A 57,671-nucleotide genomic window follows, 5' to 3' on the forward strand; every position below is an offset into this window, starting at 1 on the left:
CGGGTTTGCCGGGCGGGTTCGTGGGCGGTGTGGTGGGCCTGTGGTGCGGTGGGGTGGGCTGCGGTGTGGGCGCGCGGCCGGGTGGCACGCGGGAGGCCTGCGGGCGGGTTTGCCGGGCGGGTTCGTGGGCGGTGTGGTGGGCCTGTGGTGCGGTGGGGTGGGCTGCGGTGTGGGCGCGCGGCCGGGTGGCACGCGGGAGGACTGCGGGCGGGTTCGTGGGCGGTGCCGTGGGCCTGTGGTGCGGTGGGGTGGGCTGCGGTGTGGGCGCGCGGCCGGGTGGCACGCGGGAAGCCTGCGGGCGGGTTCGCCGGGCGGTGCGGTGGGCCTGTGGTGCGGTGGGGGCCTGTGGTGTGGGCGCGAGGCCGGGTGGGGCCCGCGGAAGGGTTCGCAGGCGGCCGGGGGAGGGAGGCGGCTGTGGCGGAAAGGTGGTCCGCGGCGGGGCAGCCAGGTGGCGAGGGGTCGCCTGTGGCGGGGTGATCGCGAAGGGAGGCTGGTTGCGAGGGCAGGGTGATCGCGAAGGGAGGCTGCTTGCGAGGGCAGGGTGGTTGCGAAGGCGGGCGCGGGGGCGGTCCGGGGCCGCGGTTCAGGGACGCGGTTCGCTGTGCGGGCTGCGTCGCCGGACTCCGCGCCCGCGTCCCGGCATGATGGGGCGCATGAGCCGCCACGACCGCCGCGCAGCCGACGCCCCCGCGGCTGCCGTGCCCGTCGGCCCGGCCGCCCCGCGCCGGATCGGCATCCGGGTCAAGCCCGGCGCCTCGCGCACCGCGGTCGGCGGGACGCGCGGGGACGCGCTCGTCGTCGCGGTCAACGCGCGCGCGGTGGAAGGCAAGGCGACCGAAGCCGCGCTCAAGGCCCTCGCCGACGCCCTCGGCGTCCGCCGCCGTCAGCTGGCCCTGGTCACCGGCGCGACCAGCCGCGACAAGGTCGTCGAGATCACCGACGCGCCCGCCGACCTGGAGTCGACGCTCACCCGCCTGCGCGAGGGCTGAGGCGCGGCCGCCGGGCTCGGGCGAAGGACGCTGTCCCCGGCTTGCGATGGCTCCTTTGTTCCGCCAACGATCGGCGGAATCGAAAAGTCACGGGCTGGTCCGACCGGTCGGCGGCTCACCCTTGCGTGCGCCGCGCCCTGTGCGCGTTCGCACCGGCGTTCGACCCCCGTTCGATCCCCTGCGTGCGCCGCGCCTGTGTCTGTTTGCACCGGCGTTCGACCCCTTGCGTGCGCCGCGCCCTGCGTCCGTTCGCACCGGCCTTCGACCCTTGCGTGCGCCGCGCCCTGTGCCCGCTCGCTCCCGAGTTCGCCGCCGCAGCCGCCGACCCGGGCGCCGCAGCCGACAGCCCGGCCGTCCCGGCCCCAGGGCGCCTCGCCGCCGCCCGGCGGCTCGTCACCCCCTGTCCACTCCTGTTCAACGATCTGTACCCCCTCCGGTAACGAAGCGGACACGCACAACAGGGATAGTCGCGCCCGGTTCTGGGCAGAACCGACTTACGTTGCCGGGACCTGGGCCTGCCGAACGCCGGATTCCGGTGACGTGTCCTGCGTGTTCGGGGCTTGTGGGGGCCGGATCGCGTAGGCTTCCCCAGCTGTTTGCGAAATTTCATAGGAAATGTCCGAATCACTGCTCCGGATAGCGCAGGCATGACGACCGAACAGACCCTACGGAACGAGGGGGCCGTGACCATGGCGGAAAGCGGCAAGGCGGCCGGAGGCCGGACCAAGAGCGCGGCGACGGCCAGGTCCACGGCCTCCGGAGGCCCGGCGACCAGGGCGACCGGTTCGCGCAGCGCATCGCGCGCGAACACCGCCGGCGCGAAGGCCAAGGCCGCGCCGGCCGGCACCGCGACGGCGACGGCACTGGCCCCGCCGCCCGGCGGCGTACATCCCGCGTCCACCTACCCGGTGCGCCCGGGCGAGGACGCCTGGACCGAAGAAGAAGTGCACGAGTTGCGCGACGGCCTCCTCGACGAAGTCGCCCGGCTCACCAACGAGATCCGCTACGCCGAGCACGAGATCGCCGACATGCTGCGCGACTCCGGCGACGGCGCGGGCGACGACCAGGCGGACACCGGGACCAAGAATTTCGAGCGCGAGCACGAGATGGCCCTGACCAACCAGACCCGTAACATGCTGAGCCAGTCCGAACGGGCCCTGCGCAGGCTCGCGGACGGCACGTACGGAGCCTGCGAGTCCTGCGGGTCGCCGATCGGGAAGGCTCGTCTCCAGGTTTTCCCGCGTGCGACCCTGTGTGTCACCTGCAAACAGCGCGAGGAACGCCGATAACACCCGGTCCGCCCGGGACCGGTGCTCTCCGCTGACCTGGGAAGCCCACCCGAGAAGCGGAGCGAGTCATCGGTACCGGAGCGGAACGGCGGGACGGCCGCGCGCCCCTCGTCGACAAGGACAGCGTCGACAAGGACAGCGTCGGCCAGGACAGCACCGACAAGGACAGCACCACGGATACGCACGACCAGGCGGCCGGGCCGGACGAGCCCGGCCGCGCCGGAGACGGCGCGGCGGACGGAACCGCCGCGCCGTTCGCGCGCCCGCAGCGCCGCCGCGTCGCGGTCCTGCTCGGCGTCGCCGCGTTCGCGTACGTCCTCGACGTGGTCACCAAGCTCCTCGTGGTCGCCAAGCTCGAAGGGCACGACCCGATCGATCTGCTCGGCGACTGGCTGCAGCTCCGCGGTACGCGGAACCCGGGCGCCGCGTTCGGCATGGGCCAGGCGTACACGATCGTCTTCTCGCTGATCGCCGCCACCGTGGTCGTGGTGATCCTGCGGCTGTCCCGCCGCCTCTACAGCGTCCCGTGGGCCATCGCGCTCGGGCTGCTGCTGGGCGGCGCGTTCGGCAACCTGACCGACCGGATCTTCCGGTCGCCCGGGTTCCTGCGCGGCCACGTGGTGGACTTCGTGGCGCCCAAGCATTTCGCGGTCTTCAACATGGCGGACTCGGCGATCGTGGTCGGCGGCTGCCTGATCGTGCTGCTGTCGTTCCTCGGCCTCCAGCCGGACGGCACCCGCGAAGGAGACGACACCGAAGACACCGGCGACACCGGCGACAACCAGGACAGCGACGACAGCGACGACAACGGGGGCGCCGGCGAGGCCGAAGCCGACGACCGCGGCCCCCGCGCGGACTGACCCGTCCGCGGGACCCGGCATACTCGACGGGTGACTGCCTCCACCGGAACCCCCGAGATCCGTACCCTGCCCGTCCCGGACGGCCTCGAAGGCGAGCGGGTCGACGCCGCGCTCGCGCGGATGTTCGGGTTCTCCCGCACCCGCGCCGCCGAACTCGCCGCCGCGGGCAAGGTGCTGCTCGACGGGCGGCCGGCGGGCAAGTCCGACCGGGTTTCGGGCGGCGCGTGGCTCGAAGTGGAGATGCCCGCGGCCCCCGCCCCCGTGCGGGTCGTCGCCGAGCCGGTGCCCGGCATGGGCGTCGTGTACGACGACGACCACATCGTCGTCGTCGACAAGCCGCTCGGCGTCGCCGCGCACCCCAGCCCCGGCTGGCAGGGCACCACGGTCGTCGGCGGGCTAGCCGCGGCCGGCTACCGCATCGCGACGTCCGGCGCCGCCGAGCGCCAGGGCATCGTGCACCGGCTCGACGCGGGCACCAGCGGCCTCATGGTGGTCGCCAAGTCCGAGCGGGCGTACAGCCTCCTCAAGCAGCAGTTCCGGGACCGCACCGTGGACAAGCGCTACCACGCGCTCGTGCAGGGCCACCTCGACCCGCTGTCCGGGACTGTCGACGCACCGATCGACCGCCACCCCAAGCACGACTACAAGTGGGCGGTCGTGGCCGGCGGTAAGCCGAGCGTCACGCACTACGACACCGTCGAGGCGTTCCGCGCCGCGAGCCTGCTGTCCATCAAGCTGGAGACCGGCCGCACCCACCAGATCCGCGTGCACATGTCCTCGCTGCGCCACCCGTGCGTCGGCGACATGATGTACGGCGCCGACCCGACCCTGGCCAAGCGCCTCGGCGTCGCCCGGCAGTGGCTGCACGCGGTGCACCTCGGCTTCGAGCACCCCGGCTCCGGCGAGTGGGTCGAGTTCGACAGCACCTACCCGGACGACCTTGCCGGGGCGCTGGAGCGGGTCGCCGACCAGAGCTGACGCATCCCGCTCGGGGGCACGGCGCGGGCGGCGCGCCTTGGGCGTCCCGCCGCGGCCTCCCGCGAATTCCGGCATTTCCCGCGTAGCGTGCTCCCGTGGACCAGCTGACCGTCCTGTTCCTGCTGTTCCTGGTCACGCTCATCGCGGTGCCGCTCGCGACGCGGATCCGGATGCCGTACCCCGTGGTGATCACCCTCGGCGGGCTGCTGCTCGCGGTGATCCCCGGGGTGCCGGAACTGCGTATCGAGCCCGATCTGCTGCTGCCGCTGCTCCTGCCGCCGCTGCTGCACACCGCGGGATGGCGGACGAGCTGGCGCGAGTTCCTCGCCAATGCGAAGCCGATCCTGCTGCTCGCGGTGGCGCTGGTGCTGGTGACCACCACGGCGGTGGCGTATGTCGCGCACGCGGTCGTCCCGGGCCTGCCGGTCGCCGCCGCGGTGGCGCTCGGCGCGCTGGTGGCGCCGCCCGACCCGGTGGCCGCGTCCGCGGTCGCCGCGGGGCTGCGGCTGCCGCGGCGGCTGGTGTCGATCCTGGAGAGCGAGGGGCTCTTCAACGACGTCACCGCGATCGTGCTCTACCAGGTCGCGGTGTCCGCGGTGGTCACCGGCGAGTTCTCGGCACCGGTCGCGGTGGGCAAGTTCCTGCTGTCCGCCGTGGTGGCGTGCGCGGTCGGCTACGGCGTGGCGACGATCTCCGCGTGGGGCTTCCAATTCTTCACCGACGCGCGGCTGCGGGTGCTGGGGACGCTGCTCGTGCCGTACGTCGCCTACGCGCTGTCCGACAAACTCGGCGGCTCCGGGGTGCTCGCGGTCATCGTCGAAGTGCTCGTGCTGCGGGCCCGCGGCACCGAGGCCGAGGACGCGCTCGGCCGGCTCTCCGGCAGCGTGTTCTGGGCGATGACCGAACTGATGGTCACCGGGCTGACCTTCGGGATCATCGGCATCGAGCTGCGGACCGTCCTCGACGTACTCGGCACCGACGTCGGGGCGGTGCTCGCCGAAGCCGCGGCGGTGGTCGGCACCGTGATCCTGGTCCGCGGCGCGTGGCTGTTCCCCGCCGCGGTCCTCGCCCGGCGCCGCAACCGGCTCGCCAACGAAGCCGAGGACCCGGACGAGCGCGACCTGGCCCCGGTCGGGCCGCGCGAGACCGCGGTGCTGTGGTGGGCGGGCATGCGCGGAGTGGCGACCGTCGCGCTGGCCCTCGCCCTGCCCGCGACCACCGACGCGGGGGACCCGTTCCCGGCCCGCGACCGGCTCGTGGTGATCGCCTTCTCCGTGGTGATGGTCACCCTCGTCGTGCAGGGGCTCACGCTGCCGGGGCTGGTCAAGCTCCTCGGCGTCCGGGAATCCGAGGACCGGCTGGGGCAGGCCGAGGACGAGCTGCGAGTCCGCTCGCTGGTGGCCGCGCTCGCGCGGCTGCGCGAGCTGGAATCCCGGGGTGACATCCCGGAGGACCTGATCGACAGCCTGCGCAATCGCTGCCAGGGGCTCATCGCGCAGGTCGACCCGGACGCGTACGAAGACGAGGCCCGCGCGGCTTTCGCGGAGCGCCGCCGCCGCAAGAAGGAGTTCGCGCGGGTCGACGCCGAGCTGAACGAGGCCGCCCGCGAGGCGATCAAGGCGGCCCGCAACGAGCCCGGGGTCGACCCGGCCGTCGTGGACAAGCTGCTGCGCCGGATCGACATGAAAGGCTGGGGCTGAAGCACCCGCGTCGAACACGCACCCGCACGCACCCGTGCACACCTGCCCTGCACCCGGAGGAACCCGTGGCCCGCGTCCTGCTCTTCCACTCGGCCTACGGCCTTCGCCCCGCCGTCCACCAAGCCGCCGAGCGGCTGCGCGCGGCCGGGCACGAGGTCACCGTCCCCGACCTGTACGACGGCAAGGTCGCCGACACCGTCGAGGAAGGCATGGAGCTGCGCGAGGAGATCGGCCGCGACGAGCTGCTGCGCCGCGCCGTCGCCGCCGCGGGCCCGCTCGGCAAGGGCGTCGTCTACAGCGGCTTCTCGCTGGGCGCGTCGATCGCCCAGACCGTCGCCCTGTCCGACGAGCACGCCGCCGGCCTGCTGATGATGCACGGCACCTCCGACCTGCGCGACGACGCCGAGACCGAGATGGCCGTCCAGCTCCACGTCGCCGAACCCGACCCGTTCGAGACCGAGGACTGGCTCAACGCCTGGTACCTCCGCATGCTCGCCGCGGGCGCCGACGTCGAGGTCTTCCGCTACCACGGCGCCGGCCACATCTACACCGACCCGGAGCTGCCCGACTACGACCGGGAAGCCGCCGAGGCCACCTGGTCCACGGCCCTGGCCTTCCTCGAGGAACTCGACACCCAGGGCTGAGCGCACCGCCGCCGATCGGCTCAGCCTTGCCGCGACACCAGCCCTCCGACCCGGCAGGCAACCATCGGGGCTTGACGCGTATGTGACGATTTACCCGTGTTCGGATGGGATGAGTTCTGGGAGCTGATCGACCTTCTCGGCGGTCGCGCGGACGATGACGCGTGCGAGCGGCTGACCGACGTGTTGGCGACCCGGTCCAAGGCGACCGTCGTCGGGTTTGCCGACCTGCTGGCGGAGGCGCTGTACCGGCTCGATCGCGCCGACCTGGCGGCTCTGCCGTACATCGACGTGACCGACCGGGACGGCGTGCCCGTGCCGATGTCCGCCGACGGATTCCTGTACGCGCGCTGCGGTGTCGTTGCCGCCGGCCGCGAGGCCTATACGCACGTGCTGGCCGACCCAAGCGGCTTCTGCACCTATACCGCCGCCGAGTACGACGGCGAACCGCTCCTCTACGTCGCCGAGGACGCCTGGGAGCGGCTCACCGGCCGCCCGTGGGACCACGAGGAGCCCTATGACTACGAGACCGGCTCGAACCCGGAGGGCTGGCCGGGCCTCGCGCCGCGCTGACATGGCCGCAACCGGCAGGCGCCGGGCGGCGCTCAGCGGCGGTTGAGGTCGACCCGGGGCTTCTTGGCCAGCTCGACGAAGCGGCGCGGGCCGTCCTGCGCCGGGATGGCCGCGGACTGCTCCTCGTGGTGCCTGTCGTCGCCGTACGTGGGGGCGGCCGGAACGGCCGCGGTGGCGATCCGGGGCAGCGCGTACGGGTGCTTCCGCCGCACGAAGTCGAGCAGCTTCTCGCGCACCTCGCACCGCAGCGTCCACACGTCGTCGGAGTCGCGTGCGGTGACCACGGCGCGCAGCACGATCGTGGACGGCGTGGTGTCGGTGACGTACAGGCTCCAGCCCTGCCCGTCCCACAGCCCGCTGTCCTTGAGGATCCGGTGCAGTTCCTCGCGCAGCTCGCCGACCGGCGCCGAGTGGTCCAGGTGCAGGAAGACCGTGCCGGTCATCCGCATGTCGGTGCGGGACCAGTTCTCGAACGGCCGGCTCGTGAAGTACGACACCGGCATGACGATGCGCCGCTGGTCCCACGTGTTGATCACCAGGTAGGTGAGGGTGATCTCCTCGATGGTGCCGAGCCCGATGTCCTTGTTGACCACGACCGAGTCGCCGATCCGCACCATGTCGCTGAAGGCGATCTGCAGTCCGGCGAACAGGTTGGACAGCGCCGACTGCGCGGCGAGACCGGCGACCACGCCGATGAGGCCCGCGGAGGCGAGCAGGCTGGTGCCGATCGTCCGCATGCCGGGGAAGGTCATGATCATCGCGCTGATCGCGATGACGCCGACGACCGCGGCGGCGACCCGGCGGATCAGGTCGATCTGGGTGCGGACCCGGCGCACCCGGGACGCGTCGGTGGCGACCGCGGCGTAGCGCTCGAACGAGGTGTTGACGAGCACGTTGGCGGCGTGGATGGCGAGCCACGCGCACGCGCCGATCACGGCGAGCACGAGGAAGTGGCGGACCGAGCCGCGGCTGCTCTCGGGCAGGTCGGCGGCCGGTTCGGCGACGAGCATCAGCACGGTGCCGAGGGCCACCACGCAGGATGCGCGCGAGCGGCGCAGCATCGGCCACAGGGCCCCGGAGCCGGGGCGCCGGGTCTGGACTTCGCGGGCGACCTTGGCGAGCAGCCACGAAATGATGCCGGTGCCGGCGAGGACCGCGACCAGAACGATCAGGGGGCGCAGGATCTCCCAGACGTCCATGGCTGGTGGTTCTCCCTTTCTCCCGCGGGTTCTCCCGAGGGCTCCCTCCCGGGGTCTGCCGGGGGTTTCCGGCGGGGGCGGTTGCCGGGTGACGAATTCGCAACGCTAGTCACCCCCAAGGGTGACGTCCACATGGGCCGTCGACATGGCGTGGGGTCCCGGCCACCCGTCCGGTCGTGTCTTAGACTCGGGGGCTGCACGCGTGAGAGCTTCAGACCCGGGCGGGTTCCGTCCGGGTCTCCCCGGCTTGCGCCCAGGCCCCGTACGGCCCCTCCCGGCTTCGTGTCGGTGCCGCCGACTAGCCTGGTGACCAGGTCGAACGGCCTCACCGCGGGCAAGGTTCAGCCCAACCGGATACTTCGGGAGGACGGCGCCGTGGCCGACTCGTTCGTTCATCTCCACGTCCACACCGAGTTCTCGATGCTGGACGGTGCGGCACGCCTGAAGGAGATGTTCAAGGAGTGCCAGGAACAGGGCATGCCCGCCGTGGCGATGACCGACCACGGCAACATGTTCGGCGCCCGTGAGTTCTACAAGCAGGCGGTGGCGGCCGGTGTCACGCCGGTCATCGGCATCGAGGCGTATGTCGCCCCCGAGTCCCGCGGCCTCACCAAGCGCGTGCTGTGGGGCACCCCCGCGCAGAAGAAGGACGACGTCTCGGCGTCCGGCGCGTACACCCACAAGACGATCTGGGCGCGCAACAAGACCGGCCTGCACAACCTGTTCAAGCTGACCTCGCGCTCGTACGCCGAGGGCTACCTGGTCAAGTGGCCGCGGATGGACGCGGAGATCATCGCCGAGCACGCCGACGGCCTGATGGCCACCACCGGCTGCCCGTCCGGGGAGGTCCAGACCCGGCTGCGCCTGGGCCAGTTCGACAAGGCCGTGGAAGCCGCCGCGAAGTACCGCGACATCTTCGGGGCCGAGAACTACTTCATGGAGATCATGGACCACGGCCTCGACATCGAGCGCCGGGTCCGCGACGGCCTGATCGACATCTCCCGCAAGCTGAAGATCCCGCCGCTGGTCACGAACGACTCGCACTACACGCGCGAGTCCGACGCTGCGGCGCACGACCTGCTGCTGTGCATCCAGACCGGCAAGAACCTGTCCGACCCGGACCGGTTCAAGTTCGACGGCACCGGCTACTACCTGAAGTCCGCCGAGCAGATGTACGGGCACGACTCGTCCGACATCTGGCAGGAGGGCTGCCGCAACACCCTGCTGGTCGCCGAGAAGGTCGACACCACCGGGATGTTCGGGAAGCGGGACCTGCTTCCGAAGTTCGACGTGCCCGAGGGCATGACCGAGGACTCGTTCTTCGAGGCCGAGGTGTGGCGCGGCATGGACTGGCGCTTCCCGGACGGCTACGACGAGGAGCACCGCAAGCAGGCCGACTACGAGATCAAGATGATCCAGGAGATGGGCTTCCCGGCCTACTTCCTGGTCGTCGCCGACTTCATCATGTGGGCGAAGAACAACGGCGTGGCGGTCGGCCCGGGCCGCGGCTCCGCGGCGGGTTCGCTGGTCGCCTACGCGATGGGCATCACCGACCTCGACCCCATCCCGCACGGGCTGATCTTCGAGCGGTTCCTCAACCCCGAGCGCATCTCGATGCCCGATATCGACATCGACTTCGACGAACGCGGGCGCGGCGACGTCATCCGATATGTGACCGAAAAGTACGGGTCCGACAAGGTGGCGATGATCGTCACCTTCGGCACCATCAAGGCGAAGGCGGCCATCAAGGACGCCAGCCGTGTGCTCGGCTACCCGTACGCGATGGGCGACCGCATCACCAAAGCCATGCCCGCGGACGTCATGGGCAAGGGCATCTCACTGTCCGGCATCACCGACTCCTCGCACCCGCGCTACAACGAGGCGGGCGAAGTCCGGGCGATGTACGAGAACGAGGCCGACGTCCGCAAGGTCATCGACACCGCGCGCGGTATCGAGGGCCTGATCCGCCAGCCCGGCGTGCATGCCGCGGGCGTGATCATGTCCGCCGAGCCGCTCACCGACAACATCCCGGTGTGGACCCGGCACTCCGACGGCACCGTCATCACGCAGTTCGACTACCCCACCTGTGAAGACCTCGGTCTCCTCAAGATGGACTTCCTCGGCCTGCGCAACCTGACGATCATGGACGACGCCGTCAAGGCGATCGAGAAGAACAAGGGCATCAAGCTCGACCTTCTCGCCCTCCCGCTCGACGACAAGCCGACCTACGACCTCCTTGCCCGCGGTGACACGCTGGGCGTGTTCCAGCTCGACGGCGGGCCCATGCGGTCCCTCCTACGGCTGATGCGCCCCGACAACTTCGAGGACATCTCCGCGGTCCTGGCGCTGTACCGGCCGGGCCCGATGGGCGTCAACTCGCACAACAACTACGCGCTGCGCAAGAACGGCCAGCAGGAGATCACGCCGATCCACAAGGAGTTGGAGGAGCCCCTCAAGGAGATCCTCGAACCCACCTACGGCCTGATCGTCTACCAGGAGCAGGTGCAGCGCGCCGCGCAGATCCTCGCCGGGTACTCGCTGGGCGCAGCCGACAACCTGCGCCGCGCGATGGGCAAGAAGAAGAAGGAGATCCTCGACCAGGAGTTCGTGCCCTTCCAGAAGGGCTGCCTGGAGAACGGCTACTCCAAGGAAGCCATCCAGACCGTGTGGGACGTCCTCGTCCCGTTCGCCGGCTACGCGTTCAACAAGGCGCACTCCGCCGCCTACGGCCTGATCTCCTACTGGACCGCCTACCTCAAGGCGAACTACTCCGCCGAGTACATGTCCGGTCTGCTCACCTCGGTGCGCGACGACAAGGACAAGTCGGCGATCTACCTCAACGAGTGCCGGCGCATGGGCATCAAGGTGCTGCCGCCGGACGTCAACGAGTCCGACGCGGACTTCACCCCGCAGGGCGACACGCAGATCCGCTTCGGCCTGTCCGCGGTCCGCAACGTCGGCGCGAACGTCGTCGACTCGATCGCGCAGACCCGGCGTGCCAAGGGCAAGTTCACGTCCTTCCCGGACTTCCTCGACAAGGTCGAGGCGGTGGTCTGCAACAAGCGGACCGTGGAATCGCTCATCAAGGCCGGTGCGTTCGACTCGCTGGAGCACACCCGCAAGGGCCTGACCGAGAAGTACGAAGGCATGATCGACGCCGTCGTCGCGGTCAAGCGCAAGGAGTCCGAGGGCCAGTTCGACCTGTTCGGCGGCGGCGACGAGGACAGCGGGCCGGCGTTCGGCCTGGACGTGGAGTTCTCCACGGAGGAGTGGGAGAAGACGTTCCTGCTCGCCAACGAGCGCGAGATGCTCGGCCTGTACGTGTCCGACCACCCGCTCTTCGGCATCGAGCACGTGCTGGAGTCGAAGTCCGACTGCATGATTTCCGCGCTCACCGGCGACGAGCGCCCCGACGGGGCGATCGTCACCATCGGCGGCATCATTTCCGGCCTTCAGCGCAAAATGACCAAGCAGGGCAACCCGTGGGCGATCGCCACGGTCGAGGACCTCGCCGGCGCCATCGACTGCATGTTCTTCCCGCAGAGCTACGCACTGGTCTCCACCCAGCTCGTCGAGGACGCGGTGGTCTTCGTCAAGGGCCGCCTGGACAAGCGCGAAGACGTGCCGCGGCTGGTCGCGATGGAACTGATCGTGCCCGACATGTCCGAACTGGACGCGTCGCAGCCCCTGGTCATCACCCTGCCCACGGCCCGGATCGCGCCGCCGCTGGTCGCCAGGCTCAAGGACGTGCTGCGCCACCACCACGGCAACACCGAGGTCCGGCTGAAGCTCCATTCGCGCGACAAGACCACCTTGATGCGCCTGGACGCGCGGCTTTCGGTCAACCCGAGTCCGGCGCTGATGGGCGACCTGAAAGAACTCCTCGGCCCCGGCTGCCTCGTCTGATCGGTTGGTGATCGACTCGGCGTGCACGGGTATCGGAATCGGTGCATTTCAATACGGCTCGGTACGGCTCGATACGGCCAAATGCCATCTGCGTGAACCTTCGTGCACGTAGAGTCGTTTTCCCTATGTGGTCGTCTGCGGTCGCGCGGCCAGGCGCGGCCGACCGCGGCCGCCGATACCCCGGGCCGTGCTCCGGGGGGAAACGGGGAGCACCATGACCAACGGACGCCAGCACGCCCACCCGTCCGAACAGCCGCCCGCACCGAAGCCCGACCTGCGGACCGAACGCCCGGACCCGCGGCCCGCCAAGACCGCCTGACCGGGCACCGGCCCGCAACCCGCTCCGCGGGGCGTCCGGCGGAGCGCCGCCGGACGCCGGTCGCCGGTATGCGGAGCACAACCGCCCCGGGCCGCCGACGGCAGGAACCGAGGGAAGTGCCGAGGGGAAGCCGGGAGAAGGCGAGGGGCGCGGCACGGCAGGGTGCGGACGGCGCGTAGAGTTTTCCGGCACGGATTCCGTCGTGCCCGCGTGCCCCCCGATTGCACACGCGTGCACACTCGTGCCCCTGTCGCACCGCGACACCGACCGACCCGAGAGAGACCCCCGGCGGCGAGCCCGCGCCGGGGCAGGAGAGGCACCGCGTGGCCATGCTCGGCGAGACCGCCGCGATCCCGCACGCCGCGGCGCCGCGCACGTCCGGCGCGGTCTGCTACCGGGTCGCGGGACTGACCAAGACGTACCGCACCGGGCGCCGCGGCGCCCGCACCGAGGTCGTCGCGAACGACGCCGTCGACCTGGAGATCGGCCGCGGCGAGATCTTCGGGCTGCTCGGCCCCAACGGCGCCGGCAAGTCGACCCTCGTCCGCCAGCTCACCGGACTCCTGCGCCCCGACGCGGGCAGCGTCGACCTGCTCGGCCACGACCTGGTGCGCCGCCCCGAGACGGCGTCCCGGCTGGTCGCCTACCTCGGCCAGGACTCCGGCGCGCTCGACGAACTCACCGTCGCCCTCGCCATCGAGACCACCGCCCGGCTGCGCGCCGTCGAGCCGGCCGCGGCCCGCGCCGCCCGCGAAGCGGTCGTCGCCGAACTCGGCCTCGGCGACCTCGCCGAACGCCCGCTGAAGAAGCTGTCCGGCGGCCAGCGGCGGCTCGCCTGCGTGGCCACCGCCCTGGTCGGCGACCGCCCGGTGCTGGTCCTCGACGAACCCACCACCGGCATGGACCCGGTCGCGCGCCGAGCGGTGTGGGCGGCGATCGACCGCCGCCGCGCCGAGCACGGCACCACCGTGCTGCTGGTCACCCACAACGTCATCGAAGCCGAGACCGTCCTGGACCGGGTCGCGGTCCTCGACGAGGGCCGGGTCATCGCCTGCGACACCCCCGGCGGCCTCAAGGCCACCGTCGGCGACGAGGTCCGGCTCGACCTGGTCTGGCGGTCCGACCCGCCGATGAGCGAACCCGCCGTGGCCATGCTCGCCCGCGACGCGGTCCGCACCGGACGCCGCTGGACGACCCGCATGGACCCCGGCACCGCGCGCGAACTCCTCGCCGCGGTCACCTCCGGACCGGCGTTCGACGTGCTGGACGACTTCACACTGTCGACGCCGAGCCTGGAAGACGTGTACCTGGCGCTCGGCGGACGCCACGAAGGGCTGGTCAAGGGATGAGCGTGGGGCAGGACGCGGACATCGCCGGCGGCACGGTACGCCCGGCGGCCTCGGCCGCCGGCCCCGAGGCGACCGCCTTCCCGGCCGTGCCGCTCGCCCCGGCCACACCGCTGTGGGCGGGGCTGCTGACCGTCTACCGGGCGCAGCTGTCCCGGGTCCGGGTGTCGCGGGTGCCGCTGCTGTTCGTCGCGGTGTTCCAGTCCGTCGGGATCATGATCCTCATGCGCGGCGTCGTCGACACCGGCTCGGACTCGGCGCGCGAAGCCGTCGTCGCCGGGTCCAGCGTGCTCGTCGTCGCGTTCGTCGCGCTCAACCTGCTCGCCCAGCACTTCGGCGCGCTGCGCGCCGCGAACTCACTCGACTACTACCAGACCCTGCCGGTGCGCCCGGCCGCCGTGGTCCTCGGCATCGCCGCGGCCTACGCGTCGTTCACCCTGCCCGGTGCCGTCGTGACGGCGGTGATCGGCGCGGTGATGTTCCAGCTGTCGCTGGCGAACCTGTGGGCGCTCCTGCTCGTGGTGCCGCTGTCCGGCGCCGCGCTCGCGGGCGTCGGCGCGGTGTGCGGGCTGCTCGCGCCCCGGCAGGAACTCGCCACGCTGCTCGGCCAGCTGGGCATGTCGGTGGCGCTGCTGCTCGGCGTCATCCCGGCGGACCGGATGCCGTGGGCGATCGAGCTGGGCCGCGACGTGCTGCCGTCGTCCTACGGCGTGGACGCGTTCATCGCGACGTACGGCAGCCCCGACTGGGCGTCGTTCGCCGCGAACCTCGCCGTGTGCGCGGCCATCGGCGTCGTCATGCTGACGCTCGCCACCTGGGCGTTCCGCCGCACGGCACGCGACTAGGCCGTGCCTGGTCCTGACGAGGCCGTGTCGTGGGCGTGCCCCGCACCGCCTGACCGGCAACCCGACCACGAGCATGGGACGCTGACCGTATGACGTCGCCCTGGCAGTTCGACCGCACGTCCGACGCGGTCCCGTCCCCCGAGCAGCACCCCGGGGGCTTCGCCGCGCCCGTGCGGCGCCTGGACCTGTCGTGGCCCGCGGTGCGCGGTGACGTGGTGGCCGGCCTGATCGTGCTGCTGGTGTGCGCGGTGGTCGGCGTGGGGGCGGGGGCGATCTGGCACGCGCTCGCGCCGGACCTGCCGCGGGTGGTCGTCGGGCACCAGGCGTACTCGACCGCGAAGACGCCGACCGAGGGCGACATCGCCCGGGACGGCTGGTTCGCCGTCGTGGGCGTGGTCGCGGGCCTGCTGCTGGCCGGCCTGGGGTTCTGGAAGGGCCGCAAGTACGGCATCGGCGTCGCGTTCGGACTGGGGCTCGGCGGGCTGCTCGGCTCCTACGTGGCGTACAAGGTCGGCGGGGCGCTGGGCCCGGACCACTTCTGGCAGGCCGTCGACAAGGCCCACCCGAACGCGGCCGCGACCGAGCAGATCCCGTTCGACGAGCCGCTGCGGATCCAGGCCATGGGCGTGCTGTACCTGTGGCCGATGGCGTCGATGATCGTGTGGGCGATCCTGATGGCCGGCTTCGGCCCGCGCGACCCGGCCCCGAAGCTGCTGGCATGGCCGGGAACGGGCGAAGGCGGGCCGCACGCCGCGCCGCCCGCGGCGGGGGAGCCGGACGCTCCGTCGGCCGATGACGCTTCGCCCACCGATGACGTGTCGCCCAAGGGGACGGGCTAGCCCCGTCCGATCGCGGCCGTCCGTGCCCCGGTCAGCTCGACCAGCACCGCCGGCGGCAGCTCGATCTCCAATCCCCGCCGCCCCGCCGACACGAACACCGTCGGGTGGGTCAGCGCGGTCGCGTCCACGACCGTGGCGAGCCGCTTCTTCTGGCCGAGCGGGCTGATGCCGCCCACCACGTAGCCGGTCGCTCGCTCGGCCGCGGCCGGGTCGGCCATCGCCGCCCGCTTGCCGCCGACCGCGGCGGCCAGCGCCTTCAGGTCGAGCTTGCCCGCGACCGGCACCACGCCCACGGTCAGCGCACCGTCGACGTCCGCCAGCAGCGTCTTGAACACCCGGTCCGCGGACACCCCCAGCGCGGCGGCGGCTTCCTCGCCGTACGACGCCGCGTCCGGGTCGTGGCTGTAGGCATGCAGCGTGAACTCCGCGCCCGCGCGGGTCAGCGCCACCGTCGCGGGTGTGCCCTTGCCGCCGTGGGCGGCCTTGTTCCTGGCCACAGCGGCCCTCTCCGTCGCGTCCCGGACCCGTGCCCGGCACGGGTCCGGGACAGGTCGGCCTAGTTGGGCTGGTCCCCGCCCTGCTGCACCAGCTCCACCGCCGGCAGCGACCGCAGATGCTCCAGCAGCGCGTTCTCCCGCCGCAGCAGCGACAGCTCCTCGCGCAGCCGCAGCGTGGCGTCGCGCGCGACCAGCAGGCCCTGCTTGTCCGGCAGGTCCAGCACCATCGCCGCGGCCACCAGGTACGACATCACCACCGGATCCTCCGGCAGCTCCGGCAGCTCGACCATGCTGCGGCCCTGCGCACCCAGCAGCCGCTGCTGGTACTCGGTGAACGCCCGCGTCACCGCGTGCCCGAGCACCACCGCGTCGTCGCCCTTCGCCTCGTCGAGGTACTCGACCTCGCCGACCAGGTACGGGCCCGACTCGTCGACGGACAGCAGCCGGAAGCGCGACGCCCCGGTCGCCACCACGTCGAAGCGCCCGTCCGCGTGCGGGCGGATGGTCGCCACCTGGGCGGTGCAGCCGAGCGGGAACACCGCGTCGACGGTGTCCACGGGCAGGTCGCCGACCTCGCGCCCGGCGCGGAGCGCGACCACGCCGAAGCGGCGGTCGTCCTCGGGGCGCGCGAGCAGGTCGCGGACCAAGGCCCGGTACCGCTCCTCGAAGATGTTGAGTGGCAACACGAGGCCCGGATAGAGCACCGAGTTGAGCGGGAAGAGCGGGAGCCGGTCGGTCACAAGAGCAAAGACTAGGGCGTCCCCGCCACCGGTTCGGGAGGGTTTTCGCCAGTGACCGGCTCGAACGACCGGCAAACCCGCCTCAGGCCCCCCGGTTCAGCACCCGCGTCGCGCCCGCCGCGGCCGCGCCCGCGAGGATCCAGCCGAGCATCACCAGGACGTACGCGACCCACTGCGTCCACCCGCCCGGATTCCACGCCGACTCCTGTCCGAGCGACAGCACCGGCAGCAGCAGGTCGATCGTGTAGAAGAACGGGTTCCAGTGCGGCGCCTCGTCGGCTTTCAGGGGGCTCGGCCGGTCGAGTCCGAAGACCGTGGTGCCGATCGCGATCAGCGCGACCAGCCACGCCAGCGCCCGCGCCGGGCGGTAGCCGTACCCGATCGTGACGTCCTGCACCCAGCCCCACAGCCGGCCCGGCAGGCGCAGCGTTTCGCGGTTGCGGCGCTGCTTGGCGAGCAGCACACTGCGGGCCTCCTCGTCCTGGCCGGACGCGCGGTAGGCGAGCGCGAGCTGCTCGTACGGCTGCGGCTCGTAGTCCGGAGTCGCGGCGGCCAGCCACCGCAGCCGCTGCGCGAGGTCCATCGGCCGCGTCGAGCGCAGCACCGCGTATGTCATGCCGCCGATCGCCATGCGCCCCGGATCCTCCGGCCAGGTGCCCGGGACGTCGGTGAGCGCACCCCACTGCGCCCCGCTCAGCAGCACACGGCCGCGCGGCGTCGGCTCGACCACGATCGACAGGGTCCGCCCGGTCGCCCGCCACAGCGCGAGGGTGTCGGTCTCCCGCCCCAGCACGGCGGCGTGGTCGAGGATGTACGCGTCGCCGAACCGGGCGTCGATCAGCCGGATCGAACCGGTCGCGGTGAAGCGGTCGCTCATGTGCAGCGACTGCTCGACGTTCATGCCCGCGCCGTCGAACGCCGGCTTGCTGTGGCCGCGGCTGTCCAGGCCTTCCGGAGCGTCCAGCCGCGCCCGGTAGAACGTGACCCGGCCGCCGATCCGGGCGCTGCGCATGCGCACCGTGCCGAGCGCGTGGAACGGGCCGTGCGCGCTGATGTCGCCGGTCACCTGGATCCCGTCGGCGCTGACCGCGTCGCCGTCGCGCATCGGGCGGATCCGCGAGCCGTTCAGCACCACGTCGTTGGCGACGTGCGCGTCGGTCAGCAGAACGCCGTCGCGGATCCGGCAGGTGGTCAGGCACAGGTCGCCGTCGACGCGGGCGCGCCGGGCCCGGACCCCGTTGAGGACCGAGCCGATGATGCGCAGCGTGTTGGTCGTCGCGTCGCCCAGGTCGATGCGGTTCTCGAAGCGGCAGCCGCGCAGGTCGACGTAGGCGTCCACGCGGGCCCCGCGCAGCCGAAGGTCGCCGACGATCCGCGCCCCGGTCAGGTGCAGCCCCGGCGTGCGGCCGGCCACCGGGTCGGGTCCGTCGAGCAGCAGCCGGGCGAGGAATTCGGCGCGAATCGTGCGCTCGGGCCCCCAGTCGGCACCGAGGTCGCCGCGCGGCAGCGCCCAGTCCGCGGAGTAGGTGACGCCGCGTCCGGCGAAGTCGCATACGTCGCCGGTGCGGAACGCCTCCCACACCTGCCGCTCGGCATCACTCAGGTCACTCGGTATCGCCGCCACTGCCGTCCCCCCGCGAGGTCGTGCCGTCGTGGCTGCCATCCAATCGTGTCTCAGCAGCCGACACGTGCGGACCCCGCTCTCGCGGGCTCCCTACACTGGGACGGGTGATCTCCCGTATCGATCTGCGCGGCTCCGCCGGGCGTGCTGTTTTGGACAGCCCCGCGGCCCTGCGCGACGTGATGCCCCGCGCCGAGTTCGACGTCGAGGCGGCCTTGGAGAAGGTCCGCCCGATCTGCGACGACGTACGCCATCGCGGGGTCGAGGCGCTGATCGAGATCACCGAGCGCTTCGACGGGGTCCGCCTCACCGACATCCGCGTCCCGGCCGAGACCATCGCCCAGGCCCTCGGCGATCTGGACCCGAAGGTCCGCGCGGCGCTGGAGGAGACCATCCGGCGCGCCCGCATCGTGCACCGCGACCAGCGGCGCACCGACGTGACCACGACGGTCGCGCCGGGCGGCACGGTCACCGAGCGGTGGGTGCCGGTGGAGCGCGTGGGGCTCTACGTGCCGGGCGGGCTTGCGGTGTACCCGTCGTCCGTGGTGATGAACGTGGTGCCGGCGCAGGAAGCGGGCGTCCGCTCGCTCGCCGTCACCTCCCCGCCGCAGAAGGAGTTCGGCGGCCTGCCGCACCCGACGATCCTGGCCGCGTGCGCGCTGCTCGGCGTCGACGAGGTCTACAGCGTGGGCGGCGCCCAGGCCATCGCGATGTTCGCGTACGGCGCGGGCCCGTGCGCCCCCGTCAATCTGGTCACCGGCCCCGGCAACATCTACGTCGCCTCCGCCAAGCGCCTGCTCAAGGGCCGCATCGGCATCGACTCGGAGGCCGGCCCGACCGAGATCGCGGTCCTCGCCGACGCGACCGCCGACCCGGTGCACGTCGCCGCCGACCTGATCAGCCAGGCCGAGCACGACACGCTTGCCGCGTCCGTGCTGGTCACCGACTCGGCCGAGCTGGCCGACGCGGTCGAGGCGGAGCTGAAGGCGCAGGTCGCCGCGACCAAGCACACCGCGCGGGTGACCGAGGCGCTGTCCGGACGGCAGTCCGGCATCGTGCTGGTCGACTCCGTCGACGACGGCCTCAAGGTCGTCGACGCGTACGCCGCCGAGCACCTGGAGATCCAGACCGCCGACGCGTCCGCGGTCGCCGCGCGCGTCCGGAACGCGGGCGCCATCTTCGTGGGCGCCTTCGCGCCGGTCTCGCTCGGCGACTACTGCGCGGGCTCCAACCACGTGCTGCCCACCGGCGGCTGCGCCTGCCACAGTTCGGGCCTGTCCGTGCAGTCGTTCCTGCGCGGCATCCACGTGATCGACTACAGCCGCGACGCGCTCGCCGAGGTCGCGCACCACGTCGTGACGCTGGCCGAGGCGGAAGACCTGCCCGGCCACGGCGCGGCGATCAAGGCACGGTTCGAGTGGGGGCTGCCCGAGTGACACGGATCGACGACCTTCCCATCCGGGACGAACTGCGCGGGCAGTCGCCGTACGGGGCGCCGCAGCTGCACGTGCCGGTCCTGCTCAACACCAACGAGAACCCGTACCCGCTGCCCGACGAGCTGGTCGACCGCATCGCCGAACGCGTCGCGGAAGCCGCCCGGCAGCTCAACCGCTACCCGGACCGCGACGCGGTCGAGCTGCGCACCAAGCTCGCCGACTACCTGTCCGCGACCGGCGGCGTCGAGCTGGCGACCGGCCAGGTGTGGGCGGCGAACGGCTCCAACGAGGTGCTCCAGCAGCTCCTCCAGGCGTTCGGCGGCCCCGGGCGCAGCGCCCTCGGCTTCGACCCGTCGTACTCGATGCACGCGCTCATCGCGCGCGGCACCGGCACCGAGTGGATCTCCGGTCCGCGCCGCGCCGACTTCTCGATCGACCTGGACGCGGCCCTCGCGGCCATCGCCGAGCACCGGCCCAACGTGGTGTTCCTGTGCTCGCCGAACAACCCGACCGGGACCGCCCTCGACGGCTCCGTCGTCGAGGCCGTCTACGAGGCCGCGCAGGCCGCCCGGCCGTCGCTGGTGATCGTGGACGAGGCGTACGTCGAGTTCTCGCACCACGCCTCGCTGCTGACCCTGCTCGAAGGCCGCCCGAACCTGGTGGTCTCGCGCACCATGTCCAAGGCGTTCGGCGCGGCCGGGCTGCGGCTCGGCTACCTGGCCGCCGACCCGGCGGTGGTCGACGCCGTGCAGCTGGTGCGGCTGCCGTACCACCTGTCCGCGGTCACCCAGGCGACCGCGCTGGCGTGCCTGGAGCACACCGGCACGCTGCTGGGGTACGTCGCGGAGCTGAAGGCGCAGCGCGACCGGCTGGTCGGCGAGCTGCGCGGCATGGGCTGCGAGGTCACGGAATCCGACGCGAACTTCGTCCAGTTCGGCCGGTTCGAGGACACGCGCGCCGTGTGGCAGGCGATCCTCGACCGCGGGGTCCTGGTACGCGACAACGGGGTGCCCGGGATGCTGCGGGTCACCGCCGGCACGGACGCGGAGAACACCGCGTTCCTGGACGCGATGCGCGCCGTACTCAAGGAGATGCAGTAAATGTCCCGGATCGGCCGCGTGGAGCGCGCCACCAAGGAGACGTCCGTCCTCGTCGAGGTCGACCTGGACGGCAGCGGCCGCGTCGACGTGGCGACCGGCGTCGGGTTCTTCGACCACATGCTCGACCAGCTCGGCAAGCACGGCCTGTTCGACATCACCGTCAAGACCGACGGCGACCTGCACATCGACTCGCACCACACGATCGAGGACACCGCGCTCGCGCTCGGCGCGGCGTTCCGGCAGGCGCTCGGCGACAAGGCGGGCATCCGCCGGTTCGCGAACGCGTCGGTGCCGCTGGACGAGGCGCTCGCGCAGGTCACCGTCGACCTGTCGGGCCGCCCGTACCTGGTGCACAGCGAGCCGGAAGGCATGGCGCCGATGATCGGCCCGGCCTACGACACGACGCTGACCCGGCACATCCTGGAGTCGTTCGTCGCGCAGGCGCACATCTGCCTGCACGTGCACGTGCCGTACGGCCGCAACGCCCACCACATCGTCGAAGCCCAGTTCAAGGCGCTGGCCCGCGCGCTCTCCGACGCGTGCGCCATCGACCCGCGGCGCGCCGGGGTCATCCCGTCGACGAAGGGCGCGCTGTAGGGATGGGGCTGTCCTACGAGCAGTTCCTGGTGGCGGCGCCCTTGGGACCGGTCGTGGCCGCCCTCACCGCGGTGCGGCGGGGGTATGCGATACCGGTGGGACGCCGGACGAGCGCCGTGATCCTGGACGAGCACGCGCACGACTACAAGGTCGACTCGATAGCGTCCCGGCTGAGCCGGGACGTCGAGGCCGACGTGTGCGTGGCGTCGGTGTCCGACTCCGACGTGCTGTGGCTCACGGTGGTCCGGGACGGCACACCCGTCCACGAGTACTGCTCGGCGCCGGACCACGACCGGAAGATCACCAAGGACGCGTTCGGCGTGCTGCGCTACGAGGACGGCAGCCGCTTCGATCCGGACGCCCCGGGCACGCCGCCCTCGGGTGCCGATCCGGCGTGGTTCCTGCCGTTCGGCGTGCCGGAGGCGCGGATCGACGCGCTCGCGGCCGCCCTCGACCGTGCCGCTGATCCGGAGGATGCCCGCGCGGAAGGGCGCCACGTCTTCGCCGAGGGGATATACGGCGACGTCCTCGCCGCGCTCGGCTTCCCGCGCGGCATCGCGTTCACGCCTTTCGCGGAGCTGGCCGCGATGGCCCGCGAAGCCGTCGAGCCGGAGCCGTCCTACGAGGGCCTGCCGGAGACCTTCGCGATCGCGGAGCGCCGCAACCGCGAGCATCGCGCCGCCCGACGTGCGGATTTCACCTCGGCGTACCCTCTCGGCGACGCCCTCCCGATCCCCCCTCCCACCCCGAGCGAAAGCACCATCACATGAGCGGTTCCTCAGTTGCGTTGATTGCCGTCGGGCTCTTCTTCGCCGGCGGGGTCATCTCATTCGCCAAGCAGGGCATTTCGAAGAGCATCATCGCGGTGCTCGCGATCGGCGCGGTGCTGTTCGTCACCGCCGGCCTGAGCCAGATCTAGATCCGGGCACCGGATCCGGGCAGAGGACACGTATGAAGAAGGTCGTCATCCTCGACTACGGGTCGGGGAATCTGCGGTCCGCCGAGCGGGCGGTGGCACGGCTCGGCGTCGAGGTCGAGGTCACCGCGGACTACGAGACCGCGCTCAACGCCGACGGGCTGGTCGTGCCGGGTGTCGGCGCGTTCGCCGCGTGCATGGCCGGGCTGAAGGCGGTGCGCGGCGATCGCATCGTCGACCGCCGCCTCGCCGGCGGGCAGCCGGTGCTCGGCATCTGCGTCGGCATGCAGATCCTGTTCGAACGCGGCGTCGAGCACGGCGTCGAGACGCCCGGCTGCGACGAGTGGCCCGGCACGGTGGAGCGACTGGAGGCGCCAGTCGTGCCGCACATGGGCTGGAACACGGTCGAAGCGCCGGAGGACACCGTGCTGTTCCGCGGCATAGACGCGGACACCCGGTACTACTTCGTGCACTCGTACGGCGTCCGGAAGTGGGAACTCGTCCCCAACGAGACGCTCGCGCCGCCGCTGGTGACGTGGTCGACGCACGGCACGCCGTTCGTGGCCGCCGTCGAGAACGGGTACCTGTCGGCCACCCAATTCCACCCCGAGAAGTCCGGCGACGCGGGGGCCGCGGTGCTCCGCAACTGGATCGACACCCTCTGAACCCCCCGCTGGACCCCCTCACTTACCGGTAAGGACGCTGGAGAACATGAGCGAGACGCGTCGCCTGGAACTGCTGCCCGCCGTCGACGTCGCCGACGGGCAGGCCGTCCGGCTCGTCCAGGGCGAGGCCGGCTCCGAGACCTCGTACGGCGACCCGCTGGCCGCCGCCCTGGCCTGGCAGAACGCCGGCGCCGAGTGGATCCACCTGGTCGACCTGGACGCCGCCTTCGGCCGCGGCTCGAACCGCGACCTGCTCGCCGAGGTCGTCGGCAAGCTCGACGTCAAGGTCGAGCTGTCCGGGGGCATCCGCGACGACGCGTCGCTGGAGGCCGCGCTGGCCACCGGCTGCCGCCGCGTCAACCTCGGCACCGCCGCGCTGGAGACCCCGGACTGGGTGCGCTCGGCGATCGCCCGGCACGGCGACAAGATCGCCGTCGGCCTCGACGTGCGCGGCACCACCCTGGCCGGCCGCGGCTGGACCCGCGAAGGCGGCGAGCTGTTCGAGACCCTCGCCCGCCTCGATGCGGACGGCTGCGCCCGGTACGTGGTGACCGACGTCAACAAGGACGGCACGCTCACCGGCCCGAACCTCCAGCTGCTGCGCGACGTCTGCGCGGCGACCGACCGCCCGGTGGTCGCCAGCGGCGGCGTGTCGTCGCTCGACGACCTGCGCGCGATCGCCACCCTGGTGCCGGAGGGCGTCGAAGGCGCCATCGTCGGGAAGGCCCTGTACGCGCAGGCGTTCACCCTGGAAGAGGCGTTGGAGGCGGTGTCGCGATGACGGGCGGCGTGGAGCGGATCTCGTCCGGCGGTCCCTACGAGGACGTGATCGGCTACTCGCGGGCCGTCGCGGCCGGCGACTTCGTCCTCGTGTCCGGCTGCACCTCCGTCGTCGACGGGGTGTTCGTCGGCGAAGGCGACCCGTTCGAGCAGACGCTGACCGCGTTCGGCATCGCCGAGAAGGCCCTGCAGAAGGCCGGGCTCTCCCGCGACGACGTGGTCCGCACCCGCATGTACATCACCCACGCCCGCGACGCGGACGAGGTCGGCCGCGCGCACAAGGCGATGTTCGACACCGCCCGCCCCGCGGCCACCATGGTCGTGGTGGCCGGGCTCATCGACTCGCGGATGCTGGTCGAGGTCGAGGTCGAGGCGTACCGGGGGGCGAAGTGAGCCTTGCCGTACGTGTGATCCCGTGCCTGGACGTCGACGCCGGGCGCGTGGTCAAGGGCGTCAACTTCCAGAACCTGCGCGACGCCGGCGACCCGGTCGAGATGGCTCGCGTCTACGACGCCGAAGGCGCCGACGAACTGGTCTTCCTCGACATCACCGCCTCGTCGGGCAGCCGCGAGACCACCTACGACGTGGTGCGCCGCACCGCCGAGCAGGTGTTCATCCCGCTGACCGTCGGCGGCGGCGTCCGCACCGTGCAGGACGTCGACAAGCTGCTGCGCGCGGGCGCCGACAAGGTCGGCGTGAACACCGCGGCGATCGCCCGGCCCGAGCTGATCGCGGAGATCGCCGACCGGTTCGGCGCGCAGGTCCTCGTGCTGTCGGTGGACGCCCGCCGCTGCCCGGAAGGCGTGTCGACGGAGTCCGGGTTCGAGGTCACCACGCACGGCGGCCGCAAGGGCACCGGCATCGACGCGGTCGGGTGGGCGGCCCGCGCCGCCGAGCTGGGCGCGGGGGAGATCCTGCTCAACTCGATGGACGCGGACGGCACCAAGGACGGCTACGACCTGGAGATGATCCGCCAGGTGCGGGCCACCGTGAAGGTCCCGGTCATCGCGTCCGGCGGCGCGGGCGCCCTCGGGCACTTCGCCCCGGCCGTCGAGGCGGGTGCCGACGCGGTGCTCGCGGCGAGCGTGTTCCACTTCGGCATGCTGCGCATCCCGCAGGTCAAGGACGCGCTCCGGGACGAGGGCTATCCGGTGCGCTGACCGGCGCGGCTTTTCCCGCAGGTGCCACCTGACCGGCGCATCCCGAGGGGTTTCCGGGGTGCGCCGGTCGGCGTTGCGGCCCAGGCTGGGGTGCATGACGGAACTCAACGATTTCGGCGGCGGCCTCGACCGGAGCGCCGGCGTCATGGTGGTCACGACCAACGACGTGCCCGGCTACCGCGTCGACCAGGTGATCGGCGAGGTGTTCGGCCTGACCGTGCGCTCGCGGCATCTCGGCAGCCAGATCGGCGCCGGGCTGAAGTCCATCGTCGGCGGCGAACTGCGCGGCCTGACCAAGACCCTGGTGCAGAGCCGCAACGAGGCGATGGGCCGGCTGGTGGAGCAGGCCAAGGCGCGCGGCGCCAACGCCGTCCTGATGTTCCGCTTCGACGTGGCGGAGGCGGGCAACGGCACCGAGGTGTGCGCGTACGGGACGGCGGTGGTGATCAGCCCGGTCGGCTGAGCCGCTTCGCGGTGCCGTCGAGCCCGTGCCCTGGCCGTCCCGGGGCGCGGGCTCGCGTGTGCGCGGTTCGCGGGATCAGGCGTCGAGGTAGCCCGAGGCGAGCATCCCCATGAGCGCGATCGCCACGATGATGCGGTACACGGCGAAGCCGTTGATGGTGTGCTTGGAGACGAACTTCAGCAGCCACGCGACCGACGCATAGGCCACCACGAACGACACGACCGTGCCGACCGCCAGCGCGACGAGGCTGGTGTCGCCGCCGGTGGCGTCCTTCAGCTCGTACAGTCCCGCGCCGGTCAGCGCCGGGATCGACAGGAAGAACGACAGGCGGGTCGCCGCGACGCGGTCGAGGCCGCGGATGAGCGCTGTGGAGATCGTCGCACCGGACCGCGAGAAGCCCGGGAAGAGCAGTGCGAGGATCTGCGAACTGCCCACCCACATGGCGTCCTTGAACGTCACCTCGGCCTCACCGCGGCGCCGGGCCCGGTTGCTGCCGCCGGACGAGGACTCGGCGTACCACATGACCGCCGACCCGGCGATCAGCGAACCGGCGACGACCCAGAGGCTGGCCAGCGGCCCGTCGATGAGGGGCTTCATGGCGAGGCCGACGACGACGATCGGGACCGTCGCGAAGACCACCCACCACGCGAACTTGTAGTCGCGCTCGGCCCGGCGCTCCTTGTGGGTGAGGCCGCCGAACCACGCGCCGACTATTCGGGCGATGTCCTTGAAGAAGTAGACGAGGACCGCGGCGATCGCGCCGACCTGGATCACCGCCGTGAAGCCGACCACCGACTTGTCGCCGACGTCGATGCCGAGGATGCCCTCGGTGATCTTCAGGTGGCCGGTCGAGGACACCGGCAGGAACTCCGTGAGGCCTTCGACGATGCCCAGGACCACGGCGTCCACGACGCCGATGCTCGCACTCACGGACGCTGACTCCTCGGGGCCTTCGGACGGGACGGGGACGGCGTGGGGAGCATGGCAGCGCCAGATGAACGGAATGCGGACGGCGGGTCAAGAGACGGCGATAGGGGAGGGCGGCGCGGATCCGGCCGAGGGGGCGGCAAGATCCGACAAGGTCCGACAAGATCCGAAAGAGAATTTGCGAAAGATTCGTTCCGAAAATTCTCTTTCGGATCTAGCGTTCAGGTATGCCCGACGACCGACCCGAGCCGCCGCGCCTCGTCCGCGACGTGGAGGCGCTGAAGGTGTTCACGCACCCGCTGCGCTTCCGGCTCTTCCGCCTGCTCTACACCGACGGCCCGGCGACCGCGTCCGAACTCGGCCGTATCGTCGACGCGACGCCGTCGCTGGTCAGCTATCACCTGCGGACGATGGCCAAGCACGGCTTCATCGCGGAAGCCCCCGAGGCGTCCGGCGACGGCCGGGAGCGCCGCTGGCGCGTCGAGCGCGATCTGCGGTTCAACCACACGGACTTCGCCGACGACCCGGCCGCGTGGGAAGTCGCCAACACCGTCGTGCAAGTGCTGCATTCCGAGCGGAACGAGCGCTACGAAGCAGCGATGCGCCGTCTCCGGTCCATGAGCCGCGAGTGGCAGGACGCCACCTTCGGCGCGGGCCCGACCGTGCGCCTGACCGCCGCCGAACTCGCGCAATTGAGCGAAGAGCTGATGGCCGTCGTCGACCGCTACCGGGGGCGTCCCGCGGTGAGCGAGGACGGCGAACCGCGCGAACGGGTCCTGCTCGAAATGATCGGCTTCCCGTACGAGCCCTGAAACCGCCCGACCCATCCGAGGACCCGCCGCCTGCGAGGTGACCGTGCACCGCTCACGACGCACCACCGCACCGACCCCGTCCGTCTCCGGCCCGGACACCGCCGAGGCCGCGCTCGCCCCGCCCTCCCCGCTCTCCCCGGGCGAGGCCAAGCCCCGCCGCGGGCCGGGAGCCGCCGTCCACCGCTGGCTGTGGGCGTTCACCGCGTCGCTGGTCGGCGACCAGGTGTGGTTCCTGGCGCTGTCCTGGAGCGCGGTGCAGACCGGCGGCTCCGGGGCCGCGGGTCTCGTGCTGACCCTGGGCACGCTGCCGCGCGCGGCGCTCATGCTCAGCGGCGGGGCGATCGCCGACCGGTTCGGGGCGAGGCGCATCGTCATCGGCAGCGACTTCGTGCGCTGTGCCGTGATGGTCGCGGCCGCCGCGCTCGTCGTGTCCGCGTCGCCGGGCATCGCGCTGCTGGCCGCGGTGGCGCTGCTGTTCGGTGCCGTCGACGCGCTGTTCATGCCCGCGGTGGGGGCGCTGCCTGCGACGCTCACCACCCGCGACCAGTTCGCGCGGGTGCAGGGGCTGCGCAGTCTCGCCCAGCGGGCGGCGGCCATCGCCGGGGCGCCGGCGGGTGGGTTCGTGCTCGCGCAGGGCGGGGTCGGCGCGGCGTTCGCGACGTCGGGCGGGCTGTTCCTGGTGTCGCTGGTGTTGCTGCTGCAAGTGCGGCCGCTGCACCCGGAGATCGTGGCGCGCAACACGGCGCCGTGCCGAGCCGCGAGCGAAGCGCCGGACACCTCGGCTGCCGAGGCCGAACCGCCGGCGGAACCGTCGGCCGAGCAGCAGGGCGTCCGCGCGGGCCTGCGCTACGTCCGTTCGGTACCTGTCGTCCGTGGCATCATCGCGGTCTGCATCCTGGCCGAACTCGGCTTCTCCGCGCCGATGAACATCGGTGTCGTGCTGTTGTCCGACGAGCGCGGCTGGGGCCCGGGCGGTCTCGGCACCCTCGTGGGGACGTGGGGCGCGGGGGCGGTCGCCACGGGGCTCGTCCTGTCGGTCCGCGGGCATCTGCCGCACGCGGGCCGGGTCGCCCTCGCGGCCGGCGCGGTCGGCGCGGGCGGATTGGCGCTCATCGGCTACGGCCCCACGCTGCCGCTCGCCGCCCTGGGGGCGTTCGTGCTCGGCCTCGGCTCGGGCCTGTGGGGCGGGGTGTATTCGGCGATGCTCCAGACGTATACGGACACCCGGATGCTGGGCCGCGTCGTGTCCCTGCAAATGCTCGGCGCGGTCGGTCTCGTCCCGCTGACGTACGCGCCCGCCGGCCTGCTGGCCGACGCGGCCGGATCCGCGGCGGTGTTCGGGGCCGGCGCGGCGATCAGCGGCCTTGCGGTCCTGGCCGGCTTCCTGTCGGCGCCCGTGCGCCGCGCCGAACTCCCGCGCCCGGAAACGGCCGAAGCGGTCAAGCGCTAGGCCGGAGAACTTCCGCGCCCCTGCCGACGCGACCGCGGCACAGGCGTGGGGGATCCGCGTCCGGGCCCGGCGGGACAGCGCCGGGCCCGGACGTGCGGCGTGCGGACGGTCGCTCGCGCGGGTGCGACGCCGATGCCGGTCCGGGCATCCGTCCTGTCCCGGTCAGATACCCGTCGGCGTCTCCCGCAGTTTCCGAACCGCGTCCGCGTCGCCGTCGACCGTGACCAGGGCCTGGTCCTTGCGGCCGTACACGAACAGCAGGAGTTCCCCGGGCGGTCCGGCGATGGTCACGACCGGCTCGCCCTTGCGGACCCGGACCGGCTCGGCCTCGCCCGAGGTGTCGGTGCGCAACAGGGACACCCCGACCGGCACCTTGCGCAGCATGAGCTTCGCCCCGCCGCGGACCCGCTTCCACAGGAACTCGGTGAGGCCGGGCTCCAGTTCGCGCGCGGTGAAGTCGGGCTGCGCGCGGCGCACGTCCTCGAGGTGGACGAAGTACTCCATGGTGTTGGCCGCGGCGTCCACGCCGGGGATGCCGAAGAACGACAGGCGGCCGGGGCCGTTGCGCACGAGGTCCACGGTCTCCTCGTAGGGGCGCGCGGCCCGGGCCTTCAGCACGCGTTCGGTGTGTCCGGCGAACGGCTTGAGAACGAGGCCGAGCCCCGAGTCCGGGCGGCGCTCGCGGATCACCAGGTGCGCGGCCAGGTCGCGCGTGGTCCACCCGGCGCACAGGGTGGGGGCGTCGGGGCCGACCCGGTCGAGGAGATCGGCGAGCGCGGCACGCTCCGTACGGGCGTAGGAAGGCATGCGCGCATCGTGGCCGCGCGACGCCGCCCGGTCAAGGCACGTGCCGCGCGTCACACCGGGCGGGGAGCGCCCGGTGTGACGCGGCGCGGGAGTCAGGGCTTGGGCGCCGTGGCCGGCACGTTCCCCGCCCCCGCGGGCGTGCCGGGCGCACCCGGTCCCCCCGCGCCCCCCGGTCCGCCGGGGGCGCCGCCCGGTCCGCCGGGAGTCCCCGGCGCGCCCGGGACTTCCTGGTGCGTGCTCATCCACCGCATGACATCCGGCAGCAGCGCCACCCACGTCTTGAAGTTGTGCCCGCCGGTGGGCAGCACCAGCTGGTCCGCCTTCGTCGGCGACTTGACGAGCTTGAGGAACTCCTGGGTCGCGCCGTAGTTCGACTCGTCCAGGCTGGTCGTCAGCATCAGGCTGACGGGTGCCGGGGGCAGGTTCTTCAGGCGCCAGATCAGGTCCTGGGAGTTGCGGTACTCCTTGCTGCCGCCGTACAGGTCGCCCGTGTCGCCGTCCTGCGGGGCGCCGTAGTCGCCGGACAGGGACGCACCCGCGGCGATCCGGTCCGAGTTGAGCATGGCGAGCTTCAGCGCGCAGTAGCCGCCCGTCGAATCCCCCATCATGCCCCAGGCCTTCGCGCCGGGCGCGGCGCGGAACGTGGCGCGGATCGCCTCGGGCAGGTCCTGGGTGAAGAACATGCCGGACTGCGGACCGCCCGGCACGTCCGTGCACTCGGTGTCCCGGCCGGGCGTCTGGGACGGGCGCAGCATGACGTAGATCGTCGGCTGCACGCGGCCCGCGGTGATCTCCTCGGCGGCGAGGCGCGGCACCTGGAGCCGGGTGATCAGGTTGCGGGCGTCGCCCGGGTAACCGGTGAGCGTGACGACCACCGGGAACTGGCGGTCCTTGAACTGCGGCTGGAAGTACTGCGGCGGCAGGTAGACGTACCCGGACGTGTCCAGGCCGCTGCGCCGGCCGGTCACGTCGATGCCCACGATCTGCCCGGCCGTCAGCGGGTTGCCGCCGTTGGGGATGTCGACCCGCTCGGTGTCCTTGAGCTTGATCGCCTGGATCGGCGCCTCCGGGCCGCCGGGCCCGTTGTGCAGCTTCGGCTTGCCGGTCTTGCCCATCAGGTCGTCCCAGGACGTGTAGAAGAGGAAGTACCGGTTGCCCATCGCGGCCAGCAGCCCCACCAGCACGGCCTGGGTGAGCAGCAGCGCGCCTATTCGGCCGAGCACCGGCTTCCAGCCGCGGCCCGCGAGCTTGGGCCACAGCCACACGAGCGTGACGATCAGCGCGATCGCCAAGACGCTCAACGCCACCAGGAACGTCCTGCTGGTGAGTCCCACGTGATGCTCGCTCTCGTATCCGGTCTCGGCCGTCCGGCTCGGGCGCGGGCCCGGGCATGCCGCCGCGCAGGCCGCGGCCTGCGCGGAAAACGTGGTGGTTCGGACCCTGTGCCGAGGGTGCTGCGGGGTCGGCGGGCCGGCCGGGGACCCGCCCCGCGGCCGTGCCTGTTGACATCACGCACCGGCCTCGGCCTAGGTTGCACCCGCGGTCCGGCAAAGTCCGCACCGGGGTCCGCGCCGCGTGGGGGGCGTGGAGGAGCGCGCCGGGAATGCGCTCCGGGCCGCCGCGCTTGTGCACAGCAGAATGTCCTGCACTGCCCCGGGCCGGCGTCGTCGGCGCCGGCCTTGCCGCGCGCCCGGCGGCGGCGCCGGCCCGGGGCCGTGCGGAGACGCGGGACACCGCAACGTGCGCACCCGAGCACGGCACACCAGGACAGCGGGACAGGGAAAGCGAGCGAGGATGGCAGCCGGATCGAGAGGGATCGCGTGACGAAGACCGACAGGGATGTCCTCGGCCGCGGAATGCGGATCCTCGGCATCGCGATCCGCGAGGAGCCGCGCGTGTTCGCGGCCGCCGTCGGCGCCAGCGCCCTGTACGGCGCCACCACGGTCGGCTCGGCGCTCGTCCTCGGCCGCGTCACCGACCACGTCGTCGTCCCCGCGTTCCGCGACGGGGACACCGGCACGGGCGCGTTGACCGGGGCGTTCCTCGCGGTCTTCGGCATCGCGATCCTCAAGGCCCTCGGCATCGTCGGGCGACGGCTGTGGGCCGGCATCATGCAGTACCGGCTCCAGGCCACCTACCGCCGCCGGGTCACCCGGCAGTACCTGCGGCTGCCGCTCGCCTGGCACCACAAGCACCCGACCGGCGCGCTGCTGTCGAACGCCAACGCCGACGTCGAGGCCGCGTGGTACCCGATCGCGCCGCTGCCGATGGCCACCGGCGTCGTCGTCATGCTGCTGCTCGCCGCGGCCGCCATGGTCGCCACCGACTGGGCGCTCGCCCTCGTCGGGTTCGTGATCTTCCCGGCGATCTTCGTGCTGAACGTCGTCTACCAGCGCCGCCAGGGCCCCCTCGCGATGCGCGCCCAGGAACTGCGCGCCGACGTCAGCGCCATCGCCCACGAGAGCTTCGACGGCGCCCTCGTCGTCAAAACCCTCGGCCGCGAAGACGAGGAAGCCGCCCGGTTCGCCACCGCCTCCACCGAACTCGCCGACGCCAACATCGCCGTCGGCCGGGTCCGCGCCCTGTTCGACCCGCTCCTCGAAGCGCTGCCCAGCCTCGGCGTGCTGCTCGTGCTCCTCGCGGGCAGCATCCGCATCTCGCACGGCGACCTGGAAGCCGGCGAACTCGTGCAGATCGCCTACCTCTTCACCCTCCTCGCCTTCCCGGTCCGGGCGATCGGCTGGCTGCTCGGCGACATGCCGCGCGCCGTCGTCGGCTTCGAACGCGTGGAGCACGTCCTCGACGCCGACGGCGAATCCGCCTACGGCGACACCGAAGCCGGCAAATCCGGGCCGGCCGGACTCGAAGCGCGCACCGTGCGGTTCGGCTACCTCGACGGCGCCGACGTCCTCACCGACGTCACCTTCGACGTCACCCCCGGCCGCACCGTCGCCGTCGTCGGCCCCACCGGCTCCGGCAAGTCCACCCTCGCGTCGCTGCTCGTCCGGCTCGTCGACCCCGGCTCCGGCGCCGTCCTGCTGGACGGCGTCGACCTGCGCGACTACCGGCACGGCGGCATCGCCGCGACCGCCGCGCTCGTCCCGCAGCAGGCCTTCCTCTTCGACGACACGGTCCGCGACAACATCACCCTCGGCCTCGACGTCGACGACGACGCGGTCCGTGCCGCGCTGCGCACCGCGCAGGCCGAGGAGTTCGTCGACCGGCTGCCGCACGGCCTCGACACCAAGGTCGGCGAGCGCGGCACCTCGCTGTCCGGCGGCCAGCGCCAGCGCATCGCGCTCGCCCGCGCGCTGGTCCGCAAGCCCCGGCTGCTCGTCATGGACGACGCCACCTCCGCCGTCGACCCGCGCGTCGAAGCCGCCATCCTCGCCGGCCTCCGGGACGACGCCGGGCCGTCGACCGTCGTGGTCGTCGCCTACCGCAAGGCCACCATCGCGCTGGCCGACGAAGTCGTCTTCCTCGAAGACGGCCGCATCCAAGCCCGCGGCACGCACCTCGAACTCCTCGACGCCTCGGTCGGCTACCGGCGTCTCGTCAACGCCTACGAACGCGCCGCACAGGAACGCGACCAGGCCGCGGGCACCGGACCGGAGAGCCCCGACCCGACGACGGCCGCGGAGACCCGCGACCAGGAGGTTCCCGCATGACCACCGCCACCGCGGCCCCGCCGCGCGACACCGACGACCCGACGGCTGCCGCCCCGCCCCGCCCGTCGGGCTGGGCGGTCCTGCGCCGCGGCCTCGATCTGTCCCCGGAGTTCACCCAGGGGCTGGCCGTCACGCTGGTGCTGGCCGCGCTCGCGACCGTCGGGCGCATCGTCGTGCCCCTCGCGGTCCAGCAGACCATCGACAACGGCCTGCGCGGCGACGGCGGACCGGACTTGGCGCTGGTGCGCTGGATGGTCGCCGGCTCGGCCCTCGCCGTGATCGTCACGGCGCTGTGCTCGTACGCGATGAACGTGCGCGTCTACAACGCCAGCGAACGCGGCCTCGCCACCCTGCGCGTCCGCGCCTTCCGCCACGTGCACGACCTCTCCACGCTGCACCAGCAGTCCGAACGCCGCGGCTCCCTCGTCTCGCGCGTCACCGGCGACGTCGACACCATCACCCGGTTCATCCAGCAGGGCGGGTTGATGCTAATCGTCAACGTCGCGCAGATGGCCGTGGTCAGCGCGCTGATGCTGGCGTACTCGTGGCAGCTCACGCTCATCGTGTGGGTGTGCTTCTGGCCGCTGTTCGTCAGCCTCAAGGCGTTCCAGAAGCGCGTGGGCGCCGCCGCCGACGCGGTCCGCGTGCACGCCGGGCGGATGCTCGGGGCGATCTCCGAGCCGGTCGTGGGGGCGTCCGTGGTGCGCGCGCACGGCATCGAGGACCGCACCGCGAAGCGCATCGACGAGGCGATCGACGGGCACCGCAAGGCACAGACCCGGGCGCAGACGCTGGTCGCGCTCACCTTCCCGATGGGCGAGGTCGCGGTGGGCCTGGCGAACGCGCTCGTCGTGGTGGTCGGCGTGCTGCTGGGTGTCGACGGGCAGCTGACGCTGGGCGAGCTGGTGGCGTTCCTGTTCCTCGTCACGCTGTTCGTGACGCCGGTGCAGTTCGCCGTCGAGGTGCTCAACGAGGCGCAGAACGCCCTCGCGGGCTGGCGGCGGGTGCTGGAGATCCTGGACGCCGAGCCGGACATCGCCGACCCGGGGGAGCAGGGGACGGAGCTGCCGCGCGGCCCGGTCGAGGTGCGGTTCGACTCCGTCGCCTACGCGTACCCGGAAGGGCCGCGCGTGCTGCACGACGTCGACGTGACGCTCGCCGCCCGGACCCGGGTCGCGGTGGTCGGCGAGACGGGCTCGGGCAAGACCACGTTCGCCAAGCTGCTCACCCGCATCGTGGACCCGGACGAGGGGCGGGTGCTGCTGGACGGGATCCCGCTCACCGACGTGCGGTTCGCGTCGCTGCGGGCCCGCGTGGTGATGGTGCCGCAGGACGGCTTCCTGTTCGACGCGACGATCCGCGACAACGTGCGCTACGGCCGTCCGGACGCCGACGACGCGGTCGTCGCGGGCGCGTTCGCCGACCTCGGCCTCGCCGAGTGGCTCGACGGCCTGCCGCTCGGCATCGACACCCCGGTGGGGCAACGCGGCGAGTCCCTGTCCGCGGGTGAACGGCAACTCGTCGCGCTGGCCCGCGCCTACGTCGCCGACCCGGACTTGCTCGTCCTCGACGAGGCCACCTCCGCGGTCGACCCGGCCACCGAAGTCCGCATCCAGCGCGCGTTGGACGGCCTGACCCGGGGACGCACGGCGGTGTTCATCGCCCACCGCATGTCCACGGCGGAATCCGCCGACGAGATCCTGGTCTTCGACCAGGGCCGCCTGGTCGAACGCGGCCCCCACACCGGCCTGGTCGGCGCCGGCGGCGTCTACACGCGCCTGCACGCCTCGTGGACGGCCCAGCAGAAGCCCGCGAAGGAAGACTGAGGGACGGGGCAGCCGGGGATTTCAGGCGCGGGCAAACCCGCTCCGGAACGCAGGTGGGGCGGACACGCCAAGCGTGTCCGCCCCACCTGCGTTCGTGCGTGCTACTTCTTCAGCGGGGCCGTCAGCTTCTGGCCGCCGCTGAGGCGGACCATGCACTGGACCTCGCGGTCGCCGGTCTGCCAGCTGCGGGACGACGGGTAGATGAAGTCCGCCACCATGCGGTCGCCGTTCGACTGCTTGGCGACGACCGGGGCGATCGCGTCGTCGCACAGGTCGCCGGCCTGCTTCTCGGCCTGCGTGTCGCCCGGCCAGGCCCCGTCCGGCATCTTCAGGTTGGCGACGTGCTCCGCGTCGTGCGACGTGTAGCACGAGACCTTGTCGACGTCCGACGTCCCCGGCGGGAAGACCACGCAGTCGCCGGGCGACAGGGTGATCTTGTGGACGGTGTCGTTCGGCGCGGTCGCGGTCGTCGTGTACGTCGGTGCCGCGGTGGTCGGGTCCGGCGCGTCCGTCGTCGGCGGCGCGGTGGTGCGCGTCCGGGTGGGCGTCGGCCGGCCGGTCGTCGCGGACGACGACGCCGACGGCGAACCGCTGGACGACGCGTCGTTGTTCTTGTCGTCCTTGCCGCCGAGGCTGAACACCACGCCGATCACGATGCCGGCCACCACCAGCGCGCCGACCACGATCCACGCCACGACCTTGCCGCTGCCGCCGCCGGGCGGCGGCTGCGGCGGATAGCCGGGAGGCCCGCCCGGGTAACCGGGGCCGCCCGGGTAGCCCGGTCCGCCCGGCGCACCGGGATACGTGGGGCCGCCCGGCGCCCCCGGGTAGCCCGGGGCGCCGGCTCCGCCGGAGTGGCCCGGGTATGTGCCGCCGCCGGGATTGCCCGGGTAACCCCCGCCGTACGGGCCTCCGCTCCCGTACGGGTTGCCCGTGCCGCCCTGCGGCTGACCCGGCGGCCACCCGCCTCCGGGGTATTGCGGAGTGCTCACGCCCCCACCTCGATTCGCCGGGCCCCGCACGCGCGGTGCGTGCCCTGGTTGTCGTTTGCTGCGGCCGGGCACCGGGCGCCGCGGCGCCCGGCTGCGCGGTCCGTCAGCCGAGCTTCTTCGTCAGCTTGGTCCCGTCCGTGTACTGCACCATGCAGTTGACCTGGCGGTTGCCCAGCGACCAGCTGTCCTGTGCCGGCTGACGGTAGTAGATCGTCAGCGAACTGGAGCTGGCCGACTCCTTGCTGAGGATCGACTGGTACGTCGGGTAGCACGCGGCCTCGATCTGGTTCTCGATCTCCGACGTGCTGGGGAACGAGGTGCCGGTCGCGTTGAAGTTCTTGAAGACCTGCTTGTCGTGCGGGGTGGTGCACGAGACCTTCGTGATGCGGCCGGTGATCTCGTTGAAGTTGATGCAGTCGCCCTCGGAGAGCGGGGTGTTGTCCACGGTCTGGCGATCATCGGTCGACGTGGGCGACGGCGGCGCCGTGGTCGGGCGGGAGGTCGTCCGGGTCGCCGTCGGCGTGGGCGTCGGCGTCGGCGTCGCGGTGGGCGACTTCGTCGACGTGCCGGTCGACGTCGGCGTCGGCGAACCGGAGCTGTCCGCCTTGTCCTTCTTGTCGTCACTGCCGCCGAGGAGGAACACCAGGGCGATGATCACGCCGCCGACGACCACCAGGCCGCCGATCACGGCGAACATCAGCGGGCCGCGGCCGCCGCCGTTCGGCGGTCCGGGCGGGCCGGGGAAGCCGCCGGGCCCGGTCGGGCCGCCGGGGCCATAGCCGCCCCCGTAGTTGCCCGGATACTGAGGCCCGCCTCCGGGCGGACCGCTCGGGTACTGCGGACCGCCGGGGTAGCCGCCCGGCGGCGGTCCACCGGGTCCGGCCGAATAGCCCCCGGGGTAAGCGGGATTGCTCGAGTAGCCCGGATTGGGCTGCTGTCCGTAGCCAGGCGGGAAGCCTCCCTGGCCCGGCGGTGGAGGCATCGTCATGCGCAAAGCTTGCCCGATGGGGTGAAGGTCCCGCACGCACGGGTGTCACGCCTTGACAACCAGTACGTGCCCGTGCCGTAACAGTGACCACGTCGACGGCGCGGCGGGTGTGCGATAGCAGGTCTGCGAGAATGCGGTTATGACAGGCGCCCCTTCCCCCGACCCCGGCCGTCCCGTCCGGCCGACGCGGCTCGACCCGTCGATCGCCGCCCGCCTCAAGCGGGACGAGAACGGACTTTTCGCCGCCGTCGCGCAACAGTACGACACCGGCGAAGTCCTCATGGTCGGCTGGATGGACGACGAGGCCCTGCATCTCACCCTCACCACCGGACGCTGCACCTACTGGAGCCGCAGCCGCCGGGAGTACTGGGTCAAGGGCGACACGTCCGGCCACACCCAGAAAGTCGTCTCCGTGGCGCTCGACTGCGACGGCGACGCGGTCCTCGTCAAGGTCGACCAGGCCGGCGCCGCCTGCCACACCGGCGACCGCACCTGCTTCGACGCGGGCGCCCTCACCGTCACGTCGTGACCCCCGGCCGGCCGCCCGCGCGCCCAGCCGCGCGCGCCGGCCGGACCGCCCCGCCCACCGCCCCGCCGCCCACCCCCGGGAGCCCGCGAACCCATGACCACCGGAACCGTCACCCCCGACCTCGCCGCGTTCCGCGACCTCGCGCGCGACCTGCGGGTCATCCCCGTCACCCGGCGGTTCCTCGCGGACGGCGACACCCCCGTCGGCCTCTACCGCAAGCTCGCCGCCGAACGCCCCGGCACCTTCCTCCTGGAATCCGCGGAGAACGGCCGCACCTGGTCGCGCTACTCCTTCGTCGGCGTCCGCAGCGCCGCCACCCTCACCGAGCACGAAGGCGCCGCCCGCTGGCTCGGCGACCCGCCCGCCGGCATCCCCCGCGAAGGCGACCCGCTCGACGTGCTCCGCGCCACCGTCGAAGCCCTGCACACCCCGCACGAGATCCCCGGCCTGCCCGACCTCCCGCCCCTGCACGGCGGCATGGTCGGCTACCTCGGCTACGACGTCGTCCGCCGCCTCGAGCGCCTCCCCGACCTCGCGCGCGACGACCTTCGGGTGCCCGAGCTGATGATGCTGCTCGCCACCGACCTCGCGGTCCTCGACCACGCCGACGGCACCGTGCTGCTCATCGCCAACGCGATCAACTGGAACGGCCTCCCGGCCGGCGTCGACGAGGCCTACCGCGACGCCGTCGCCCGCCTCGACGCGATGACCGCCGACCTCGCCCGGCCCGCCGACGGCAGCGCGTCGTACGTGCGCGGCGGCGACGAACCGCAGTGGACCAGCCCGTGGGGCGGCCCCGAATACCGCAAGGCCGTCGAGGCCGCGAAGGAAGAGATCCGGGCCGGCGAGGCCTTCCAGATCGTCCTCTCGCAGCGCTTCGAAATGCCCACCGCGGCAAGCGCACTCGACGTGTACCGGGTGCTGCGCACCACCAACCCGAGCCCGTACATGTACCTGTTCCGGCTGCCCGGCCCGGACGGCGGCGCCGAGGGCGGGTTCGACATCGTCGGCTCCAGCCCCGAAGCGCTCGTCAAGGTCACCGGCGGCCGCGCGATGCTGCACCCGATCGCCGGCACCCGGCCGCGCGGCGCGGGACCCGAGGAAGACGCCGACCTCGCCGCCGAACTCCTCGCCGACCCGAAGGAACGCGCCGAGCACCTCATGCTCGTCGACTTGGGCCGCAACGACCTGGGCCGGGTGTGCGCGCCGGGCAGCGTCGAGGTCGTCGACTTCATGTCCATCGAGCGCTACAGCCACGTCATGCACATCGTGTCCACGGTCGTCGGCGAACTAGCCGACGACCGCACGGCCCTCGACGTGCTGGCCGCGTGCTTCCCGGCGGGCACCCTGTCCGGGGCACCCAAGCCGCGCGCGATGGAGATCATCGAGGAGTACGAGCCGACCCGCCGCGGGCTCTACGGCGGCTGCGTCGGCTACGTCGACTTCGCGGGCGACCTCGACACCGCGATCGCCATCCGCACCGCACTGATCCGCGACGGCGTCGCGTACGTGCAGGCCGGCGCGGGCGTGGTCGCCGATTCCGATCCGCTCGGGGAAGACACCGAATGCCGCAACAAGGCCGCCGCGGTGCTGCGCGCGGTGGCCAAGGCGGCCACGTTGGAGGCGGCAGGATGAGCGCGGACGAGACCGCGGCGGACCCGACGGCGAACGGAGCGGCCCGCGCCGCGGGTTCGGTGGCGACCGAACCCGTCGCGGAGGCCGCCGAGGCCACGGAGGCCGCCGAGGTCGGCGCGCCCGGGCCGGCCAAGAACCCGGGCCGCCGGGAGATGAGCGCCGCACTGGTGCTGCTCCTGGTCGGCGCCGCGGTGGTGCTCTCGCTCGCCGGACGCGTCTGGGCGCGCGGCAAGGCGCCCGCGCACGGCTCGCTCTTCGCGATCGAGGCGACCGGTTCGGCGGTCAGCAAGGCGCCGACCGCGCTCGGCCTGGTGGCCCTGGCCGGCTTCGTCGCCGTGCTCGCCACCCGCGGCGTGTGGCGGGTCCTGGTGGGCCTGGTGCTCGCCGCCGCGGGGGCGGGGGTCGCGGCGATCGCCGTGGCCGGGGCGTCGGACACGTCCGCGGTGAACGCGGCGGCCGCGTCGAAGGCCGCCGTCGAAGGCGTGAAGGCGATCGACGTCACGCACACCGCGTGGCCGTGGGCGACCTTCCTCGGCGGGCTGCTGATCCTCCTCGCGGGCGTCGCCGTGATGGTCCGCGGGCGCCGCTGGCCCGGCATGTCCAGCCGCTACGAAGCCCCCGGCGCGACGCCCGGGACGGGCCGCGCGGCCGCCAAGCGCCCCCGTACGTCCGCCGATCTGTGGAACGCGCTCGACCGCGGCGAAGACCCCACGGGCGAGGACGCCCGACCCTGACACCGGGCCGGAACACCGTGTGACCACCCCGGCCGCAGAGGCGCTCCGCGCATGCCGGACAATGGAACCTTCGGGCCCGCCATGCGGCCCGTCACTGCAGATGTGAACCAAGGAGCAACGATGTCGCAGGGCGCCCACCACGGCAACACTCCCGCCGCCTGGACCCTCACGATACTTGCGCTGATCGGCTCGACCGTCTCCGGCGTGGGTGTCATCGCCGCCACGCCGTGGCTGTTCTTCGCCGGTCTGGCCGTCGTCCTCGCGGGCTGCGTCGCCGGACAGGCCATGCGCATGGCAGGCCTCGGCACCGCTCCCGCGCGCCGCTGACGCCACCGGCGCCCGCCGCTTCCGGCGGGCCGTGCCGGACCCGAACTTCGCCCGGCCCCGGAGCGGCGTGCTCCGGGGCTTCGGCGTGCCCGGGTGTCCGCGGGCGGCGCCTGCGTGCCGACGCCCGTGCCCGCGTCAGGCGTTCCAGTGCGCGGGCCGGGAAAGGCCTTGCGGCAGGCGGGTCTTCGCGTCGCCTCGGGCCGCGTCGAGCTGGGACTGCGTCACGAAGATCGCCCCGGTGAGGTCCGCGCCGCCGAGCGCCGCGTCGCGCAGGTCCGCGCCGATCAGGTCCGCCTCCCGCAGATCCGCACCCGCAAGGTCGGCGGCGATCAGGCACGCGCCCCGCAGGTTCGCCCCGCGCAGCTTGGCGTTGCGCAGCTTCGCACCGACCAGGTCCGCGCCGCGGTGGCTGCGCTTCTTGCCGGGCACCCGCGCCCGGGCCAGCTCACTTGCTTCCAACAGCAGCGGATTGACCGTGCCGCGTACCTCGGCGACGTCGGTGCCGGCCAGCGCGGCAGGGTCCTGCCGGGTCAGCCGGTCCACGTCCGCGTAGGCCTTCCGCAGCGCGCCGCGCACCGGCCCGGCGCCCGCGAGGCCCTGCGCTTCGTCGAGGTACCAGAGCAGTTCGTGCAGTTGGCGCATGACCGGGAACGCCGCGAACATCGCCCGCGCGGTGCCCGCGTCCTGCCGCCAGTCGCGTCCGCCGAACGTCACCTGCGACACCTTCTGGCCGGCCCCGAAGCAGTCGAAGACAGTGCAGCCGGAGAAGCCCTTCGTGCGCAGGTCGGCGTGGATGCCGCAGCGGTAGTCGGCGCGGAGGTTCCCGCACGGCTTGCCCGCGGGCTTGTCCGCCGCGAAGTCGGCGGACTTGGCGAACGGCAAGGCCACACAGCACAGCGCGAAACAGCGGGAGCAGTCGGCGTGCAGCTCGGATGAAGCGGCCAACGGGGGAGATCTCCTGACGAACGGGCTTGCGTGTACCGGCCCATTGTCCACGCCGTCCGTCCACGCCCGGACCGGGCGCACGACCAGGCCATAAGGTGTGCGCATGAGGCAGCGCAGCGAGCGGATCGGCGGCGGGGGAGCGCCACGCCGAGGCCGCGGGGGGTTCGCGGACGGGGGCGCGGCGGCGTTCCCGTGCCCGCCGCGACGGTGCGGGGTGGGCGCGTGAGCGAAGGACAACCGCCGCCCGACGAGCCGTCGCCGTGGGCCAAGCCCGCGGCGCCGCAGGGCAATCCGCCGGACAACCCGCAGGGCAATCCACAGGGCAATCCGCCGACCGGTGCGCCGGGGGGACTGTCACAGCCCACCGCGCCGCACGCGGCCCCCGGGTACGGAGGCCCGCCGACCACGCCGTTCGGCGCCCCGACGACGCCCTACGGCGGGCCCACACGCCCGTACGGGGCCGCCCCGTCGCCGTTCGGCTACCCGGGCCCCGCGCCGAACCCGTACGTCCCCGTGCCGGCCCCGCCGGACAACTACCTCGTCCCGGCGATCCTCGCCACCGTCTTCTGCTGCTTCCTGGCCGGCATCCCCGCGCTCTACGCCGCGACGTCGGTCAACGAACGCTGGCTGCAAGGCGATCAGGCGGGCGCCCGCGACGCGTCGCTCCGCGCCCGCAACTGGACGATCGGTGCGGTCCTGCTCGGCGTGATCTTCTGGACCACGTGGATGCTGGGGGTTTTCGTCCTGGGGTGGAAGGAAACCCTGGGGGACCTGTAAGCGGCGACGCGGACGCCGCGGCGGTGCGGCACCGGACCCGGCTGCGGCCGACGCGGGCCGGCTGCCGCGGATGATCGGAAAGGCGGGGCGGCGACCGTGCCGGAAGACACGCACAGGACGGCGGACGCGGCACGCATGCCCGCCCCGGCCGCCCTGCCGACCCCGACGCCGCGCCCGTGGCCCTGGCGCAAGGTCCCTGTGGGGCCGCCGGTGGCCGCCGGCTGGGGCGCGTATCCGTACGTCCCCCCGCCGCCCCGCAGCCTCCCCGTCCGCCTTCTCGCACCCGTCGTCTCGCTCGCCGGGCTGGCCGCCGCCACGACTTACGTCGGGCTCGTCGACCCGAACCGGCCCGGGCACTACCCGGTGTGCCCGCTGCTGCGCTTCACCGGGCTGTACTGCCCGGGCTGCGGCGGCCTGCGCTGCGTCCACGCGCTCGCGCACGCCGACATCCCCGCGGCGCTGGGGTTCAACGCGTTCGCGGTGGCGATGCTGCCCGTGGTGGCGGTGGTGTGGCTGCGCTGGGCGGTGCGCACGGTACGCGGGTTGCCCCGCACCAGCGTTGCCGATCCGCGGCTGGTCCGTGCCCTGGTCGCCGGGATCATCCTTTTTGCGGTGGTGCGGAACCTGCCGTTCGGTGCGTTCCTCGCCCCCTGAGCGGCGGTTTGCCCGTTCCGTGGACCTGTGGCGCGGCGGCTTTCCGAGACGCCGTATGCTGCCCCCACCTGTTCGACGGGACACGGGACGCCGGGTGCTCCGGCGGGCCGATACCATCGAAGGGCCGGAACCATCGGGCGACGCGGAGCGTTGTGGACGGCCTGGTCCGGGGGATGCCCGGTCCGACCAGTCGCAATGTGTTCCCGGCCCGCCGCCAGTGACGAGGGGATGCGAAGAGTGAGCGTGCTCGACGAGATCATCGACGGTGTGAACGCCGACCTCGCCGAGCGACAGGCCCGCGTATCCCTTGATGAAATCAAGGACTTGGCGGCGGCGGCGCCACCGCCCAAGGACGCGCTCGCCGCTCTGCGCACCGGCGGTGTCTCGGTCATCGCGGAGGTCAAGCGCTCCAGCCCGTCCAAGGGCGCGCTCGCCGCGATCGCCGACCCGGCCGGCCTCGCCGCCGACTACGAGGCGGGCGGCGCCGCGATCATCAGCGTCCTCACCGAGGAGCGCCGCTTCGGCGGCTCGCTCGCCGACCTCGACGCGGTCCGCGCCAAGGTGGACATCCCGGTCCTGCGCAAGGACTTCATGGTCACCAGCTACCAGCTCTGGGAAGCCCGCGCGCACGGCGCCGACCTGGCCCTCCTGATCGTCGCCGCCCTCGACCAGAACGCCCTGGTCTCGCTCATCGAACGCGCCAAGACGATCGGCCTCACGCCGCTCATCGAGGTCCACGACGAAGAAGAGACCGAGCGCGCCCTCGAAGCCGGCGCCCAGATCATCGGCGTCAACGCGCGCAACCTGAAGACCCTCGAGGTCGACCGGTCGAACTTCGCGCGGATCGCCCCGATGATCCCCGACACCGTCGTGCGCATCGCCGAATCCGGCGTGCGCGGACCGCACGACCTGATCGCGTACGCCAACTGCGGCGCCGACGCGGTCCTGGTCGGCGAATCCCTCGTCACCGGCCGCGACCCGCGCAGCAGCGTCGCCGACCTCGTCGCCGCGGGCGCCCACCCGGCGCTGCGCCACGGGCGCTGAACCGGAGGACGCCGTGAACTGCCGGGACCTGGTCGGGCGCTTCGCCCGCGGCGCCAAGCCGCGCGGCTGCCGCGCCCCCGCGCGCCGCGTGCTCGGCCGCCGGGTCCGGTTCGTCATCGGGTGCGAGCCCGGCCAGATCCAGGGACGGCGATGGCGCCGCTACTGACCTTGCGTCAGTAGCCGTCCGCAGCGGCCCGGCCTGCCCGACAGGCCGGACCGCCGGCCGCGTCATTCCCACAGAGACCACCAAAGATCCCAGAGGATCGTTCACCATGTCCCAAGCTGCACAGCCGGACCCGTCCGGCCACTTCGGCGTCTTCGGCGGGCGGTTCCTGCCCGAGGCGCTCATCGCCGCGCTCGACGAACTGAACGCCGCGTACGAGAAGGCCAAGACCGACCCCGAGTTCCAGGCCGAGTTCACCGGCCTGCTCAAGGACTACGCGGGCCGCCCCAGCATCATCACCGAGGCCCCGCGCTTCGCCGAGCACGCCGGCGGCGCCCGCATCATCCTCAAGCGCGAAGACCTCAACCACACCGGCTCGCACAAGATCAACAACGTGCTGGGCCAAGCGCTGCTCACCAAGCGCATGGGCAAGACCCGGGTCATCGCCGAGACCGGCGCGGGCCAGCACGGCGTCGCGACCGCCACCGCGTGCGCCCTCCTCGGCCTCGAATGCGTCGTCTACATGGGCGAAGCCGACACCCGGCGGCAGGCCCTCAACGTGGCCCGCATGCGCGTCCTCGGCGCCGAGGTCATCCCCGTGTCGATCGGCTCGCGCACCCTCAAGGACGCCATCAACGAGGCACTCCGCGACTGGGTCGCCAACGTCGACGACACCCACTACCTGCTCGGCACCGCCGCCGGACCCCACCCCTTCCCGGCGATGGTCCGCGACTTCGTGCGCATCGTCGGCGTCGAAGCCCGGCAGCAGGTCCTCGACCTCACCGGCAAGCTGCCCGACGCGGTCGCGGCGTGCGTCGGCGGCGGCTCCAACGCCATCGGCATCTTCCACGCCTTCATCCCCGACGAGGGCGTCAAGCTCTACGGCTTCGAAGCGGGCGGCGACGGCGTCGAGACCGGGCGGCACGCCTCCTCGATCACCGGCGGCGCGATCGGCGTCCTGCACGGCGCCCGCACCTACCTCCTCCAGGACGAGTACGGCCAGACCCAGGAGAGCCACTCCATCTCCGCCGGCCTGGACTACCCGGCCGTCGGCCCCGAACACGCCTGGCTACACGACACCGGCCGCGCCGAATACCGGCCGATCAACGACGACGAAGCCATGGAAGCCTTCCGGCTGCTGTGCCGCACCGAGGGCATCATCCCGGCGATCGAATCCGCGCACGCCCTGGCCGGCGCCCTCAAGCTCGGCAAGGAACTCGGCCCGGACGCGACCATCCTGGTCAGCCTGTCCGGCCGCGGCGACAAGGACATGCACACCGCCGCGCGCTACTTCGAACTGTTCGACGCCGACGTCCGCGAGGAGGACCAGCAGTGACCCGCCTGACCGAGGTCCTCGCCGCCGCCAAAGCCGAGAACCGCGCCGCCCTCGTCGGCTACCTGCCCGCCGGCTACCCCAGCAACGAGGGCTCCGCCGCGGCCGCCCGCGCCATGGTCGAGGGGGGCTGCGACATCATCGAGATCGGCCTGCCCTACTCCGACCCCCAGATGGACGGGCCGGTCATCCAGCGCGCCGTCGAGCACGCCCTCGCGCACGGCACCAACACGCACCACGTCATCGACAACGTGCGCGCCGTCGCCGAGACCGGGGCCGCGGCCCTGTGCATGACGTACTGGAACCCGGTCGAGCGCTACGGCGTCGAGCGGTTCGCCGCCGAACTCGCCGCCGCGGGCGGCTCCGGCGTCATCACCCCCGACCTGATCCCGGACGAGGCCGCCGACTGGATCGCGGCCACCGACAAGCACGGCCTGGACCGGATCTTCCTGGTCGCGCCGTCGTCGACCGACGCGCGGATCCAACTCACCACCGACGCCGCCGGCGGCTTCGTCTACGCGGCGTCCACCATGGGCATCACCGGCACCCGCGCCCAGGTCGGCGACAAGGCCGCCGAACTGGTCGCGCGCACCAAGAAAACCACCGACCTTCCGGTGTGCGTCGGCCTCGGCGTCTCCACCGCCGCCCAGGCCGCGGAGATCGCCGGCTACGCCGACGGCGTCATCGTCGGCTCGGCCTTCGTCCGCGCCCTGCTCGACGCCCCCAGCGAAGAAGCCGGCCTGGACGCGGTCCGCGCTCTGGCCGCCGATCTCGCGCAGGGAGTCCGCGCCGGACGCTGACCCCGGCGGCCGAGGTTCTCGAACGGCTCTTTATTTCGGACATAGCCCCATAGATGGCATCATGGCGGGCGGTTGTTGCCTTCACGGCAGCGGCCGCCCGTCGCTGTTTGACCTCAAGTGACCTCAACGAGTTACTGCGTACGAGGAACCTCGGGCCCTCCAAACCGGTTAAACAAGGGCACCCCACCCATCCGTGCCGGAGGTCTAACCCATGAATGCGGCCGTCGCCGTGGACCGCTCCACAGGCCCTACCGCCTTCCGCCGCGCGATCCCCTGGATCGGCCTCGCGGCACGCCTAGGCCTCGCCGCCGTCTGGGCATTCGCGGGCTGGGAAAAGGCGGTCAACCCCGCCCAGGCCGCCCAGGCCGTCCGCGCCTACGACGTCCTCCCCGAGAGCCTCGTCGAGCCCATCGGCTACGCCCTGCCCTACCTCGAGCTGGGCCTCGCCGCGCTCCTCGTCATCGGCCTCGGCACCCGCATCGTGGCCGGCATCTCCGCCCTGCTGCTCCTCGTCTTCATCGCCGGCATCTCGCAAGCCTGGGCCCGCGGCCTCGCCATCGACTGCGGCTGCTTCGGCGGGGGCGGCCCGATCGCCCCCGACCAGACCAAGTACCTCGAGGAAATCCTCCGCGACATCGGCTTCATCGTGCTCGCCGGCTGGCTGCTCTTCTTCCCGCGCACCCGGTTCTCCGCGGACGCCTGGCTGGCCATCGAAGACTGACGCCCCACCGCACCCCAGCGCCCGCCCCACCGCACCCCAGCACCCGCGCCGCCGCGACCGGCACCCCGCGGCGGCGGCCGCACCGAAAACCATCCGACAGATAGACGGTGACCTGAGGACATGAGCAAGAAGAACAACGACGGCAAGCGCACCGCACGCGACCGCATGGCGGCGGAGCGAGCCCGCCAGCAGGCCGCGGACAAGCGCAAGCGGGCGTTGATCATCGGGGGATCCGTGGTCGCGGTCCTCGCCGTCGCCGCCACCATCGGCATCGTGGTCGGCAACAACAAGTCCGAGAGCAACAACAGCAGCTGGTCCAACGCCGCCAGTCAGCCGCTCAAGGCGCCCGCGGGCGTCAACGGCACCGTCATCTCGTACGGCAGCAACCCCAACGCCCCGGTCATGACCGTCTACGAGGACTTCCGCTGCCCGATCTGCGACCAGGTCGAGGGCAAGCTCGGCGGCACCATCCAGCAGATGGCCGACGCCGGCACCATCCGCGTCGACTACCACATCGCGTCGTTCCTCGACCGCAACCTCGGCGGCAACGGCTCCAAGTACGCCGCCAACGCCGCCGCCTGCGCGGTGGACGCGGGCAAGTTCAAGCAGTACCACGACGTGCTCTACGCGAACCAGCCCGACGAGACCAGCGACAAGTTCGGCAACAAGGCCTACCTGCTCGAACTGGCGAGCAAGGTCGACGGCCTGCGCAGCCCGACCTTCGACGCATGCGTCAACAACCTGACCTACGCTCCGTGGGTGAAGGCCTCGCAGGAGGACTTCAACAACGCCAAGGTCGGCGACCAGCAGGTCACCGGAACCCCGACCATCGCCATGAACAACAAGAAGCTCGACTACGTCAGTGCCGACAAGAAGTCGATCATGGCCCCCGACGTCTTCAAGGCGCAGGTGGAGCAGATCATCGCCGGCATGAACGCGGCCCCGTCCGCGACCCCCGCCCCGTAAGCCCGCCCGCGGCCCGGGCGGGCGGCGCGGGGCGGCCGGCATCGACCGGCTCCTCGCCCTCCACCCGGGCCGCGGCACGTGTACCGTCGTGCCTGCCATGGACCTCGCATACATCCCCAGCCCGTCCCGCGGTGTCGTCCACCTGGGACCGCTGCCGCTCCGCGGCTACGCCCTGTGCATCATCATCGGCGTCGTCATCGCCATCTGGCTCGGCGAACGCCGCTGGGCCGCACGCGGCGGCCGGCACGGCACCGTCATGGACATCGCCGTGTGGGCGGTTCCGTTCGGCCTCATCGGCGGACGGCTCTACCACGTCTTCACGACGCCCGAGCCGTACTTCGGCACGGACGGCGACCCGCTCCAGGCCTTCGCCATCTGGAAGGGCGGCCTCGGCATCTGGGGCGCCATCCTGCTCGGCGGCGTCGGCGCCTGGATCGCCTGCCGGCGGCGCGGCATCCCGCTGCCCGCGATGGCCGACGCGATCGCCCCGGGCATCGTGCTCGCGCAGGCGGTGGGGCGCTGGGGGAACTGGTTCAACCAGGAGCTGTACGGCAAGCGGACCGACCTGCCGTGGGCGCTGAAGATCGACGCCGCGCACAGCCCGGACGGGGTCGCGGGGACCTTCCACCCGACGTTCCTGTACGAGTCGCTGTGGTGCATCGGCGTGGCGCTGCTCGTGCTGTGGGCGGACAAGCGGTTCACGCTCGGGCACGGGCGGGCGTTCGCGCTGTACGTGGCCGCGTACACGGTCGGCCGGTTCTGGTTCGAGTACCTGCGGATCGACGAAGCCGAGCACTTCCTGGGCATGCGGCTGAACAACTGGACGTCGATCCTGGTCTTCCTCGGCGCGGTCGCGTACATCGTGGTCTCCGCACGGAAGCGCCCCGGCCGCGAGGCGCCGGAGACGCTCCGCGGGACGCGGGTGTACCCGGAGGACGAAGAGGACGCGGCTCCGGTGGTGCTGGAGAAGGCGGACGACAAGGCCGAGAACAAGGCCGAGAACAAGGCCGAGAACAAGACCGAGGACAAAGCCGAGGGCAAGGCTGTGGACAAGCCTGAGGCCAAGGCCGTCGACGAGGGTGTCGACGAGCCCGAGTCGGAAGACCCGGCCGGGGAAGACGCCAAGGCCGGTGGCGGGAAGACCGCGCGGAACAACAAGGCCTGACGGCCTGTCCACAGGCTCGGTTGCGGGGGTGGGGGTGGTGGGGCCACCCTCGGGCGTTGCCGGGGGCGGTCTCATTTGACTTGGTCAAAGTCTGGGTCGCAGTGCTCTGACCTGGGCGTTTGGGCAGCCTTCCCTTGCTGGTGGGGGTGCCCTGCGGCACGGTAGCGTCAAGGGACCACACCGCTGAGGAAGGGCCCGACGTTGACGAGCATCGGCGAGATAGACGCACGCTCCGAGGCGCCGGAACCGCTTGCCGACGACCCCGGGGCAGCCTCCGAGGCCGGCGTCGGAGCAGTCTCCGAACCGGAGATCGACCACACCCACCGCGACATCGCGGGCGGCTGGCTGCGGCCCGCGGTGTTCGGGGCGATGGACGGCCTGGTCTCCAACTTCGCGCTGATCGCGGGCGTCGCGGGCAGCGACGCCACCGCGAAGACGATCGCCATCACCGGCCTCGCCGGCCTGGCCGGCGGCGCGTTCTCGATGGCCGCGGGGGAGTACACCTCGGTCGCGTCGCAGTCCGAGCTGGCCAAGGCCGAGGTGGAGGTCGAGCGCCGCGAGCTCGTCCGCGCACCCGAGGCGGAGATGCGCGAACTCGCCGAGATCTACGTCGCCCGCGGCCTCGACGAGGACCTCGCCTTCGAGGTCGCCCGCCAGCTCTCCCGCGACCCGGAACTCGCCCTCGAAGTCCACGCGCGCGAAGAACTCGGCGTCGACCCGCACGACCTGCCGTCGCCCTGGGTGGCCGCCGGATCCTCGTTCCTCTTCTTCGCCGTCGGCGCGCTGCTGCCCCTGCTGCCCTACCTGCTCGGCGCGACCGCGCTGTGGCCCGCGCTGATCCTCACCGGCATCGGCCTGTTCGTCGCGGGCGCCGTCGTGTCGAAGGTCACCGCCCGGCCGTGGTGGTTCGGCGGCCTGCGCCAGCTCCTCCTCGGTGCCGCGGCGGGCGGCCTCACCTACCTCCTCGGCATGGCGATCGGGCAGGGCCTCGGCTGATTTCCGCCGGGCCCGGCCTGCCGCCCCGCCCGTTCGCGACGGGCTTCGGCCGCTTGTGAGACATCCGTAACACCGCCGTCACCGGCACGCGCCGACCCGCGACCGAAAACGATCACCTTCGGCACGAAGCGCGACCGTTTCGGTGAACGGGTCGCCGGGAATGAGCCCTGGGCGCGGAGGCGGCGGTGGCAACCGGTCGGACACCGGCCCCCGGAACGACCCCGGATCCCCCACGGATCCACCCAAGGTGTCCGAATTCCGAGACAACGGTGTCTTGTGTTCCGGATGCCACAACTGATCGTGTAACCTGCACGAAATCGCAGAGGGCCAACGTCGTCCCTGTTGCGCACCACACGCCACGACGACGACGGGAGCGCCCATGCTTCCTGCTTCTGCCACCCCCCGCGGCCCTCTCTTCTCCGCCATTCCCGCGGCCCAGGGCCTGTACGACCCGAAGAACGAGCACGACGCCTGCGGTGTCGGTTTCGTCGCGACGCTCACCGGCGAGCCCAGCCACGACATCGTCCAGCAGGCCCTCACCGTGCTGCGCAACATGGAGCACCGCGGCGCCACCGGCGCCGAACCGGACACCGGCGACGGCGCCGGCATCCTCACCCAGATCCCGGACGCGTTCTTCCGCGCCGTCTCCGGCATCGACCTGCCCGCGCACGGCTCCTACGCGGCCGGCCTCGCCTTCCTGCCGAACGACGACGTCCACGCGGGCCGCGCCAAGTCGTCCATCGAGCGCATCGCCGCCGAAGAAGGCCTCAAGGTCCTCGGCTGGCGCGACGTCCCGACCACCCCCGAGCTGGTCGGCGCCACCGCCCGCGCCACGATGCCGCGATTCGCCCAGGTCTTCGTCGCCGACGCCACCGGCACCCGGTCCGGCATCGAGCTGGACCGCCTGGCCTTCTGCCTGCGCAAGCGCGCCGAGCGCGAGGTCGAGGTCTACTTCGCCTCCCTCTCCGCCCGGACCCTCGTCTACAAGGGCATGCTGACCACCGGCCAGCTGGAGCCGTTCTTCCCCGACCTGTCCGACCGGCGCTTCGCGTCCGCGATCGGCCTCGTCCACTCGCGGTTCTCCACCAACACGTTCCCGGCCTGGCCGCTCGCCCACCCGTACCGGTTCATCGCCCACAACGGCGAGATCAACACCGTCATGGGCAACCGCAACTGGATGGCCGCGCGCGAGTCGATGCTCGCCACCGACCTCATCCCCGGCGACCTGTCCCGGCTGTTCCCGATCTGCACCCCCGGCGCGTCCGACTCGGCGTCCTTCGACGAGGTCCTCGAACTCGTCCACCTCGGCGGCCGCAGCCTCCCGCACGCGGTCCTCATGATGATCCCGGAGGCCTGGGAGAACCACGCCTCCATGGACCCCGCCCGCCGCGACTTCTACCGCTTCCACGGCACCGTCATGGAGCCCTGGGACGGACCCGCGTGCGTCACCTTCACCGACGGCACCCAGATCGGCGCGGTCCTCGACCGCAACGGCCTGCGCCCGTCGCGCTACTGGGTGACCGACGACGGCCTCGTCGTGCTGTCCTCCGAGGTCGGCGTCCTCGACATCGACCCGGCGAAGATCGTCCGCAAGGGCCGCCTCCAGCCCGGCCGCATGTTCCTCGTCGACACCGCCACGCACCGCATCGTCGAGGACGACGAGCTCAAGTCCGCGCTCGCCGCCGAACACCCCTACGGCGACTGGCTGCACGCCGGCCTCATCAACCTCGGCGACCTGCCCGAGCGCGAACACGTCGTGCACACCCACGCGTCCGTCACCCGCCGCCAGCAGACCTTCGGCTACACCGAGGAAGAACTCCGCGTCATCCTCGCCCCGATGGCCCGCATGGGCGGCGAACCCCTCGGCTCCATGGGCACCGACAGCCCCATCGCCGCGCTGTCCGAGAAGCCCCGCCTGCTCTTCGACTACTTCGTGCAGCTGTTCGCGCAGGTCACCAACCCGCCGCTGGACGCCATCCGGGAAGAACTCGTCACCTCCCTCGGCAGCTTCGTCGGCCCGGAGGGCAACCTCCTCGACCCGACCCCGGCCGCCTGCCGCAACGTCGTCCTGCCGTTCCCCGTCATCGACAACGACGAGCTGGCCAAGCTCATCCACATCAACGCCGACGGCGACCAGCCCGGCCTCAAGGCCGTCACCATCTCCGGCCTCTACCCGGTCGACGGCGGCGGCGACGCGCTCGCCAAGCGCCTCGAAGAGATCCGCGCCGAAGCCACCACCGCCATCGCCGACGGCGCCCGCATCATCGTGCTGTCCGACCGGCACTCCGACGCCGAGCACGCGCCGATCCCGTCGCTGCTGCTCACCAGCGCCGTGCACCACCACCTGATCCGCACCAAGACCCGCACCAAGGTCGGCCTCATCGTCGAGGCCGGCGACGTGCGCGAGGTCCACCACATCGCGCTGCTCATCGGCTACGGTGCCGCGGGCGTCAACCCGTACCTCGCCATGGAATCCGTCGAAGACCTGGTCCGCGAAGGCGTGTTCCTCCAGGACATCGCCGCCGAGAAGGCCATCGCGAACCTCATCAAGGCGCTCGGCAAGGGCGTCCTGAAGGTCATGTCCAAGATGGGCATCTCCACCGTCTCGTCGTACCGCGGCGCGCAGGTCTTCGAAGCGATCGGCCTCTCCGACAGCGTCGTCGCCGAGTACTTCACCGGCACGACCAGCAAGCTCGGCGGCGTCGACCTCGGCGTCATCGCCCGCGAGGTCGCCCAGCGGCACGCCAAGGCCTACCCGCCCAGCGGCATCGCCCCGTCGCACCGCCGCCTCGAAATCGGCGGCGAATACCAGTGGCGCCGCGAAGGCGAACCGCACCTGTTCGACCCCGAGACGGTCTTCCGCCTCCAGCACTCCACCCGCACACGCCGCTACGACATCTTCAAGAAGTACACGCAGCGCGTCGACGAGCAGTCCGAACGCCTCATGACGCTCCGCGGCCTCTTCACGTTCAAGGACGCCCGCACCCCCATCTCCATCGACGAGGTCGAACCCGTCAGCGAGATCGTCAAGCGGTTCTCCACCGGCGCCATGTCCTACGGCTCCATCTCCATGGAAGCCCACCAGACCCTCGCCATCGCGATGAACCAGCTCGGCGGCAAGTCCAACACCGGCGAAGGCGGCGAAGACCCCGAGCGCCTCCACGACCCCGCCCGCCGCTCGGCGATCAAGCAGGTCGCATCCGGCCGCTTCGGCGTCACCTCCGAGTACCTCGTCAACGCCGACGACATCCAGATCAAGATGGCCCAGGGCGCCAAGCCCGGCGAAGGCGGCCAGCTGCCCGGCCACAAGGTCTACCCGTGGGTCGCCAAGACCCGGCACTCCACCCCCGGCGTCGGCCTCATCTCGCCGCCCCCGCACCACGACATCTACTCGATCGAAGACCTCGCCCAGCTCATCCACGACCTCAAGAACGCCAACCCCCAGGCGCGCATCCACGTGAAGCTCGTCGCCGAGGTCGGCGTCGGAACGGTCGCGGCGGGCGTCAGCAAGGCCCACGCCGACGTCGTCCTCATCTCCGGCCACGACGGCGGCACCGGCGCCTCCCCGCTGACCTCCCTCAAGCACGCCGGCGGCCCCTGGGAACTCGGCCTCGCCGAAACCCAGCAGACCCTGCTGCTCAACGGCCTGCGCGACCGCATCGTCGTGCAGACCGACGGCCAGCTCAAGACCGGCCGCGACGTCGTCGTCGCCGCCCTCCTCGGCGCCGAGGAATACGGCTTCGCCACCGCACCGCTCGTCGTGTCCGGCTGCATCATGATGCGCGTCTGCCACCTCGACACCTGCCCGGTCGGCGTCGCCACCCAGAACCCCGAGCTGCGCTCCCGGTTCTCCGGCAAGGCCGAATTCGTCGTCAACTTCTTCGAGTTCATCGCCGAAGAAGTCCGCGAACACCTCGCCGCCCTCGGCTTCCGCAGCCTCGACGAGGCCATCGGACACGCCGAACTCCTCGACACCACCGCCGCCGTCGACCACTGGAAGGCCGCCGGCCTCGACCTGGCCCCGCTCTTCCACGTCCCGGCGCTCCCCGAGGGCGCGGCCCTGCACCGCACCACCGCCCAGGACCACGGACTCGCCAAGGCACTCGACAACCAGCTCATCGAACTGGCCGCCGACGCCCTCGACAACGGCGAACCCGTCCGCATCCAACTCCCCGTGCAGAACATCAACCGCACCGTCGGCACGATGCTCGGCCACGAGGTCACCAAGCGGTACCGCGGCGCCGGCCTCCCCGACGACACCATCGACATCACCCTCACCGGCTCCGCAGGCCAGTCCTTCGGCGCCTTCGTCCCGCGCGGCATCACCCTGCGCCTCGAAGGCGACGGCAACGACTACGTCGGCAAGGGCCTCTCCGGCGGCCGCATCATCGTCCGCCCCGCCCGCACCGCCACGTTCGCCGCCGAGGACAACGTCATCGCCGGCAACACCATCGCCTACGGCGCCACCGGCGGCGAAATACTCCTCCGCGGCCGAGTCGGCGAACGCTTCTGCGTCCGCAACTCCGGCGCCACCGTCGTCTCCGAAGGCGTCGGCGACCACGGCTGCGAGTACATGACCGGCGGCACGGCCGTCGTCCTCGGCCCCACCGGACGCAACTTCGCGGCCGGCATGTCCGGCGGCGTCGCCTACCTCCTCGACCTCGACCCGGCCAACGTCAACACCGAACTCGCCGGCATCGAAGAACTCGACGACACCGACCGGCTCACGCTGCACGACGTCGTGCGGCGCCACCACGAGGAGACCGGATCCGCCGTCGCGGAAGCCCTCCTCGCCGACTGGGACACGTCGTCCCGGCGCTTCGGCAAGATCATGCCGAGGGACTACAAGGCAGTGCTCGCCGCCAAGGACGCCGCCGAGCAGGCCGGACTCACCGAGTCCGAGACCGTCCAGAAGATGATGGAGGCGGCACATGGCTGACCCGAAGGGATTCCTCACCACCCCCCAGCAGCACGGCGTCCGTCGCCCCGTCGACGTCCGCCTCCGCGACTGGAAGGAGGTGTACGAGGAGCGCACCCTGCTCCCGATCATCACCAAGCAGGCCGGCCGCTGCATGGACTGCGGCATCCCCTTCTGCCACAACGGCTGCCCCCTCGGGAACCTCATCCCCGAGTGGAACGACCTGACCTGGCGCGAAGACTGGAAGGGCGCCGCCGAACGCCTCCACGCCACCAACAACTTCCCCGAGTTCACCGGGCGCCTCTGCCCGGCCCCGTGCGAAGCCGCGTGCGTGCTCGGCATCAACCAGCCCGCCGTCACCATCAAGAACGTCGAGGTGTCGATCATCGACCGGGCCTGGGACGACGGCAACGTCGCCCCCCAGCCGCCCGAGCGACTCTCCGGCAAGACCGTCGCCGTCATCGGCTCCGGCCCCGCCGGCCTCGCCGCCGCCCAGCAGCTCACCCGCGCCGGCCACACCGTCGCCGTCTACGAACGCGCCGACCGCATCGGCGGGCTGCTCCGCTACGGCATCCCCGAGTTCAAGATGGAGAAGCGCCACATCAACCGCCGCATCGAACAGATGCGCGCGGAAGGCACCAAGTTCTACACCGGCATGCAGATCGGCACCGACGTCGACGCCGCCAAGCTCCGCAACCGCTACGACGCCGTCGTCGTCGCCGCGGGCGCCACCGCCTGGCGCGACCTGCCCGCCCCCGGCCGCGAACTCGGCGGCATCCACCAGGCCATGGAATACCTGCCCTACGCCAACAAGGTGCAGGAAGGCGACCTCGTCACCTCGCCCATCGACGTGCAGGGCAAGCACGTCGTCATCATCGGCGGCGGCGACACCGGCGCGGACTGCCTCGGCACCGCACACCGCCAAGGCGCCGCCTCGGTCACCCAGCTGGAGATCATGCCCCGGCCGCCGGAGGAGCGCCCGGACAGCCAGCCGTGGCCGACGTACCCGATGACCTACCGCGTCGCCAGCGCCCACGAGGAAGGCGGCGAGCGCGTCTACGCCGTCAACACCCTCGAATTCGCCGGCGGCGAAGACGGCCGGGTCCGCGCGCTGCGCATCGTCGACGTCGAAATGGTCGACGGCCGGTTCCAGCCGGTCGAGGGGACCGAACGCGAAATCCCCGCCGACTACGTCTTCCTCGCCATGGGCTTCGTCGGCACCGACCGGGCCAACGGCCTCGTCGAACAGCTCGGCCTCGCCCTCGACGAGCGCGGCAACATCGCCCGCGACGGCGCCTACGCCACCAACGTCGGCGGCGTCTTCGCGGCCGGCGACGCCGGCCGCGGCCAGTCGCTCATCGTCTGGGCCATCGCCGAAGGCCGCTCCTGCGCGGCCGAGGTCGACGCCTGGCTCACCGGCAGCACCAACCTGCCCCGGCCGATCAAGCCGACCGACCGGCAACTGCTGGTCTGACCGGATCTCGGCGGGCGGGGCCTCTTGCGGGCCCCGCCCGCCGCCCGGCGCAGCCCTCCCTCCGGCGCGCCGTCCCGCTCGCCTCGCCACCCACCCTCACCACCGTGCGCCCCCGGAACCCCGGCCGGGCGCGCGGACCGCAGAACCAACCAGGGCCCCTGTGTCGTTATTCACGGCACGGGGGCCTTGTCCGTGCGCGGTTCCCGTAATGTTCAACAGAATGTTGACGAACCTTTAGCGGCAAACCGGACACCGCTGACTCGTTACTTTCCGGTAGGAATTAGGGTTGACCCATGCGTCGAGCGAAGATTGTCTGCACCCTGGGCCCAGCGACCAACAGCTACGAGCAGATCCGCACGCTCGTGGACGCAGGCATGGACGTAGCCCGCTTCAACCTCAGCCACGGCTCCTACGCCGAACACGAGGAGCGCTACCACCGGGTGCGCAAGGCCTCCGACGAGTCCGGCCGCAGCGTCGGCATCCTCATGGACCTCCAAGGCCCCAAGATCCGGCTCGGGAACTTCGCCGAAGGCCCCGTCCTCCTCGAACGCGGCGACGAATTCACCATCACCACCGACGAGGTCCCCGGCGACCGCAACGAGGTCTCCACCACCTACAAGGGCCTCCCCGGCGACGTCGCCAAGGGCGAGCGCATCCTCGTCGACGACGGCCGCGTCACCCTCGAAGTGACCGACGTCGAAGGACCCCGCGTCCACACCATGGTCATCGAAGGCGGCATGGTCTCCGACCACAAGGGGCTCAACCTCCCCGGCGTGGCCGTCAGCGTCCCCGCACTGTCCGACAAGGACATGGAAGACCTCCGCTGGGCACTCCGCCTGCGCTGCGACCTCATCGCGCTCTCCTTCGTCCGCAGCGCCGCGGACATCGAAGAAGTCCACCGCATCATGGACGAGATCGGCTACCACGTCCCGGTCATCGCCAAGATCGAGAAGCCGCAGGCCGTCGCCAACCTCGAAGGCATCGTCGAAGCCTTCGACGCCATCATGGTCGCCCGCGGCGACCTCGGCGTCGAAATGCCCCTCGAACAGGTCCCGCTCGTCCAGAAGCGCTGCATCACCCTCGCGCGGGCCAACGCCAAGCCGGTCATCGTCGCCACCCAGATGCTCGACTCGATGATCAGCGCCTCGCGGCCCACCCGCGCCGAGGCCTCCGACGTCGCCAACGCGGTGCTCGACGGCACCGACGCCGTGATGCTCTCCGGCGAGACCTCGGTCGGCAAGTACCCGATCGAGACCGTCAAGACGATGGCGCGGATCATCACCGCCGCCGAGGAGTCCTCCGCCCTCAAGGAAGAACTCCGCAGCCTCCCCGAGCCGCGCACCCAGGGCGGCGTCATCGCCTCCGCCGCCGCCGAGATCGGCGAGCGCCTCGGCGCCAAGTACCTCGTCGCCTTCACCCAGTCCGGCGACACCGCCCGGCGGCTCTCCCGCTACCGGCCGATGATCCCGACCCTGGCCTTCACCCCGGAGCCGTCGGTCCGCAGCCAGCTGTCGCTGACCTGGGGCGTGGAGACCTTCCTCGGCGAACTCTGCGAGCACAC

52 protein-coding genes (1 of these 52 only partly in view) are annotated in these 57,671 nt (G+C 72.1%); 42 read left to right on the forward strand and 10 right to left on the reverse strand.

Going from position 1 to position 57,671, the window contains the following annotated elements; genetic code table 11:
• The first annotated feature begins 653 nt into the window (after positions 1 to 653).
• The 7 genes from ACPA54_RS19585 (at position 654) to ACPA54_RS19615 (ending at position 7,030) form a co-directional block, all read left to right on the forward strand.
• Positions 654 to 989 carry a DUF167 domain-containing protein gene (locus ACPA54_RS19585; RefSeq protein ID WP_423531497.1) on the forward strand — a complete coding sequence of 112 codons (336 nt, stop codon included), beginning with the start codon at positions 654 to 656 and terminating at the stop codon, positions 987 to 989.
• A 647-nt stretch (positions 990 to 1,636) separates the two neighbouring features.
• A complete protein-coding gene (locus ACPA54_RS19590; protein ID WP_423531499.1) occupies positions 1,637 to 2,278 on the forward strand; it encodes a TraR/DksA family transcriptional regulator in 642 nt (213 codons plus the stop codon).
• Between the two features lie 68 nt (positions 2,279 to 2,346).
• The gene (gene lspA / locus ACPA54_RS19595) at positions 2,347 to 3,138 is read left to right on the forward strand and encodes a signal peptidase II (RefSeq protein WP_423531796.1); all 792 of its coding nucleotides are present in this window, start codon (positions 2,347 to 2,349) and stop codon (positions 3,136 to 3,138) included.
• Positions 3,139 to 3,168: 30 nt separating this feature from the next.
• The gene (locus ACPA54_RS19600; protein ID WP_423531501.1) at positions 3,169 to 4,116 is read left to right on the forward strand and encodes an RluA family pseudouridine synthase; all 948 of its coding nucleotides are present in this window, start codon (positions 3,169 to 3,171) and stop codon (positions 4,114 to 4,116) included.
• A 95-nt stretch (positions 4,117 to 4,211) separates the two neighbouring features.
• Positions 4,212 to 5,816 carry a Na+/H+ antiporter gene (locus tag ACPA54_RS19605; protein ID WP_423531503.1) on the forward strand — a complete coding sequence of 535 codons (1,605 nt, stop codon included), beginning with the start codon at positions 4,212 to 4,214 and terminating at the stop codon, positions 5,814 to 5,816.
• Between the two features lie 65 nt (positions 5,817 to 5,881).
• Positions 5,882 to 6,460 carry a dienelactone hydrolase family protein gene (locus ACPA54_RS19610; protein ID WP_423531505.1) on the forward strand — a complete coding sequence of 193 codons (579 nt, stop codon included), beginning with the start codon at positions 5,882 to 5,884 and terminating at the stop codon, positions 6,458 to 6,460.
• 96 nt (positions 6,461 to 6,556) lie between these two features.
• Positions 6,557 to 7,030, forward strand: coding sequence for a DUF4240 domain-containing protein (locus tag ACPA54_RS19615; protein WP_423531507.1), 474 nt, complete (start codon positions 6,557 to 6,559; stop codon positions 7,028 to 7,030).
• A gap of 32 nt (positions 7,031 to 7,062) precedes the next feature.
• Here the strand turns inward: ACPA54_RS19615 and ACPA54_RS19620 are convergent, their stop codons facing one another.
• The gene (locus ACPA54_RS19620) at positions 7,063 to 8,229 is read right to left on the reverse strand and encodes a mechanosensitive ion channel family protein (protein ID WP_423531509.1); all 1,167 of its coding nucleotides are present in this window, start codon (positions 8,227 to 8,229) and stop codon (positions 7,063 to 7,065) included.
• A 375-nt stretch (positions 8,230 to 8,604) separates the two neighbouring features.
• On the opposite strand from ACPA54_RS19620, the gene dnaE reads away from it, so the two are divergent.
• The 4 genes from dnaE to ACPA54_RS19640 all read left to right on the forward strand — a co-directional run bounded on the left by dnaE (position 8,605) and on the right by ACPA54_RS19640 (position 15,484).
• Positions 8,605 to 12,135, forward strand: coding sequence for a DNA polymerase III subunit alpha (gene dnaE / locus ACPA54_RS19625; RefSeq protein ID WP_423531798.1), 3,531 nt, complete (start codon positions 8,605 to 8,607; stop codon positions 12,133 to 12,135).
• Between the two features lie 648 nt (positions 12,136 to 12,783).
• Positions 12,784 to 13,803, forward strand: coding sequence for an ABC transporter ATP-binding protein (locus ACPA54_RS19630; protein WP_423531800.1), 1,020 nt, complete (start codon positions 12,784 to 12,786; stop codon positions 13,801 to 13,803).
• Positions 13,800 to 14,645, forward strand: coding sequence for an ABC transporter permease (locus ACPA54_RS19635; RefSeq protein ID WP_423531511.1), 846 nt, complete (start codon positions 13,800 to 13,802; stop codon positions 14,643 to 14,645). Before ACPA54_RS19630 ends, ACPA54_RS19635 begins: the two co-directional genes overlap by 4 nt.
• An 89-nt stretch (positions 14,646 to 14,734) precedes the next feature.
• Positions 14,735 to 15,484, forward strand: coding sequence for a hypothetical protein (locus ACPA54_RS19640; RefSeq protein WP_423531513.1), 750 nt, complete (start codon positions 14,735 to 14,737; stop codon positions 15,482 to 15,484).
• On the opposite strand, the gene ybaK is transcribed toward ACPA54_RS19640, so the two are convergent.
• From ybaK to ACPA54_RS19655, 3 genes are all read right to left on the reverse strand, one after another.
• Positions 15,481 to 15,981, reverse strand: coding sequence for a Cys-tRNA(Pro) deacylase (gene ybaK / locus ACPA54_RS19645; RefSeq protein WP_423531514.1), 501 nt, complete (start codon positions 15,979 to 15,981; stop codon positions 15,481 to 15,483). The two genes, ACPA54_RS19640 and ybaK, sit on opposite strands and share 4 nt — an antisense overlap.
• Before the next feature lie 59 nt (positions 15,982 to 16,040).
• Positions 16,041 to 16,721: an LON peptidase substrate-binding domain-containing protein gene (locus tag ACPA54_RS19650; protein ID WP_423531516.1), complete on the reverse strand. Its 681-nt coding sequence runs from the start codon at positions 16,719 to 16,721 to the stop codon at positions 16,041 to 16,043.
• Positions 16,722 to 16,803: 82 nt separating this feature from the next.
• On the reverse strand, positions 16,804 to 18,345 hold the full coding sequence (locus tag ACPA54_RS19655) for an oxidoreductase (protein WP_423531518.1): 1,542 nt from the start codon (positions 18,343 to 18,345) through the stop codon (positions 16,804 to 16,806).
• A 104-nt stretch (positions 18,346 to 18,449) separates the two neighbouring features.
• Between ACPA54_RS19655 and hisD the strand changes: the two genes are divergently transcribed.
• From hisD to ACPA54_RS19705, 10 genes are all read left to right on the forward strand, one after another.
• Positions 18,450 to 19,778 (forward strand): histidinol dehydrogenase, encoded by a 1,329-nt coding sequence (gene hisD / locus ACPA54_RS19660; protein ID WP_423531519.1) that lies wholly within the window; start codon positions 18,450 to 18,452, stop codon positions 19,776 to 19,778.
• Complete coding sequence (locus ACPA54_RS19665; protein WP_345674486.1) at positions 19,775 to 20,878, forward strand: histidinol-phosphate transaminase; 1,104 nt, start codon at positions 19,775 to 19,777, stop codon at positions 20,876 to 20,878. The genes hisD and ACPA54_RS19665 overlap by 4 nt, the downstream gene beginning before the upstream one ends.
• Positions 20,879 to 21,475: an imidazoleglycerol-phosphate dehydratase HisB gene (hisB, locus tag ACPA54_RS19670; protein ID WP_345674485.1), complete on the forward strand. Its 597-nt coding sequence runs from the start codon at positions 20,879 to 20,881 to the stop codon at positions 21,473 to 21,475.
• A 2-nt stretch (positions 21,476 to 21,477) separates the two neighbouring features.
• Positions 21,478 to 22,245 (forward strand): hypothetical protein, encoded by a 768-nt coding sequence (locus ACPA54_RS19675; protein ID WP_423531521.1) that lies wholly within the window; start codon positions 21,478 to 21,480, stop codon positions 22,243 to 22,245.
• Positions 22,242 to 22,394: a hypothetical protein gene (locus tag ACPA54_RS19680; RefSeq protein ID WP_345674483.1), complete on the forward strand. Its 153-nt coding sequence runs from the start codon at positions 22,242 to 22,244 to the stop codon at positions 22,392 to 22,394. Before ACPA54_RS19675 ends, ACPA54_RS19680 begins: the two co-directional genes overlap by 4 nt.
• A 32-nt stretch (positions 22,395 to 22,426) precedes the next feature.
• Positions 22,427 to 23,056 carry an imidazole glycerol phosphate synthase subunit HisH gene (hisH, locus tag ACPA54_RS19685; RefSeq protein ID WP_423531523.1) on the forward strand — a complete coding sequence of 210 codons (630 nt, stop codon included), beginning with the start codon at positions 22,427 to 22,429 and terminating at the stop codon, positions 23,054 to 23,056.
• Positions 23,057 to 23,102: 46 nt separating this feature from the next.
• Positions 23,103 to 23,837 carry a bifunctional 1-(5-phosphoribosyl)-5-((5-phosphoribosylamino)methylideneamino)imidazole-4-carboxamide isomerase/phosphoribosylanthranilate isomerase PriA gene (gene priA, locus ACPA54_RS19690; RefSeq protein WP_423531525.1) on the forward strand — a complete coding sequence of 245 codons (735 nt, stop codon included), beginning with the start codon at positions 23,103 to 23,105 and terminating at the stop codon, positions 23,835 to 23,837.
• Complete coding sequence (locus ACPA54_RS19695; protein WP_345674480.1) at positions 23,834 to 24,229, forward strand: RidA family protein; 396 nt, start codon at positions 23,834 to 23,836, stop codon at positions 24,227 to 24,229. The genes priA and ACPA54_RS19695 overlap by 4 nt, the downstream gene beginning before the upstream one ends.
• On the forward strand, positions 24,226 to 24,996 hold the full coding sequence (gene hisF / locus ACPA54_RS19700) for an imidazole glycerol phosphate synthase subunit HisF (RefSeq protein WP_345674479.1): 771 nt from the start codon (positions 24,226 to 24,228) through the stop codon (positions 24,994 to 24,996). Before ACPA54_RS19695 ends, hisF begins: the two co-directional genes overlap by 4 nt.
• 94 nt (positions 24,997 to 25,090) lie before the next feature.
• The gene (locus ACPA54_RS19705; RefSeq protein WP_423531528.1) at positions 25,091 to 25,459 is read left to right on the forward strand and encodes a YbjQ family protein; all 369 of its coding nucleotides are present in this window, start codon (positions 25,091 to 25,093) and stop codon (positions 25,457 to 25,459) included.
• A gap of 75 nt (positions 25,460 to 25,534) precedes the next feature.
• Here ACPA54_RS19705 and ACPA54_RS19710 read toward each other — a convergent pair whose 3' ends face one another.
• Positions 25,535 to 26,389 (reverse strand): undecaprenyl-diphosphate phosphatase, encoded by an 855-nt coding sequence (locus ACPA54_RS19710; RefSeq protein WP_423531530.1) that lies wholly within the window; start codon positions 26,387 to 26,389, stop codon positions 25,535 to 25,537.
• A gap of 224 nt (positions 26,390 to 26,613) precedes the next feature.
• On the opposite strand from ACPA54_RS19710, the gene ACPA54_RS19715 reads away from it, so the two are divergent.
• Positions 26,614 to 27,198, forward strand: coding sequence for a helix-turn-helix domain-containing protein (locus tag ACPA54_RS19715; RefSeq protein ID WP_423531532.1), 585 nt, complete (start codon positions 26,614 to 26,616; stop codon positions 27,196 to 27,198).
• Between the two features lie 43 nt (positions 27,199 to 27,241).
• Positions 27,242 to 28,648, forward strand: a complete 1,407-nt coding sequence (locus tag ACPA54_RS19720) for an MFS transporter (RefSeq protein ID WP_423531534.1) — start codon at positions 27,242 to 27,244, stop codon at positions 28,646 to 28,648.
• A gap of 162 nt (positions 28,649 to 28,810) precedes the next feature.
• Here the strand turns inward: ACPA54_RS19720 and ACPA54_RS19725 are convergent, their stop codons facing one another.
• Together ACPA54_RS19725 and ACPA54_RS19730 are read right to left on the reverse strand one after the other, a co-directional pair.
• Complete coding sequence (locus ACPA54_RS19725) at positions 28,811 to 29,455, reverse strand: TIGR03085 family metal-binding protein (protein WP_345674474.1); 645 nt, start codon at positions 29,453 to 29,455, stop codon at positions 28,811 to 28,813.
• 92 nt (positions 29,456 to 29,547) lie between these two features.
• Complete coding sequence (locus tag ACPA54_RS19730) at positions 29,548 to 30,789, reverse strand: alpha/beta hydrolase (protein ID WP_423531536.1); 1,242 nt, start codon at positions 30,787 to 30,789, stop codon at positions 29,548 to 29,550.
• Between the two features lie 486 nt (positions 30,790 to 31,275).
• On the opposite strand from ACPA54_RS19730, the gene ACPA54_RS19735 reads away from it, so the two are divergent.
• Together ACPA54_RS19735 and ACPA54_RS19740 are read left to right on the forward strand one after the other, a co-directional pair.
• On the forward strand, positions 31,276 to 33,123 hold the full coding sequence (locus ACPA54_RS19735) for an ABC transporter ATP-binding protein (protein WP_423531538.1): 1,848 nt from the start codon (positions 31,276 to 31,278) through the stop codon (positions 33,121 to 33,123).
• Entirely contained in the window at positions 33,120 to 34,949 is a 1,830-nt protein-coding gene (locus tag ACPA54_RS19740; protein ID WP_423531540.1) for an ABC transporter ATP-binding protein, read from the forward strand. Before ACPA54_RS19735 ends, ACPA54_RS19740 begins: the two co-directional genes overlap by 4 nt.
• A 101-nt stretch (positions 34,950 to 35,050) precedes the next feature.
• Here ACPA54_RS19740 and ACPA54_RS19745 read toward each other — a convergent pair whose 3' ends face one another.
• Positions 35,051 to 35,941: a septum formation family protein gene (locus ACPA54_RS19745; protein ID WP_423531542.1), complete on the reverse strand. Its 891-nt coding sequence runs from the start codon at positions 35,939 to 35,941 to the stop codon at positions 35,051 to 35,053.
• A 103-nt stretch (positions 35,942 to 36,044) separates the two neighbouring features.
• Complete coding sequence (locus tag ACPA54_RS19750; protein WP_423531544.1) at positions 36,045 to 36,929, reverse strand: septum formation family protein; 885 nt, start codon at positions 36,927 to 36,929, stop codon at positions 36,045 to 36,047.
• Between the two features lie 139 nt (positions 36,930 to 37,068).
• Here ACPA54_RS19750 and hisI point away from each other — a divergent pair, with 139 nt between their 5' ends.
• The 4 genes from hisI to ACPA54_RS19770 all read left to right on the forward strand — a co-directional run bounded on the left by hisI (position 37,069) and on the right by ACPA54_RS19770 (position 40,154).
• Entirely contained in the window at positions 37,069 to 37,458 is a 390-nt protein-coding gene (gene hisI / locus ACPA54_RS19755) for a phosphoribosyl-AMP cyclohydrolase (protein ID WP_345674468.1), read from the forward strand.
• A 93-nt stretch (positions 37,459 to 37,551) separates the two neighbouring features.
• Complete coding sequence (locus ACPA54_RS19760) at positions 37,552 to 39,093, forward strand: anthranilate synthase component I (RefSeq protein WP_423531546.1); 1,542 nt, start codon at positions 37,552 to 37,554, stop codon at positions 39,091 to 39,093.
• Positions 39,090 to 39,827, forward strand: coding sequence for a TIGR02234 family membrane protein (locus ACPA54_RS19765; RefSeq protein ID WP_423531548.1), 738 nt, complete (start codon positions 39,090 to 39,092; stop codon positions 39,825 to 39,827). Before ACPA54_RS19760 ends, ACPA54_RS19765 begins: the two co-directional genes overlap by 4 nt.
• A 120-nt stretch (positions 39,828 to 39,947) precedes the next feature.
• A complete protein-coding gene (locus ACPA54_RS19770; RefSeq protein ID WP_423531550.1) occupies positions 39,948 to 40,154 on the forward strand; it encodes an HGxxPAAW family protein in 207 nt (68 codons plus the stop codon).
• A 135-nt stretch (positions 40,155 to 40,289) separates the two neighbouring features.
• Here the strand turns inward: ACPA54_RS19770 and ACPA54_RS19775 are convergent, their stop codons facing one another.
• Positions 40,290 to 41,099 (reverse strand): pentapeptide repeat-containing protein, encoded by an 810-nt coding sequence (locus ACPA54_RS19775; protein ID WP_423531552.1) that lies wholly within the window; start codon positions 41,097 to 41,099, stop codon positions 40,290 to 40,292.
• A 222-nt stretch (positions 41,100 to 41,321) separates the two neighbouring features.
• On the opposite strand from ACPA54_RS19775, the gene ACPA54_RS19780 reads away from it, so the two are divergent.
• The 13 genes from ACPA54_RS19780 to pyk form a co-directional block, all read left to right on the forward strand.
• The gene (locus ACPA54_RS19780; protein WP_423531554.1) at positions 41,322 to 41,876 is read left to right on the forward strand and encodes a CD225/dispanin family protein; all 555 of its coding nucleotides are present in this window, start codon (positions 41,322 to 41,324) and stop codon (positions 41,874 to 41,876) included.
• Positions 41,877 to 42,011: 135 nt separating this feature from the next.
• Complete coding sequence (locus ACPA54_RS19785; protein WP_423531556.1) at positions 42,012 to 42,530, forward strand: DUF2752 domain-containing protein; 519 nt, start codon at positions 42,012 to 42,014, stop codon at positions 42,528 to 42,530.
• Positions 42,531 to 42,767: 237 nt separating this feature from the next.
• Complete coding sequence (gene trpC, locus ACPA54_RS19790; RefSeq protein WP_423531558.1) at positions 42,768 to 43,574, forward strand: indole-3-glycerol phosphate synthase TrpC; 807 nt, start codon at positions 42,768 to 42,770, stop codon at positions 43,572 to 43,574.
• A 13-nt stretch (positions 43,575 to 43,587) separates the two neighbouring features.
• Positions 43,588 to 43,740, forward strand: coding sequence for a tryptophan biosynthesis modulator TrpM (gene trpM, locus ACPA54_RS19795; protein ID WP_423531560.1), 153 nt, complete (start codon positions 43,588 to 43,590; stop codon positions 43,738 to 43,740).
• A gap of 106 nt (positions 43,741 to 43,846) precedes the next feature.
• Positions 43,847 to 45,073, forward strand: coding sequence for a tryptophan synthase subunit beta (trpB, locus tag ACPA54_RS19800; RefSeq protein ID WP_423531562.1), 1,227 nt, complete (start codon positions 43,847 to 43,849; stop codon positions 45,071 to 45,073).
• Positions 45,070 to 45,870 carry a tryptophan synthase subunit alpha gene (gene trpA, locus ACPA54_RS19805; protein ID WP_423531564.1) on the forward strand — a complete coding sequence of 267 codons (801 nt, stop codon included), beginning with the start codon at positions 45,070 to 45,072 and terminating at the stop codon, positions 45,868 to 45,870. Before trpB ends, trpA begins: the two co-directional genes overlap by 4 nt.
• A 211-nt stretch (positions 45,871 to 46,081) precedes the next feature.
• A complete protein-coding gene (locus ACPA54_RS19810) occupies positions 46,082 to 46,591 on the forward strand; it encodes a MauE/DoxX family redox-associated membrane protein (RefSeq protein WP_423531566.1) in 510 nt (169 codons plus the stop codon).
• A 120-nt stretch (positions 46,592 to 46,711) separates the two neighbouring features.
• Positions 46,712 to 47,557, forward strand: a complete 846-nt coding sequence (locus ACPA54_RS19815) for a DsbA family protein (RefSeq protein WP_423531568.1) — start codon at positions 46,712 to 46,714, stop codon at positions 47,555 to 47,557.
• A gap of 97 nt (positions 47,558 to 47,654) precedes the next feature.
• Entirely contained in the window at positions 47,655 to 48,722 is a 1,068-nt protein-coding gene (gene lgt, locus ACPA54_RS19820) for a prolipoprotein diacylglyceryl transferase (protein WP_423531570.1), read from the forward strand.
• Positions 48,723 to 49,031: 309 nt separating this feature from the next.
• A complete protein-coding gene (locus tag ACPA54_RS19825) occupies positions 49,032 to 49,718 on the forward strand; it encodes a VIT1/CCC1 transporter family protein (protein ID WP_423531802.1) in 687 nt (228 codons plus the stop codon).
• A 379-nt stretch (positions 49,719 to 50,097) separates the two neighbouring features.
• Positions 50,098 to 54,657 (forward strand): glutamate synthase large subunit, encoded by a 4,560-nt coding sequence (gltB, locus tag ACPA54_RS19830; RefSeq protein ID WP_423531572.1) that lies wholly within the window; start codon positions 50,098 to 50,100, stop codon positions 54,655 to 54,657.
• Positions 54,650 to 56,110: a glutamate synthase subunit beta gene (locus ACPA54_RS19835; RefSeq protein ID WP_423531574.1), complete on the forward strand. Its 1,461-nt coding sequence runs from the start codon at positions 54,650 to 54,652 to the stop codon at positions 56,108 to 56,110. Before gltB ends, ACPA54_RS19835 begins: the two co-directional genes overlap by 8 nt.
• Positions 56,111 to 56,403: 293 nt before the next feature.
• On the forward strand, positions 56,404 to 57,671 hold the 5' portion of the coding sequence (pyk, locus tag ACPA54_RS19840) for a pyruvate kinase (protein WP_345674452.1). Its footprint extends 157 nt past the window's final position; only the first 1,268 of its 1,425 coding nucleotides appear in the window; it begins with the start codon at positions 56,404 to 56,406; its stop codon lies beyond the right edge, outside the window.

The organism is Uniformispora flossi, from assembly GCF_049534875.1.
GTDB classification, from domain to species: domain Bacteria; phylum Actinomycetota; class Actinomycetes; order Streptomycetales; family Streptomycetaceae; genus Yinghuangia; species Yinghuangia aomiensis.

Coding starts and splice junctions, on each gene's coding strand:
- ACPA54_RS19585 (WP_423531497.1), top strand. CDS start 654: ATGAGCCGCCACGACCGCCGCGCAGCCGACGCCCCCGCGGCTGCCGTG.
- ACPA54_RS19590 (WP_423531499.1), top strand. CDS start 1,637: ATGACGACCGAACAGACCCTACGGAACGAGGGGGCCGTGACCATGGCG.
- ACPA54_RS19620 (WP_423531509.1), bottom strand. CDS start 8,229: ATGGACGTCTGGGAGATCCTGCGCCCCCTGATCGTTCTGGTCGCGGTC.
- ACPA54_RS19630 (WP_423531800.1), top strand. CDS start 12,784: ATGCTCGGCGAGACCGCCGCGATCCCGCACGCCGCGGCGCCGCGCACG.
- ACPA54_RS19635 (WP_423531511.1), top strand. CDS start 13,800: ATGAGCGTGGGGCAGGACGCGGACATCGCCGGCGGCACGGTACGCCCG.
- ACPA54_RS19640 (WP_423531513.1), top strand. CDS start 14,735: ATGACGTCGCCCTGGCAGTTCGACCGCACGTCCGACGCGGTCCCGTCC.
- hisB (WP_345674485.1), top strand. CDS start 20,879: ATGTCCCGGATCGGCCGCGTGGAGCGCGCCACCAAGGAGACGTCCGTC.
- ACPA54_RS19675 (WP_423531521.1), top strand. CDS start 21,478: ATGGGGCTGTCCTACGAGCAGTTCCTGGTGGCGGCGCCCTTGGGACCG.
- ACPA54_RS19680 (WP_345674483.1), top strand. CDS start 22,242: ATGAGCGGTTCCTCAGTTGCGTTGATTGCCGTCGGGCTCTTCTTCGCC.
- hisH (WP_423531523.1), top strand. CDS start 22,427: ATGAAGAAGGTCGTCATCCTCGACTACGGGTCGGGGAATCTGCGGTCC.
- priA (WP_423531525.1), top strand. CDS start 23,103: ATGAGCGAGACGCGTCGCCTGGAACTGCTGCCCGCCGTCGACGTCGCC.
- ACPA54_RS19695 (WP_345674480.1), top strand. CDS start 23,834: ATGACGGGCGGCGTGGAGCGGATCTCGTCCGGCGGTCCCTACGAGGAC.
- ACPA54_RS19705 (WP_423531528.1), top strand. CDS start 25,091: ATGACGGAACTCAACGATTTCGGCGGCGGCCTCGACCGGAGCGCCGGC.
- ACPA54_RS19715 (WP_423531532.1), top strand. CDS start 26,614: ATGCCCGACGACCGACCCGAGCCGCCGCGCCTCGTCCGCGACGTGGAG.
- ACPA54_RS19725 (WP_345674474.1), bottom strand. CDS start 29,455: ATGCCTTCCTACGCCCGTACGGAGCGTGCCGCGCTCGCCGATCTCCTC.
- ACPA54_RS19740 (WP_423531540.1), top strand. CDS start 33,120: ATGACCACCGCCACCGCGGCCCCGCCGCGCGACACCGACGACCCGACG.
- ACPA54_RS19750 (WP_423531544.1), bottom strand. CDS start 36,929: ATGACGATGCCTCCACCGCCGGGCCAGGGAGGCTTCCCGCCTGGCTAC.
- hisI (WP_345674468.1), top strand. CDS start 37,069: ATGACAGGCGCCCCTTCCCCCGACCCCGGCCGTCCCGTCCGGCCGACG.
- ACPA54_RS19760 (WP_423531546.1), top strand. CDS start 37,552: ATGACCACCGGAACCGTCACCCCCGACCTCGCCGCGTTCCGCGACCTC.
- ACPA54_RS19765 (WP_423531548.1), top strand. CDS start 39,090: ATGAGCGCGGACGAGACCGCGGCGGACCCGACGGCGAACGGAGCGGCC.
- ACPA54_RS19770 (WP_423531550.1), top strand. CDS start 39,948: ATGTCGCAGGGCGCCCACCACGGCAACACTCCCGCCGCCTGGACCCTC.
- ACPA54_RS19785 (WP_423531556.1), top strand. CDS start 42,012: ATGCCCGCCCCGGCCGCCCTGCCGACCCCGACGCCGCGCCCGTGGCCC.
- trpB (WP_423531562.1), top strand. CDS start 43,847: ATGTCCCAAGCTGCACAGCCGGACCCGTCCGGCCACTTCGGCGTCTTC.
- ACPA54_RS19810 (WP_423531566.1), top strand. CDS start 46,082: ATGAATGCGGCCGTCGCCGTGGACCGCTCCACAGGCCCTACCGCCTTC.
- ACPA54_RS19815 (WP_423531568.1), top strand. CDS start 46,712: ATGAGCAAGAAGAACAACGACGGCAAGCGCACCGCACGCGACCGCATG.
- lgt (WP_423531570.1), top strand. CDS start 47,655: ATGGACCTCGCATACATCCCCAGCCCGTCCCGCGGTGTCGTCCACCTG.
- gltB (WP_423531572.1), top strand. CDS start 50,098: ATGCTTCCTGCTTCTGCCACCCCCCGCGGCCCTCTCTTCTCCGCCATT.
- ACPA54_RS19835 (WP_423531574.1), top strand. CDS start 54,650: ATGGCTGACCCGAAGGGATTCCTCACCACCCCCCAGCAGCACGGCGTC.